Origin of the sequence: Vibrio porteresiae DSM 19223 (assembly GCF_024347055.1) — a bacterium.
Classification (GTDB): Bacteria; Pseudomonadota; Gammaproteobacteria; order Enterobacterales; family Vibrionaceae; genus Vibrio; species Vibrio porteresiae.
Genome location: NZ_AP024895.1, coordinates 2,879,381 through 2,937,051 on the forward strand (window position 1 = coordinate 2,879,381; position 57,671 = coordinate 2,937,051).

The 57,671-nt window shown below is 45.9% G+C and carries 57 protein-coding genes (2 of these 57 running past the window's edge); 29 read left to right on the forward strand and 28 right to left on the reverse strand.

The genetic code is table 11. From position 1 onward, the window contains the following. The 20 genes from sctW to codA form a co-directional block, all read left to right on the forward strand. Positions 1-53, forward strand: partial view of a type III secretion system gatekeeper subunit SctW gene (sctW, locus tag OCV11_RS13100; protein WP_261893347.1) — the final stretch only. 1,060 nt of this gene lie to the left of the window's left edge; 53 of the gene's 1,113 nt are visible here — the last part of the coding sequence; the start codon falls outside the window, past its left edge; it ends in the stop codon at positions 51-53. Then, entirely contained in the window at positions 50-2,137 is a 2,088-nt protein-coding gene (gene sctV / locus OCV11_RS13105; RefSeq protein WP_261893348.1) for a type III secretion system export apparatus subunit SctV, read from the forward strand. Before sctW ends, sctV begins: the two co-directional genes overlap by 4 nt. Then, positions 2,127-3,263: a GGDEF domain-containing protein gene (locus tag OCV11_RS13110; protein ID WP_261893350.1), complete on the forward strand. Its 1,137-nt coding sequence runs from the start codon at positions 2,127-2,129 to the stop codon at positions 3,261-3,263. The genes sctV and OCV11_RS13110 overlap by 11 nt, the downstream gene beginning before the upstream one ends. Positions 3,264-3,363: 100 nt before the next feature. Continuing rightward, positions 3,364-4,299, forward strand: a complete 936-nt coding sequence (locus tag OCV11_RS13115; RefSeq protein WP_261893352.1) for an FHA domain-containing protein — start codon at positions 3,364-3,366, stop codon at positions 4,297-4,299. Continuing rightward, positions 4,296-5,687, forward strand: a complete 1,392-nt coding sequence (locus OCV11_RS13120) for a FliI/YscN family ATPase (protein WP_261893354.1) — start codon at positions 4,296-4,298, stop codon at positions 5,685-5,687. Before OCV11_RS13115 ends, OCV11_RS13120 begins: the two co-directional genes overlap by 4 nt. Beyond that, entirely contained in the window at positions 5,665-6,129 is a 465-nt protein-coding gene (locus OCV11_RS13125) for a hypothetical protein (protein ID WP_261893356.1), read from the forward strand. Before OCV11_RS13120 ends, OCV11_RS13125 begins: the two co-directional genes overlap by 23 nt. Then, the gene (locus OCV11_RS13130) at positions 6,126-6,605 is read left to right on the forward strand and encodes a type III secretion system HrpP C-terminal domain-containing protein (RefSeq protein ID WP_261893357.1); all 480 of its coding nucleotides are present in this window, start codon (positions 6,126-6,128) and stop codon (positions 6,603-6,605) included. Before OCV11_RS13125 ends, OCV11_RS13130 begins: the two co-directional genes overlap by 4 nt. After that, positions 6,598-7,728, forward strand: coding sequence for a FliM/FliN family flagellar motor switch protein (locus tag OCV11_RS13135; protein WP_261893358.1), 1,131 nt, complete (start codon positions 6,598-6,600; stop codon positions 7,726-7,728). The genes OCV11_RS13130 and OCV11_RS13135 overlap by 8 nt, the downstream gene beginning before the upstream one ends. Beyond that, complete coding sequence (gene sctR / locus OCV11_RS13140; RefSeq protein ID WP_261893360.1) at positions 7,719-8,375, forward strand: type III secretion system export apparatus subunit SctR; 657 nt, start codon at positions 7,719-7,721, stop codon at positions 8,373-8,375. Before OCV11_RS13135 ends, sctR begins: the two co-directional genes overlap by 10 nt. 61 nt (positions 8,376-8,436) lie before the next feature. Continuing rightward, positions 8,437-8,697 carry a type III secretion system export apparatus subunit SctS gene (gene sctS / locus OCV11_RS13145; protein ID WP_261893362.1) on the forward strand — a complete coding sequence of 87 codons (261 nt, stop codon included), beginning with the start codon at positions 8,437-8,439 and terminating at the stop codon, positions 8,695-8,697. Positions 8,698-8,711: 14 nt separating this feature from the next. After that, a complete protein-coding gene (gene sctT, locus OCV11_RS13150; protein ID WP_261893364.1) occupies positions 8,712-9,497 on the forward strand; it encodes a type III secretion system export apparatus subunit SctT in 786 nt (261 codons plus the stop codon). Positions 9,498-9,544: 47 nt separating this feature from the next. Beyond that, positions 9,545-10,639 carry a type III secretion system export apparatus subunit SctU gene (gene sctU, locus OCV11_RS13155; RefSeq protein WP_261893366.1) on the forward strand — a complete coding sequence of 365 codons (1,095 nt, stop codon included), beginning with the start codon at positions 9,545-9,547 and terminating at the stop codon, positions 10,637-10,639. Positions 10,640-11,014: 375 nt separating this feature from the next. Continuing rightward, positions 11,015-11,563, forward strand: a complete 549-nt coding sequence (locus tag OCV11_RS13160; protein ID WP_261893368.1) for an RNA polymerase sigma factor — start codon at positions 11,015-11,017, stop codon at positions 11,561-11,563. A 329-nt stretch (positions 11,564-11,892) separates the two neighbouring features. After that, positions 11,893-12,315: a type III secretion system chaperone gene (locus OCV11_RS13165; RefSeq protein ID WP_261893370.1), complete on the forward strand. Its 423-nt coding sequence runs from the start codon at positions 11,893-11,895 to the stop codon at positions 12,313-12,315. A gap of 178 nt (positions 12,316-12,493) precedes the next feature. Then, positions 12,494-12,715 (forward strand): type III secretion protein HrpF, encoded by a 222-nt coding sequence (locus OCV11_RS13170; protein ID WP_261893372.1) that lies wholly within the window; start codon positions 12,494-12,496, stop codon positions 12,713-12,715. Continuing rightward, the gene (locus tag OCV11_RS13175; protein WP_261893374.1) at positions 12,715-13,170 is read left to right on the forward strand and encodes a hypothetical protein; all 456 of its coding nucleotides are present in this window, start codon (positions 12,715-12,717) and stop codon (positions 13,168-13,170) included. The genes OCV11_RS13170 and OCV11_RS13175 overlap by 1 nt, the downstream gene beginning before the upstream one ends. A gap of 48 nt (positions 13,171-13,218) precedes the next feature. Further along, positions 13,219-15,282 carry a type III secretion system outer membrane ring subunit SctC gene (gene sctC / locus OCV11_RS13180; protein ID WP_261893376.1) on the forward strand — a complete coding sequence of 688 codons (2,064 nt, stop codon included), beginning with the start codon at positions 13,219-13,221 and terminating at the stop codon, positions 15,280-15,282. A 9-nt stretch (positions 15,283-15,291) separates the two neighbouring features. Then, positions 15,292-15,507 (forward strand): hypothetical protein, encoded by a 216-nt coding sequence (locus OCV11_RS13185; protein ID WP_261893377.1) that lies wholly within the window; start codon positions 15,292-15,294, stop codon positions 15,505-15,507. Next, entirely contained in the window at positions 15,500-15,832 is a 333-nt protein-coding gene (locus tag OCV11_RS13190; RefSeq protein ID WP_261893379.1) for a hypothetical protein, read from the forward strand. The genes OCV11_RS13185 and OCV11_RS13190 overlap by 8 nt, the downstream gene beginning before the upstream one ends. Before the next feature lie 106 nt (positions 15,833-15,938). Then, positions 15,939-17,186: a cytosine deaminase gene (gene codA, locus OCV11_RS13195; RefSeq protein WP_261893381.1), complete on the forward strand. Its 1,248-nt coding sequence runs from the start codon at positions 15,939-15,941 to the stop codon at positions 17,184-17,186. Positions 17,187-17,294: 108 nt separating this feature from the next. On the opposite strand, the gene citG is transcribed toward codA, so the two are convergent. The 6 genes from citG to citC are packed head-to-tail and all read right to left on the reverse strand — an operon-like array spanning position 17,295 to position 22,569. After that, entirely contained in the window at positions 17,295-18,242 is a 948-nt protein-coding gene (gene citG, locus OCV11_RS13200) for a triphosphoribosyl-dephospho-CoA synthase CitG (RefSeq protein ID WP_261893383.1), read from the reverse strand. After that, a complete protein-coding gene (gene citX, locus OCV11_RS13205) occupies positions 18,220-18,756 on the reverse strand; it encodes a citrate lyase holo-[acyl-carrier protein] synthase (RefSeq protein ID WP_261893385.1) in 537 nt (178 codons plus the stop codon). The genes citG and citX overlap by 23 nt, the downstream gene beginning before the upstream one ends. Further along, entirely contained in the window at positions 18,756-20,282 is a 1,527-nt protein-coding gene (gene citF / locus OCV11_RS13210; RefSeq protein WP_261893387.1) for a citrate lyase subunit alpha, read from the reverse strand. The genes citX and citF overlap by 1 nt, the downstream gene beginning before the upstream one ends. Before the next feature lie 10 nt (positions 20,283-20,292). Continuing rightward, positions 20,293-21,168, reverse strand: a complete 876-nt coding sequence (gene citE, locus OCV11_RS13215; protein WP_261893389.1) for a citrate (pro-3S)-lyase subunit beta — start codon at positions 21,166-21,168, stop codon at positions 20,293-20,295. Next, positions 21,165-21,461, reverse strand: coding sequence for a citrate lyase acyl carrier protein (gene citD, locus OCV11_RS13220; protein WP_261893391.1), 297 nt, complete (start codon positions 21,459-21,461; stop codon positions 21,165-21,167). The genes citE and citD overlap by 4 nt, the downstream gene beginning before the upstream one ends. Positions 21,462-21,507: 46 nt before the next feature. Continuing rightward, positions 21,508-22,569, reverse strand: a complete 1,062-nt coding sequence (gene citC / locus OCV11_RS13225) for a [citrate (pro-3S)-lyase] ligase (protein WP_261896302.1) — start codon at positions 22,567-22,569, stop codon at positions 21,508-21,510. 271 nt (positions 22,570-22,840) lie between these two features. On the opposite strand from citC, the gene citS reads away from it, so the two are divergent. The 6 genes from citS to OCV11_RS13255 all read left to right on the forward strand — a co-directional run bounded on the left by citS (position 22,841) and on the right by OCV11_RS13255 (position 30,089). Further along, complete coding sequence (citS, locus tag OCV11_RS13230; RefSeq protein WP_261893393.1) at positions 22,841-24,187, forward strand: citrate/sodium symporter CitS; 1,347 nt, start codon at positions 22,841-22,843, stop codon at positions 24,185-24,187. 60 nt (positions 24,188-24,247) lie between these two features. Continuing rightward, complete coding sequence (locus tag OCV11_RS13235) at positions 24,248-24,514, forward strand: OadG family protein (RefSeq protein WP_373332792.1); 267 nt, start codon at positions 24,248-24,250, stop codon at positions 24,512-24,514. A 23-nt stretch (positions 24,515-24,537) separates the two neighbouring features. Then, positions 24,538-26,337 carry a sodium-extruding oxaloacetate decarboxylase subunit alpha gene (oadA, locus tag OCV11_RS13240; protein WP_261893395.1) on the forward strand — a complete coding sequence of 600 codons (1,800 nt, stop codon included), beginning with the start codon at positions 24,538-24,540 and terminating at the stop codon, positions 26,335-26,337. Positions 26,338-26,375: 38 nt separating this feature from the next. Continuing rightward, complete coding sequence (locus OCV11_RS13245; protein WP_373332829.1) at positions 26,376-27,662, forward strand: sodium ion-translocating decarboxylase subunit beta; 1,287 nt, start codon at positions 26,376-26,378, stop codon at positions 27,660-27,662. Positions 27,663-27,750: 88 nt separating this feature from the next. Continuing rightward, positions 27,751-29,403 (forward strand): ATP-binding protein, encoded by a 1,653-nt coding sequence (locus OCV11_RS13250; protein WP_261893398.1) that lies wholly within the window; start codon positions 27,751-27,753, stop codon positions 29,401-29,403. 2 nt (positions 29,404-29,405) lie between these two features. After that, the gene (locus tag OCV11_RS13255; RefSeq protein ID WP_261893400.1) at positions 29,406-30,089 is read left to right on the forward strand and encodes a response regulator; all 684 of its coding nucleotides are present in this window, start codon (positions 29,406-29,408) and stop codon (positions 30,087-30,089) included. A gap of 26 nt (positions 30,090-30,115) precedes the next feature. Here OCV11_RS13255 and OCV11_RS13260 read toward each other — a convergent pair whose 3' ends face one another. From OCV11_RS13260 to OCV11_RS13270, 3 genes are all read right to left on the reverse strand, one after another. Beyond that, positions 30,116-30,394 carry a hypothetical protein gene (locus OCV11_RS13260; protein WP_261893402.1) on the reverse strand — a complete coding sequence of 93 codons (279 nt, stop codon included), beginning with the start codon at positions 30,392-30,394 and terminating at the stop codon, positions 30,116-30,118. A 193-nt stretch (positions 30,395-30,587) separates the two neighbouring features. Continuing rightward, complete coding sequence (locus OCV11_RS13265; RefSeq protein WP_315972735.1) at positions 30,588-32,594, reverse strand: methyl-accepting chemotaxis protein; 2,007 nt, start codon at positions 32,592-32,594, stop codon at positions 30,588-30,590. 255 nt (positions 32,595-32,849) lie between these two features. After that, on the reverse strand, positions 32,850-33,779 hold the full coding sequence (locus OCV11_RS13270; protein ID WP_261893404.1) for a LysR substrate-binding domain-containing protein: 930 nt from the start codon (positions 33,777-33,779) through the stop codon (positions 32,850-32,852). Positions 33,780-33,887: 108 nt separating this feature from the next. Between OCV11_RS13270 and OCV11_RS13275 the strand changes: the two genes are divergently transcribed. Continuing rightward, positions 33,888-35,150 carry a D-amino acid dehydrogenase gene (locus OCV11_RS13275; protein ID WP_261893405.1) on the forward strand — a complete coding sequence of 421 codons (1,263 nt, stop codon included), beginning with the start codon at positions 33,888-33,890 and terminating at the stop codon, positions 35,148-35,150. A 432-nt stretch (positions 35,151-35,582) separates the two neighbouring features. Next, entirely contained in the window at positions 35,583-37,130 is a 1,548-nt protein-coding gene (locus tag OCV11_RS13280; protein ID WP_261893407.1) for an alanine/glycine:cation symporter family protein, read from the forward strand. Positions 37,131-37,239: 109 nt separating this feature from the next. On the opposite strand, the gene OCV11_RS13285 is transcribed toward OCV11_RS13280, so the two are convergent. The 5 genes from OCV11_RS13285 to guaB form a co-directional block, all read right to left on the reverse strand. After that, positions 37,240-38,190, reverse strand: a complete 951-nt coding sequence (locus OCV11_RS13285) for a bile acid:sodium symporter family protein (RefSeq protein WP_261893409.1) — start codon at positions 38,188-38,190, stop codon at positions 37,240-37,242. 310 nt (positions 38,191-38,500) lie between these two features. Then, on the reverse strand, positions 38,501-39,088 hold the full coding sequence (locus OCV11_RS13290) for an acetate uptake transporter (protein WP_068714703.1): 588 nt from the start codon (positions 39,086-39,088) through the stop codon (positions 38,501-38,503). 368 nt (positions 39,089-39,456) lie between these two features. Then, positions 39,457-39,705, reverse strand: a complete 249-nt coding sequence (locus tag OCV11_RS13295) for a hypothetical protein (RefSeq protein ID WP_261893412.1) — start codon at positions 39,703-39,705, stop codon at positions 39,457-39,459. A 228-nt stretch (positions 39,706-39,933) separates the two neighbouring features. Continuing rightward, a complete protein-coding gene (gene guaA / locus OCV11_RS13300; RefSeq protein WP_261893414.1) occupies positions 39,934-41,511 on the reverse strand; it encodes a glutamine-hydrolyzing GMP synthase in 1,578 nt (525 codons plus the stop codon). A gap of 100 nt (positions 41,512-41,611) precedes the next feature. After that, positions 41,612-43,072 carry an IMP dehydrogenase gene (gene guaB, locus OCV11_RS13305; protein ID WP_261893416.1) on the reverse strand — a complete coding sequence of 487 codons (1,461 nt, stop codon included), beginning with the start codon at positions 43,070-43,072 and terminating at the stop codon, positions 41,612-41,614. 208 nt (positions 43,073-43,280) lie between these two features. Between guaB and xseA the strand changes: the two genes are divergently transcribed. Next, a complete protein-coding gene (gene xseA, locus OCV11_RS13310; protein WP_373332793.1) occupies positions 43,281-44,612 on the forward strand; it encodes an exodeoxyribonuclease VII large subunit in 1,332 nt (443 codons plus the stop codon). Positions 44,613-44,697: 85 nt separating this feature from the next. Here xseA and OCV11_RS13315 read toward each other — a convergent pair whose 3' ends face one another. The 14 genes from OCV11_RS13315 to hscA all read right to left on the reverse strand — a co-directional run. Continuing rightward, complete coding sequence (locus OCV11_RS13315; protein WP_261893419.1) at positions 44,698-44,916, reverse strand: zinc ribbon domain-containing protein; 219 nt, start codon at positions 44,914-44,916, stop codon at positions 44,698-44,700. Positions 44,917-45,223: 307 nt separating this feature from the next. After that, a complete protein-coding gene (locus tag OCV11_RS13320) occupies positions 45,224-46,126 on the reverse strand; it encodes an alanyl-tRNA editing protein (RefSeq protein ID WP_261893420.1) in 903 nt (300 codons plus the stop codon). 63 nt (positions 46,127-46,189) lie between these two features. Beyond that, on the reverse strand, positions 46,190-47,674 hold the full coding sequence (der, locus tag OCV11_RS13325) for a ribosome biogenesis GTPase Der (RefSeq protein ID WP_261893421.1): 1,485 nt from the start codon (positions 47,672-47,674) through the stop codon (positions 46,190-46,192). A 152-nt stretch (positions 47,675-47,826) separates the two neighbouring features. Beyond that, the gene (gene bamB / locus OCV11_RS13330) at positions 47,827-48,987 is read right to left on the reverse strand and encodes an outer membrane protein assembly factor BamB (RefSeq protein WP_261893422.1); all 1,161 of its coding nucleotides are present in this window, start codon (positions 48,985-48,987) and stop codon (positions 47,827-47,829) included. Between the two features lie 14 nt (positions 48,988-49,001). Further along, positions 49,002-49,616: a YfgM family protein gene (locus OCV11_RS13335; RefSeq protein WP_261893423.1), complete on the reverse strand. Its 615-nt coding sequence runs from the start codon at positions 49,614-49,616 to the stop codon at positions 49,002-49,004. A 42-nt stretch (positions 49,617-49,658) separates the two neighbouring features. Next, entirely contained in the window at positions 49,659-50,924 is a 1,266-nt protein-coding gene (gene hisS, locus OCV11_RS13340; protein ID WP_261893424.1) for a histidine--tRNA ligase, read from the reverse strand. 25 nt (positions 50,925-50,949) lie between these two features. Beyond that, the gene (ispG, locus tag OCV11_RS13345) at positions 50,950-52,074 is read right to left on the reverse strand and encodes a flavodoxin-dependent (E)-4-hydroxy-3-methylbut-2-enyl-diphosphate synthase (protein WP_261893425.1); all 1,125 of its coding nucleotides are present in this window, start codon (positions 52,072-52,074) and stop codon (positions 50,950-50,952) included. 9 nt (positions 52,075-52,083) lie between these two features. Beyond that, positions 52,084-53,067: a cytoskeleton protein RodZ gene (gene rodZ / locus OCV11_RS13350; protein WP_261893426.1), complete on the reverse strand. Its 984-nt coding sequence runs from the start codon at positions 53,065-53,067 to the stop codon at positions 52,084-52,086. A 323-nt stretch (positions 53,068-53,390) separates the two neighbouring features. Then, the gene (locus OCV11_RS13355; protein WP_261893429.1) at positions 53,391-54,512 is read right to left on the reverse strand and encodes a bifunctional tRNA (adenosine(37)-C2)-methyltransferase TrmG/ribosomal RNA large subunit methyltransferase RlmN; all 1,122 of its coding nucleotides are present in this window, start codon (positions 54,510-54,512) and stop codon (positions 53,391-53,393) included. A gap of 188 nt (positions 54,513-54,700) precedes the next feature. Further along, a complete protein-coding gene (gene ndk, locus OCV11_RS13360) occupies positions 54,701-55,129 on the reverse strand; it encodes a nucleoside-diphosphate kinase (RefSeq protein WP_261893431.1) in 429 nt (142 codons plus the stop codon). 198 nt (positions 55,130-55,327) lie between these two features. Further along, positions 55,328-56,611 carry an aminopeptidase PepB gene (gene pepB, locus OCV11_RS13365; RefSeq protein WP_261893432.1) on the reverse strand — a complete coding sequence of 428 codons (1,284 nt, stop codon included), beginning with the start codon at positions 56,609-56,611 and terminating at the stop codon, positions 55,328-55,330. A gap of 196 nt (positions 56,612-56,807) precedes the next feature. Further along, positions 56,808-57,002, reverse strand: a complete 195-nt coding sequence (iscX, locus tag OCV11_RS13370; RefSeq protein ID WP_261893433.1) for a Fe-S cluster assembly protein IscX — start codon at positions 57,000-57,002, stop codon at positions 56,808-56,810. Between the two features lie 62 nt (positions 57,003-57,064). After that, positions 57,065-57,403: an ISC system 2Fe-2S type ferredoxin gene (gene fdx, locus OCV11_RS13375; protein WP_261893435.1), complete on the reverse strand. Its 339-nt coding sequence runs from the start codon at positions 57,401-57,403 to the stop codon at positions 57,065-57,067. An 11-nt stretch (positions 57,404-57,414) separates the two neighbouring features. Next, positions 57,415-57,671, reverse strand: the final stretch of a protein-coding gene (gene hscA / locus OCV11_RS13380) for a Fe-S protein assembly chaperone HscA (RefSeq protein ID WP_261893437.1). 1,597 nt of this gene lie beyond the right edge of the window; the window shows 257 of its 1,854 coding nt (coding positions 1,598-1,854); its start codon lies off the right edge, out of view; its stop codon occupies positions 57,415-57,417.

Genomic DNA, 57,671 nt, shown 5'->3' on the forward strand with positions numbered 1-57,671 from the left:
ATTACGAACGTCAACACACTACCCAGTCAGCAGGGAGTCATAACCCGCAATGAACCAACTTTTTATTTTACTCAACCGCTTTGCCATTAGCGCGATGAAGCGCTCCGAGATTGTCGGTGCCACCTTCGTGATTGCCATTGTGTTTATGATGATCATCCCTTTGCCAACTGGTCTAGTGGACGTGCTGATCGCGCTCAATATTAGTCTGTCATCCCTGTTGATAGCACTGGCGATGTATCTACCCGGTCCATTGGCTTTCTCCTCGTTTCCTGCGGTACTGCTGCTGACCACCATGTTTCGTTTGGCATTATCCATCTCAACCACTCGGCTTATTTTGCTCGAGCAAGATGCAGGGGATATCGTCGAAGCCTTCGGTAACTTCGTGGTGGGCGGTAACTTAGCAGTGGGTTTGGTGATCTTTTTGATTTTGACTGTGGTGAACTTTTTGGTCATCACCAAAGGTTCAGAGCGTGTGGCTGAAGTTGCCGCGCGCTTTACCCTTGATGCGATGCCCGGTAAACAGATGTCCATCGACAGCGACCTGCGCGCGGGGTTGATTGAAGCGCACGAAGCAAGGCATCGCCGCGAACTGCTCGCCAAAGAGAGCCAATTATTTGGTGCCATGGACGGGGCAATGAAGTTTGTAAAAGGCGATGCGATTGCTGGGTTAGTCATCGTCTCCATCAACTTGATTGGTGGCTTTGCTGTCGGAACACTGCAACATGACATGAGTGCCTCTGAATCAATGCATCTCTACTCGGTACTGACCATTGGTGATGGTTTGATTGCCCAGATCCCCGCGCTACTTATCTCACTGACCGCCGGCATGATCATCACCCGTGTTGCTCCTGATAGCCAATCGGTCGATGCCAACATTGGCCGTGAAATGGCCGAGCAGATCACCAGTCAACCCAAAGCGTGGATCATCGCCGCCTGCGGAATGATCGGTTTTGCGTTGTTACCTGGGATGCCTACGGTGATCTTTTTGGTGTTAGCCAGCCTGGCACTGATTAGTGGCTTTTTCCAACTGTACAAGGCCAAACAGATCGCCCGTTATGAATCAATGCATCATGTTCCCGATGGCACGCCTCCCGAATTTAACGGCGAAGAGGATGTGCGCCGCTTTAACCCTGCACGCCCTTACATTTTGCTGTTTCATCCCTGTCGCAGCCAACCCAACGATCCGGTCACCGTTGAACTGATTCGGCAAGCACGTCGGTGTCGTAACCGCATCGTCGACAAATTTGGCATAACCCTGCCCTCATTTGATATTGATTACAGCCCAGCAATTGAACCTGATGAGTTTCAGTTTTGCGTTTACGAAGTTCCAACGCTTCGGGCAACTTACACCGCAGGGAAAATAGCCATTCCCATCAATCAGCTTACCGCTGAAGAGTTCGCCCAAGGGGAAGCGGGTCGCAACGACCGCCAAGAAGATGAATGGGTCTGGTTTGATGCCAATCATCCACTGATGCAGCGTGAAGATATAGCCAAAGTCACGCCGATCATGCTGGTTATCGAACGTCTCGAGCGCCTCTTTTTTGCTACTGGCCCACAATTTATTGGCCTGCAAGAAGCCAAAGCCATTCTAAGCTGGGTAGAAAACGAACAATCTGAACTGGCGCAAGAGCTACAGCGTGTGCTTCCTACTTCGCGCTTTGCGGCGGTATTGCAACGTTTAGCCGCTGAATGTGTTCCGCTGCGCGCGATCCGCCCCATAGCAGAAGCCTTAATTGAACATGGCCAATATGAACGCGATGTAGGTGCCTTAACCGACTACGTGCGCATCAGCCTTAAAGCACAGATCTGCCATCAATACACCAGCGAAACTGGTATGCATGCTTGGCTACTGACCCCCGAAGCCGAAGAGCTGTTACGCGATTCGTTGCGTCAAACCCAAACCGAATCTTTCTTTGCGCTGCCTCAATCAGCAAGCCAAATTTTGGTTGAACAGCTGCGCCAAGCCTTTCCAGTATTAGCTGCGCCAAGGCCAGTGTTACTGGTCGCTCAAGATTTGCGGCGCATATTGCGTAACCTACTGCAGGATGAATTTAACCACATCCCAGTGTTGTCATTTACCGAATTGCAAAGTACTGCGCAAATTAACGTGTTGGGACGGATATCTCTTGAAAGCTGATTCACCACATAAGCCGCAATTGGCCACCAGCACACAGATGGCCAATCGGATCTCTTTACAGCAAGTGGCGTTGATCCTAGTGTGCATTATTGGACTCACGCTATTTTTTACCTACACCCATGCCAAGGATCAGCGTGAAGAGAGTATTCGCCATGCCAAGCTGTCTCTCAAGTTGGTCAAAGAGGCACTGCTTGAATCGCACCATGAGTTAGCCACGCTACGCTATGTCGACGTTCACACTCCGAGCATGCAAGAGCTATTGGATAATTTGGCCAGTGATCTCGATTGCCGCGTCTACCTATATGCCGCCGATGAATTGCGTCTTGCGCCCTCCTCATCGACCATCAAGGTGGGCTACTCTCCTGCAGAAGTCTCTAGTGATGCGATCAATCAATTATTGCTTGGCGCGGGTTCAACACACTACATCAATAACGAAACACCTCGTTATTTGTTGGCTAACGCATTAGGCTCCGATCTGTTGCTAGTCGCTGATGTTCCTTTAGCCAGTTGGCGTGAGCGGTTTGGCGCACCGATCTACTTACTGCTTAGTTGCGGGTTCGTGCTGACCTTTTTTGTTCGCCGCAGTGGTCGACGCCTTAGTCGGCTTTGGCGCAGGCAAAGTGTCGCTCAATCGATGATTGATCCGCTCACTCTGGTGCCTAATCGCTACGGTTTTAGCCTGCTGTCCAAGGTCTATTTTCCGCCGAACGCTTCACCTTCATTACCCATAGGTATTTTGGTGGTCAACGTGCAGCAATTTAATCGGCTTAATCAACGCTATAGTCCCGCTTTTGCTGACAAGATTTTGCAATCCATTGCCCAGTGGCTTACCCAGCAGGTCGATTCTCAACATCTGGTTTGTCGCTGGAACGGCGATGAATTTCTGATTTTGCTGCAAGGGTGTGAAGCCCCTGAAGCGCAAATTCGTGCGCAATACATACTGCATCATTTCAATCACTGCCCCTTGGTCATTGATAACATTCAGCTCAAAGTGGATGTACAAATTGGTATCTGCTGTGGGTTTGCTCATCATTCGGTCGCCTCATTAGTACTCGGAGCCAATGAAGCGCTGCAAACCGCGAAAGTCCAACAATCGGAGTTCATCCTGCATCATTGTGGCAACTGAGCACTATTGTGGGAACTGAACACTCAGGGTCGCCACATAGAAGATAGCCACTGAGCCATGGGGGCAAAGTGGCCTTTTCTTCAACCTGAGAGCGACAACCATGTATGAATTACGTGTACTAACTGGTTTAAACCGGGGCGCAGCTCTGCCACTCATCGGCGAGGAGTGGCTGATTGGCGCAGACCAAGAAGCCGATTTGGTTCTTTTGGATAGTGATATCGCCCCACAGCACTGCACAATTACCGTGCAAGAATCTACCGCGCAAGAATCTACCGCTCAAGTATCGGGCTGGGTCGTCACCAAGCAACACGGCGAGATCACTGATGATGAAGGACATCTCGTCGAGCAATTAGTCATCACTACCGATCAGTTGAGCTTTGCTTTGGGAACGGTTTGGCTCACCATTTGTGCGGCCGATACGCCTTGGCAATATGAGCCCCCCAGCGCCAAAGCCCCAGTAGCAGAGGCGGCGCCAGCACCCATCGTTACCTTAGCGCCAGCACGTAAAAAGACAGTGTTGCCTTTTCTATTTGGTTTTATCAGTGCGGTGACCATCGCTGCCACCAGCACTTGGGCCGCTTTATATCCTAGCCCAGAACACGTCGTTGCCCCCACGTTACCGACCATCAAGGATGATCGTGAAAAACTGGCTGACAGCACTGCCGTTGAACAAAGGCTGTTAACTATGCTGTCGGAAAGAGAGCTCAATCGTTTTATTGCACTCTCGCATCAAGGTGAGCAAGTCGCCATGACGGGCTCACTCACTACAGATCAAAGCCAAAAACTGGATCGCATGATGACCCGCTTTCATGAGCAATACCGCACTCCCGTGACCATCGCCAAATATATCTCGGCACAAAAAGGCTCTTTGCCTTTTGATATTGTTCAGATTGTCTCTGGGCCAATGGCGAGTGTGGTCACCAGTAATGGCAAACGTCTATTTGTTGGCGATGAAATCGAAGGACTGCGTTTGGTCTCAATTGATGCCAACAAAGTGGTGTTCAAAGGTAAAGATAACTTTGAGGTCTCTTGGTGAACCCAACCATCCAGCAAGCCAAAGCGAACGCGCAAGAGCGCCTTAACCAGTGGCAACAGCAAATAACACACCATTGGCAACAATCCAGCTGCGTGACCATTCAAGGCAAGGTCACAGACATCAACGGCATTTTGCTAGAGGGCTCGTTACCGTTTGCTCGTATTGGCGATCTCTGTAGCGTCACCGGATCAGTGAGCAGCGATGTACTTGCTGAAGTCGTCGGATTTAGCGCCGACAAAGTGCTGCTCTCTGCCCTTGGTAACTTAGAGGGAATTGAAGCGGGTGCGGCGATTGTGCCTCACTACGTGCAACACCAAATAGAGTGCAATGATGCGCTGTTAGGCTCGGTGCTCGATGGTTTTGGTCGACTACTGCAAGGTCAGCAAGCGGCCTTTTCATTGCGTCCATCAAGCTCGACTACACCGGTCATTCAAGATGCTCTGGCCCCAACCCAAAAACCGCGTATTAGTGTTCCGATCCCAACAGGGCTGCGCGCCATCGATGGCCTGATGACCTTAGGTGAAGGACAGCGTGTCGGCGTTTTTGCTGGCGCAGGTTGCGGCAAAACCACCCTGCTGGCTGAGCTGGCGCGCAACATGCCTTGCGATGTGATTGTCTTTGGTTTGATTGGTGAACGTGGCCGAGAGCTGCGTGAATTTCTCGATCACGAGCTGGATGAAGAGCTACGTCAACGCTGCATTCTCGTCTGCAGTACCTCAGATAAAACCAGTATGGAGCGAGCCCGCGCCGCTTCAACGGCCACTGCGATTGCGGAAGGATTTCGCGCTCAAGGGAAACGGGTGTTGCTATTGATCGACTCACTGACTCGTTTTGCGCGTGCGCAACGTGAAATAGGTTTAGCGGCAGGCGAGCCCCCCGGTCGCGGCGGTTTTCCGCCTTCGGTCTACACCATGTTACCAAGACTGGTCGAAAGGGCTGGCAATATGGAGGGCGCGGGCTCCATCACGGCGCTCTATACCGTATTGATTGAAGGGGATGTGATTGCTGGAGATCCCGTTGCCGATGAGGTGCGCTCGCTACTGGATGGACACATAGTGCTGTCGCGAAAACTGGCCGAGAAGAACCATTATCCGGCGATTGACGTTCTTGGCAGTTTAAGCCGCACCATGACCAATGTCACCGAGTACGATCATCGTAGCAATGCCGGCGTACTGCGTAACTTACTCGCCTCCTACAAAGAGGTGGCAATGTTGTTGCAGTTAGGCGAATACGAAAAAGGACTCAATCCATTTACCGATTTCGCTATCGATGCCTATCCCGAGATCCTCGCCTTTTTGCAACAAGAGATGAGCGACCCGATGGATTACGACACCGTTATCGACTCGCTGGCCGATTTGATTGCCGATGCGCCGCCACTTCATTCCTGAACCTGAATTAGCCCCAGATGAGGATGAGCTGGCGCTGCAACACACTCTCGATTGCCTTGGGCCCATTCGCGATCACCGCTTAGGCAAAAGCCAACGAGCTTATCGCAAAGAGCAGCAGAAACTGCGTGAACTGGAACAACGTCACCAAGAGCAAGTGCGTCATTTAGAAACAAAAAAAATCGAGCAAGTTGCGCAGAAAAAAGCCCTGAACGATCACCATCAGGGTCGTCCCATCGACCAATCCACCCTACATAGTTGGATTGGTGAAGAGCGGGAACTGCTCGCCGAAATTGAGCAATTAAAACAGACCATCAATCAGTTAAAAAATGCTCTTGAGCAACAAGCCGAGCAGGTCAAACAAGCCAAACTCGTGATGGAACAAGAGCAGCAACGTCATGAAAAATGGCAACAAATGCAGCAATGGGTTAAGGAGTCACTATGAGTACCCTCGCGCCAGTCAAAGAACCATTACCACCCCATAAACATCATGAGGAAGAGTCATTGACCTTGCAGGTATCAAACTCGTCCTTAAACACATTGAATCCGATGCCACCACTGCAAGATATTGGGCTGTTTACTACCTTAATCGATAGTCAATCCCAAGACGTTCCAGCTTCCCATGTTGGGGGGGATTCAACCCGCTGGCTCGAAAACTTAACCCTCAAGGTCACCGAGAGTTTGCCCGCGCAACCCCAAGATTTTCGTTGCCAATTGCTTCTGCCCAACCTAGGTGAGGTAGAGCTACAAGCCCAGTATCAAGCCTCAACTTGGCAGATTCAGTTGGCGTTTCGTCGTCAGCGCAGTGCTCAAGCAGTGCGCCAAGAGCAAGACCAGCTAACTGAACACTTTAGCCGTGCGTTGCAAGCGCCGGTGGTGCTCTCCATCAATTCGTTAGAAGGTGAACAACAAAATGCCTAACTTTATGACTCAGCTACCAAAGCGCAGCGGCACAGAGCAAGCTCACCATCACCTCATTGGTCATGGCAAACAGACCCACTTTGCTACCGAGCAAGGACGTTTGCAGCTAACCCTTTATCCACTCCCTCAAGCTGATGACCAAGTGACTTACGAGCAGATGACGGCATATCACACCGACTTGGGCACTTTGTATATGGAATCTCAGCAGAGTGAACTTTGGTTTAATCAGCTCTCTAACGCACCTTACCCTGCGGCAAACCCGATTGATGATGACAGTTGGGAAAGACAGTGGTATCGCCAGCAGATGCACCGTGAGTTAATGCCCCTGTTTTATCCATTAACCGAGGTAATTTCTGGGACAAAAGCCAATGCCCAACCGTCTAACGAACCCTATTATTGGTATCGTCTGCACTGGCAGCACGAAATGCATCGTGGCGCACTGATCATCGGCTTAACGGACATCACCCTCTCCGCTTGGTTACATAGCCAAACTTGGCAACATGTCGCACAGCTTGATACGGGTAAGCTAGCGCTAAGCGCGCCACTGATTCTAGGCTCACTCACCTTTGATGGTCAGCAACTGAGCCACCTTGCTGCTGGCGATGTATTGCACTGCACACAACCGCGCTTTTCTTGTGAAGGCATCGGCAGCTTTACCTTTGCCGACACCCTTTTTTCTCTGCAAGCGAATTTCGATGGAACTGCATGCCACTATCTCATCACTCAAATGACATCCATTTCGCAGACAGAGAGCAGCATGAATCATTTGGACGATTGGGCTAATGAGCCTTACTCACAACATGCAATGAGCGACCAACATAACGCCAATCAGACTTTACCCATCACCCTGACCATCACCCTGACCATCACTGCGGGTGAAGTCACATTGAGTTTGGAAGAACTGAGCCAGCTTACGGTGGGCTCAATGATCACGGCGCGCCAAATAGCACCGGGTCATGCACAGCTGCGCCAAGGTCAACGTTGTATTGCCAGTGGCGAACTGGTGAGTATCGAAGGTGAGCTTGGCTTACAACTCACAGAAATTCATCTACCAACACGCCGTTTAGCAACACCACCAGAGAAAAGTGATGAGCCAGAAGCGGAGTCCAACGCATGGGATTAGGCCAAGTTGACCCGCTACTCTTTGCCCTATTTTTAGGTGGTTTGTCGCTGCTGCCGATGTTGCTCATCGTGTGCAGTGCCTTTCTCAAAATTTCCATGGTGCTGCTCATCACCCGAAATGCCATGGGGGTGCAGCAAGTACCGCCCAATATGGCGATTTATGGCATTGCTTTGGCTGCGACCTTTTTCGTCATGGCACCTGTTTTTCACGACATCAGCGAACGCGTCAAAGAGACACCGCCCGATTTCAGCTCGCTCAATTCGATGCAATCGAGCGTCAATCACATCATTGGACCTTTACAGCAGTTTATGGCGAAAAACGCTAACCCCGATGTGGTCACTCACATCATGGATAACACCGCTCGCATGTGGCCCAAAGAGATGGCGGAAAACGTGCGCAAAGATGACCTGATGGTGATCATTCCCGCTTTTATGCTCTCAGAACTTCAAGCGGGCCTGCAAATTGGCTTTTTAATCTATATCCCGTTTATCGTCATCGACTTGATTGTCTCGAACGTGTTACTCGCTCTTGGGATGCAAATGGTCTCGCCCATGACTATCTCACTGCCACTGAAGATTTTGCTCTTCGTCCTAGTTGAAGGATGGAGTCGCCTACTCGATGGCCTATTTTACTCGTATTTGCATTAACGATACGCCATTCACCCTTCACCTGAATCAATCGACGATGGCGTAACCCAAAGGCACGTTTATGGATACTCTTACTCTGTTTAAACAAGGCATGACGCTCGTGGTAATGATTTCCGCCCCACCACTATTGGTCGCACTGTTGGTCGGGGTGCTCACCTCTTTGATTCAAGCTCTTTTTCAGGTACAAGACCAAACTTTACCCTTTGCGATCAAGCTGGTGTGCGTCGCCGTTACCTTGGCATTAACCGGACGCTGGATTGGCGTGGAGATTTTGTCTTTTGCTGGGGCAGTGTTTCAAGCCATGGCGTTTGTAGGTCATTAGTCATGGTATTTACAATGATCCCGCAACTGAGTGATTGGATACTTGCCATGACCTTAGCTATGGCGCGCCTGTTACCTTGTTTGATTTTCATTCCGCTGTTCTCGTTTCATGAATTAAAAGGCGTGCTGCGCTACTGCGTGGTAGTGGTGCTGTCTCTGATGGTGGCACCGGGCATACATGCCGCACTTCCTAACGATCATGCTTGGATAACCTGGTTTGGTCTCTATTTCAAAGAGGGCTGCTTAGGGCTACTGCTTGGCACTCTGCTCTCGATTCCATTTTGGCTGTTCGAATCCGTGGGGGCGCTCTTTGATAACCAACGCGGCGCCTTAATGGGTGGACAGCTCAACCCAAGCCTTGGGGTCGATTTCACGCCACTTGGATTTCTATTCAAACAATCGCTCATGGTGATGATGATTACCTCTGGGTCTTTTCTTGGCCTGATGCAAGTAATCTGGGATAGCTATCTTTTGTGGCCACCAACCCAATGGAGCCCGCTGCCCGCTGCCGACGGTTTCTCCGTCTATTTGGAATTGCTCGCTAACGCTTTTTCCGATCTGGTGCTCTATGCCGCACCATTGGTTGGGCTTTTGCTGTTTATTGAATTTGGCATGGCCATCTTGAGTCTTTACAGCCCGCAACTGCAGGTGTTTATCCTCTCTATGCCGATCAAATGTTTGGTGGGATTGCTGTTTGTGATCTTCTACATGCCTAATCTATTTGATTTTATTAGCCAGCGTAACCTCGATTGGCCAAGCCTATCGCATAGCCTGTCGTTACTGCTACGAGTGCCTAAATAGCCGACCTCGAACTAGCCGTTCTATATCAAGAAAAAACGAGAGATTCTATGAGTGAAAAAACCGAAAAGCCCACCCCCAAGAAAATTCGTGATTCGCGTAAAAAGGGCCAGGTTGGGCAGAGCCAGGATGTGCCGAAACTGCTGATCGTTGCCGCGCTCATCGAAATCATTCTTGCTATGTTAGAGGATGGTATGAAGCAGTTAGAGGTGTTAGTGCGCTCACCGCTATCACTGTTCAATCAGCCTTTTGGTTACGCGCTCAATGCGGTTATTGTCGATTGTTTTAGTATCGCCATCGCAATGATGGGATTGGTGTTGGGCGTTGCCGTTGTCATGCGTTTAGCGGGAGCTTGGCTACAGTTTGGTTTTCTCTTTGCACCTGAAGCGTTAAAAGTCGACTTCAATAAACTCAATCCAGCCTCACAACTTAAGAATATGTTTTCTGGCAAGAAATGGTTTGAGCTGTTCAATAGCTTGCTTAAAGCCATCATTCTGGGCTTGCTGATCTATTGGTTGCTCTATCAAGCGCTACCCACTCTGATAAAACTGCCCTACCTTTCGCTGACTGAAAGTTGGCTAACCATCGCGAACCTATTTAGCCATATTGCTCGCAGTTGCCTGTTGGTGTTATTGGTGCTTGCTTCCGTCGACTTTGGTATGCAGAAGTATTTTTATCTCAAAGGGTTACGCATGAGCAAAGACGATATCAAAAACGAATTTAAAAACTCAGAAGGCGACCCACACACCAAGAGCCATCGCCGCTCAGAAGCAAGGCGTCTTGCGAACGAAGAGCCCAAACCGCGTAAAACGAAACCGGTGCTAGACGAAGCCGATATGCTCGTGGTTAACCCCACTCACTTTGCAGTGGCATTATTTTACCAATCTGAACGCACCCCTTTGCCTTTAATTATGACCAAAGGAGAAGATGAAGACGCATTAGATTTGATAGAGCAAGCAAAACAAAAAAACATTCCCGTGATTCGCTTTGTTTGGCTAGCACGAACATTATATAAAAATGATATTGGCAGTTATATTCCTCGCGAAACCTTACGATATGTTGCAAAGATATATCAAGTATTACATAAATTTGATAAGGAAAACGTTTCCGAAGTTTATAGCCAAATATCAGACATAGAGTCTTAATTAAGAGTATGACAACCAGATAAAACATTAAAATAAAAAACTTGATCTCGGTTCCATAAATCGCGATATTTTTAGAGCAAAAACTCCATCAAAGATATTTAAGCAAATACTAAAAAATAGGATTTATATATGTAGGAATATCCTTACATAAAAATAATCCAAATTAAAACCAAGCAATTTCTTAATGAAAAATACCCACACTTTTATTTTAAATTACTGAATATAAACATTAATTTTATTTTAAACCGACCGACTAATATTATTAGAAGAATAATTACATTTATTTACACCATCTTGGAACAAAGTATCGAATTCTTTTACTTATTAAGCATTGCTAGATTCCCTAGTCATGTTAATAAATTAATAGGTATAAAAATGAATAATTCGATCTCTTTTAATGAATTCACCACGCCAGTAATAAACATAGAAGAATTATACAAAAGTCAAAACGAACGCTTACGTCGTTTTATTCAAAAAAAGGTATGGCATGCGGAAGATGCTGAAGAAATTTTGCAACTGACCTACTTAGAAGCAATGCGCTGCAAAGACAAATTCAGTGGCGCATCAAAACCAGAAACCTGGCTATTTGGTATCGCAGTCAACTTAACTCGTAATTATTTTAAACAGTACTATGGGCAAACGGTTTTAGTCGATGAAATGACCGAAGCGATGAGCCAAGAATTACAAGGTGACATCGATGAAAACCCGGCAATGCTGGTAGAGCATGAAAGGCTGCTGAGCCGAACCATGGAAGCGATTGAGCACCTACCTGATGAAACTCAATCAATCCTAAAACTGATCGTCGATGAAGACCTAAGTTACCAAGACACTGCAGACTACATCGGCATTCCGATTGGCACTATTCGTTCACGCTTGTCTCGCGCACGCCAAACCCTAAAAAGTTACTTGGAGCCTTCAGCCTAATGCCAGACTTCATGAGCTTTAAACCGATTCGATTCAGGCGTGATGACACCTTTGATGCCATGCAATCTCGCTGGTCCATCATTATCACACCTCCTTCTGCACCGCCTAATCACGGTATACCGTTCGATAAACCTCTTCCTTGTTCATTTCAAATTTCCCGATCTTCCCTTCTCCAAGCACAGCCTCGAATTAGAGTAAATAATCTACTTTGCATTTTCACCTCTCTGCTCAGCCGCGGGCCACCCTAAGGAACTGAAATGCGTTGCCGCGCCACTTAACAGCCGAACACTTGTTTACCTTTTTAATTCACTAATGACGAGGCCATGGACATGACCCCCACACAAACTAAAACTGATCAATATCTGCGTAATTTTGCTCATACCATGAATACGCAACTGACTTTGCGGAATGGCGTCTGCGCTATTTACGATCATCTTTCCCAGCAAAATGCCGTAGTTGAAGTGCCTGACTTTAGCGACAACATCATTTTCCACTGTGTGATCATGACATTACCACGCGATCTCAGCGCTGAAGTCATGCGTAAAATTCTGCTCCTGAACTTTGAAATCAGCGCGATGCAAGGGTGCTGGCTCGCAATTGATGAACAGCAGCAACTTTGTCTTTGTCATATTTTGCCGATCGACAAAACCGATCAACAGCACTTTAACGATTCTCTGATTGGCTTTATCGAGCAAGTAAAACAAGTGCGTCCATTTGTCACGCCGTGGTTCTCAGCGCCTGTTACTCACTAGCCGCGTTCGTGCATGCGGCAGGCTATGCCCTGCCGCTGCACAGCAGCTTGGTTAACCGCAATCACCACTTGGGAACTAATTTAGCTCACATTCCACCCAAGCTTTGTATCGAGTTAAACCCGGCTGCAACCACCTGTTTTGCACGCGACACCTACACTGTTTTATCAAGGAGAGATCTATGCCATCCGTTGAATCTGTACGCCATCGCTTGGATACGCAATTTGAGCGTACCCAAAACAACATGGACAAATTGGTAACCAACTTAGACAACGCATCATTAGATGATATCTATGCGTTTAACTCAGCTATGCGCCAAAACGCCACCGCAAGTTGGGCAGTCAACCAAGAGCTGCAAGTGAAACACAACTTGGCGAAAGCCATCATCAACGAAATACGCTAATGATGCTGTCGGTCACTGAGCTCTCAGACACTTTAGAGCATTGGCTAAGCGAGGGCACGCCAAGTATCGCTATCGAAGTGGATCTGCGCCCACTGGAGTTAAGTCGAATGGAAAGAGGGGTGACCATTCGTACCCCATTTCCGCTCACGCTGACTCAGTGCCCTCATCCTGGGGTGTTGGTAATGTTGACAGGCATGGGCAGTGAGCGTTTTTCAGCGCTGCCAAGCCTTGACTGCCAAGGTCATTACCATTTAGTGGATTTTGTTGCCGTCGATAAAACGGCTCTGAGTGCTAAGCCGCTCATCACTCGTATTGAACAACTCGCCAATCAAATTTCCTGCTGGCAAGCCTGTTTAAAAACGCAGTTTCCTAGTTTGGCTCCTGCGCCTAAACAGCGCGCCACTCAGATGCCGTTTGTGCCGTTAAGTTTGTCACAGCAATTACGACCGTTTTAACCCAGCCAGTCATTAAACGATTTTTCTGTAATCCAGTATGAGCACATTATGAAAAAGACGATTCATTGGTTACCTTTGGTACTGACTCTGCTAGTCATGTTAACCAGCACCGCTGTGCATGGCGCCGTACCTGAAAAATGGCAAAGCACCGCATACGCATTCGATGCCCAAAAAACACCCTTGATTGACGCTTTAAACGAATTTGCCAAAACATTCGGCGTGAAGCTGAATCTGGGCAAAGTACGCGGTGTGGTCAATGGCAAATTGCGAGCGGCTTCAGCCACGGATTACCTCAATCGTCTTGCTCTGGAACACCAGTTTTTATGGTTCGTCTATAACGGAACCTTGTACATCAGCCCATTGGATGATCAAACCTCGACTACCATAGAAGTCTCTCAAGATGCGATATCTGATCTGAAAAACGCTCTTACCCAAGTGGGTTTGCTCGACAAACGTTTCGGGTGGGGAGAGTTACCCGATGAAGGGATTGTGATGGTCTCCGGCCCGACCCGCTACGTGGAACTGATTCAGAAATTCAGCAAAAAGAAGAAGAGTAAAGAAGACAAAATGGAAGTGATGGTCTTCCCGCTCAAATACGCACTCGTGGGCGATCGCGACATCAAGTTTCGCGATAAGAACATCCAAATTCCGGGCATTGCCAGTATGCTGCGCGACTTGCTGGAAGGTCGCAAAAATACGCCAATGGCCATGAACACCAACGGCATGACGCTAGACAGCAGTTTACAAGCGTTAGGCAATTTACAAACCCTAGCTGAGCAGCGCATTCAGAGCAAAATGCTCAGTAATGGTTTGAGCCAAAACCAACTCGATGCCCAGATGAATAATAAGAGCAGCGCTGGCTCGAAGATCAGCGCTGATACGCGCAACAACGCAGTCTTGATTCGTGACGATATTGATAAACGCCAGATGTATCAGGATCTGATCAATAAGCTGGATCGCCCGCGTAACGTGATTGAAATTGATGCAGTGATCCTCGATATCGACAAAAATAAACTCGATCAGTTGGGGATTAACTGGCAAGTCGGCGCAGGCAGTACCGAAGCGCAGATCAACCCAGCGGGTGTGACACCGTTTCTTTCTACCGGCACCGCAGCGACCGTGATGATTCAAGATTTTGGTCACTTTTTTGCCAATATTCGCGCGCTAGAAAATCAAGGTGAAGCATCGCTTATCGCCAACCCGTCCATATTGACCATTGAGAACCAACCGGCGGTGATCGACTTTAATGACACGGCGTACATCAGTTCCATTGGTGAACGCGTAGCCAACGTATCACCGGTTACCGCTGGAACGAGCTTGCAAGTTATTCCACGCATGATCGAGTCGGCCACTGCGCCACTCATTCAGCTTTCGCTAGATATTGAAGATGGGCGTATCGAATACAACGATAGCAGCACCACGCCTACCGTAAACCGCGGCACCATCAGCACCCAAGCAATTATGCAGACGCAGCGCTCTCTGGTGGTAGGTGGTTTTAAAGTGGAAAAAAATGCGCAGCAAGAGAGCAAAGTCCCTTTACTGGGCGATATTCCTGGAGTGGGCAAACTGTTTAGCTACCAAAATAATGACCAATCCAAACGTGAACGTCTTTTTATTATCACGCCGCGCTTGGTGGGTAATGAACTCAATCCACATCAGTTCATCCCTGAAAAGGACAATGACAATGTGCAACAAGCGTTAGACAAAGACCGCGCAGCACGTTTGGGCATCACACGGACTTTGGTGTCTAAGGCGCTCACTCAGCTCAACAACCTGTTTCTGCCTGATGGCTTTACCGCTGAAAAAGAGATTCCTTATACCCTTGAACACTATTGCCAACGCACGGAAGGGGTCACCTTTAATCGTAAAAACCGCGAGTGGTACACCGGCGAGAAGTTTGCCTTATTAGTTGGCACAGTGACCAACCAAACCGACCATTCGATCCGTTTTGATGAAGCCACTTGTACCCATCGTGATACGCTGGCGGTGGCGGTTCGTCCTAGTACCCTAATGGGACCGGGAGAGTCAGCGGAAGTGATGTTGGCGGTCATCAAACCGGAAACCAACAAACCGATTCGTACCTCGTTGCTCGACAATGCCGTTAGCCACTAAGGAGCTGTCATGATGTTATTTCGCCAAGTTTTGCTCGCGCTCACCATCGTGCTCATCAGTGGTTGTGCGACCACCAGCACCAAGGTGCCTAAATGCTTAGATAACCATTGTGCGAGAGAGATGTCCTCACCGACTCAGCTCGTGATCTGGTGGGGACCTGCCCTGCGTGATGAGTTGAAAAAAGATCCCGATACCACCGTCTACGATTTAAGCCAATATGATTAAGCAGCGATTAACCCAGTGGCTCATCGCCAGCCAACACACTTCTGGCACCCTATTGCCTTTAAGTCACGATGCCCGTTTACAACGGCAAGTACGCCAAGGTCAATCGGGGGTAACTTTAGAGCTCAACCCACTGATATACGATGAGTTATGGCTACAAAGCGTACTGCGCCAATACCATGCAAACCCAGAGCGATTTTGGTGTTGCAAACCTTTTGTCTCAGAGAAAAAAGCGTGGTGTTTGTGGATTGAGTTACTCCCATCAACCAGCGTAGAGCAACAAGTCGAACAGCTGCTGATTATGCTCACCTTGGCGCAGCTAGACTAAGGAAGCGCTAAACTCGGCTTAATCATTATTGGTTGGCTATTGCATCTCTCTGCATAAGGTTACACACTGAACTGTATGACTTTTTAAGCACAGAGATGAGGCAGGGATGAAAATCATCAACGCGCGCTTGCGCCAGCAAACACAGCTTTACACCCTCACTTGCGAGAACGGACGCTTCTTGGCAATTGAAGAGCAAACTCAAGGAGTGGTTACCACTGCCGCCGATATTAATGCCCAAGGTCACCTACTTTGTGCGCCTTTTGTCGAGCCACACATCCACCTCGATGCAGTGATGACGGTAGGTGAACCACGCTGGAATAAAAGCGGCACCCTGTTTGAAGGCATTGCCTGCTGGGCAGAGCGCAAACCCATGCTGACCGAGCAAGACGTCCAAACTCGTGTACGTAAAACCACTCGGTTACTGGCTGAAAACGGGGTGCAATTTGTCCGTACCCATGTGGATGTGACCGACCCAGAGCTCACCGCCCTCAAAGCGATTGTGGCTCTTAAAGCTGAACTCGCCCCTTTCATCGATTTGCAAATTGTCGCCTTTCCTCAAGAGGGCATTCTCTCCTACCCTAATGGCAAAGGCTTGATGGAACAGGCGGTGGAACTTGGAGCCGATGTGATAGGTGGCATTCCTCACTTTGAATTCACCCGAGAATATGGGGTGGAATCGATGCGTTGGGTGATGGAGTTTGCCAAACAGCACGACAAATTAGTGGATGTCCATTGTGACGAAATTGATGATGAAGCGTCGCGCTTTTTAGAGGTACTGGCCACTGCCGCCCTCGAAGCTGGGATGGGTGACAAAGTGACCGCCAGCCACACCACCGCGATGCACTCTTACAATAACGCCTACTGTTCTAAGCTGTTTCGTCTGTTAAAAATGTCGAACATTAACTTTGTCTCGTGCCCGACCTCCAATATTCATTTGCAAGGGCGCTTTGATAATTTGCCGAAACGGCGCGGGATCACGCGTATTAAAGAGCTCACTAACGCAGGGATGACAGTTGCTTTAGCTCAAGATTCGATTCAAGATCCTTGGTACAGCCTAGGTAATGGTAAGTTATTGCGCGAGCTTGATTTTGCCCTGCATGCTTGCCATATGATGGGCTTTGATGATTTCTCCCACGGCTTGGATTTCATCACCGACAATGGTGCGAAAGTGCTGCACATTACAGACAACTATGGCATTGAAGTCGGAAAACCAGCGAGTTTCATTATTCTTGATGGTGCAGATGATGTCGAAGTGATTCGTGACCAAGCAGAAGTACTTTGGTCGGTTAAAGAAGGCAGAGTGTTGATTGAGCGTCAACCAGCAACACTAAAACAATCGATTGATTTAGTGTAATCCATTGCTTTAAACAATCAGAAAAACCGAGGTTGGGCACACAGCGGCATCGCCCAACACGGTCGGTCATGTGCAAAAAAGAGCGCATTTCTTACAGAAAGCGCTCTTCTATTCGTTATCAAACAGTGCAACCAACTCGTGTATCAACCAAGTTGCGGCCAGCAGATCAGCGCTACCACCTGGACTCAAATGTTTTTCTATCAACATCTTATCGAATGCGATTAACTCATTCTCTATTTCGGAATATTGATAACCACCTAAGTTAAGTAGATGAGCCGCATGATTTTGCACCAAGCGCAATCCTTCAATACCACCACGAGAAACCAAGTTGCTGTCATCGTTGTTGGCCATTAACACCAATAAGGTATGCCACATGGCTTGTTCGGTTGAAACGCCATTACGCAAACACATTTGGTAAGCAGGCAGAGCATGTTTCATGATGGTGCCAAGACCTGAAGCCGCTTCACCGCGAGCACCGGTTAAGCCGTATTGTTGGAACATTCGTTCCCCTGCGGTTTTCGGCTCTTGTTTGGCTTTGCCTTTCAGCTCATCAAACACCAAAAACTCACACGCTTGACGAATCACTTCCTTAATATGCAGTGCATCGACTTTAAGTTGCTTACCTTTAAGCCAACCCACCGCACCACAGATCAAACCTAAGTTAAAAATCATCCCTTTATGGGTATTCACCCCATGGGTTGCACGCAGCATTGCTCGCTCAGCTTCTACACCGATAGGACGTAAAACATGCAATAGTTTGGTGACGGGATGACGCGAATGATGACTGCCCGCCGCTACGAAGCGTTCAAGATAAGGCACAATCGCATCTGCACTCGCGATAAACGTATCGAGCGTCATGTCGTCGTGAGAACCGTTATTAGCCGTATCCACTAAACCCGGTTTTGGTGTGAGGTGCACTTCCAGCATCATGGCGTGGTAGGCCAAATGAGCGACCAACTTAGGTAGGCTGAATGCACGTTGACTAGGAGACGGAGCAGCCACAGCAACCTCTTGAGAAAAGTCGATTAATAACTCAAGCGTAGCATTCATACTCATGGGTCATTTCCTCGATTTTTGCCAAAAGCTCTTTTAAATCATGACGACGTGAACGTGCGCACACTTTCGCCTCTTCATCACACAGTAAACAGCGGCGACGCGGCTGATTTACTCCATCACGAGAAACAATTTTTCCACGTACATCAATCACATCCAAATCCATCAAACGGCCTAACTGATGATGGTTTTCGATCTCCATCATCGCTTTTTTCAGCAAAGAAGCCGATGGAGCGTTGATAGAAATGATCGCTTCAGGACCGGTATTTTCAGCAATCTTCTGACTGCCGACAATTTCCCAACCTTGTTTCGCACATAGCGCACGAATCGCGGCCAGACCGGCTTTCATTACTATACGGCTAGAGGCATTCATCTTAACTGGACCAGGCATGTTAACGGTGAATGAAACAATGGGAAGAGAGTGGCGTTTAAGCCACTCTTGTTGTTGTTTCACCCGAGTTTCTTTGCGGTCAAGCAGTTCGTTTAAGCTCACCTCAGAATCGGTTGAAAAGGTCATTATGCTTTTACCTGTTTAATCACATCAATGATAGAACCATCGCGGTAGTGAATAAAACCAACGGTGCGGTCTTCAAACTGCAGTGGTTCAGGTTTGCCGGTAAGAAGTTCAGCACGTTTTTGTAGCTCAGCCACTTCAAATACAGGTAGGCCAGCTGCAACCAAACGTTCTTTCACATCTGGGCGATTTGGGTTAACCGCGATACCCTGGTCAGTTACCAATACATCGATAGTTGAACCAGGAGTCACCACGTTAGTTACTTTCTCAACGACTGTTGGGATACGACCACGAACCAGTGGAGCAACGATAATAGCTAGGTTAGCTGCAGCAGCTGTATCACTGTGGCCGCCTGATGCGCCGCGGATCACGCCGTCAGAACCCGTAATAACGTTGACGTTAAATTGAGTATCGATTTCTAGAGCACTCAAGATAACCACGTCAAGACGATCCACAACCGCACCTTTTGATGATGGGTTAGCGTATTCGTTAGCTGAGATTTCAATGTGATGAGGGTTGCGAGAAAGAGATTCTGCCGCCACTGAGTCAAAACATTGCACGTCCATCAAGTAGTCGATCAAGCCTTCTTCATGCAGATCAACCATAGTTGCAGTAATGCCACCTAAAGCAAATGAAGCGCGGATATCTTTACGGATCATTTTGTCTTTTAGGAAACGAGTAACTGCTAGTGATGCACCGCCTGAACCAGTTTGCATTGAGAAACCGTTGTAGAAGTAACCAGAGTTTTCGATAACGTCTGCACAGTATTTCGCAATCAATAGTTCACGAGGGTTTTTGGTCATACGAGTTGCATCACCACCAATTTTGCTTGGGTCGCCCACTTCTTCAACTTGAACAACTGCGTCCACGTTATCTTGGTGAATGGATGCTGGGTAAGCTGGGTAGCCAACCAAAGATTCCGTTAGCATCACCACTTTATCTGCGTATTCTGAGTCCACTTTGGCATAGCCTAGAGAACCACAAATTGATTTGCCTTTAAAGCCGTTTGCGTTACCAAACTCATCACAACAAGGTACGCCGATAAAGGCCATATCAATGTGAATTTCTCCAGTTTGAATAAGGTGAACACGGCCACCGTGTGAGTGAATGTGCACAGGTTCTTGCAGCAAACCACGAGAGATTTCATCGGCCAATTCACCACGAATACCAGAGGTATAGATTTTAGAAACCACACCATTTTTGATGTGTTTAACCAGTGGTGCGTGAACAGAAGTTAATGAACTAGAAGCCAAAGTTAGGTTTTTAATGCCTAGCTCAGCAATCACATCCATCACCATGTTGATGGTTTTGTCGCCGCCACGGAAAGCGTGGTGGAAAGAGATGGTCATGCCATCTTTCAAGCCAAGCTCTTGAATTGCTTCAGCAAGTGAAGCTTTAATTTTGCGGCTTTTTTTATCTGACTCATTCGCCAAATGTGGAGTCAATTTCAGTGCTTCAGTGTAAGGAGTTAAAGAATAACGTTCCATCTCTTCAGCAGTGAGGGGATTATTTAAAGTACTAACACTCATGACACTACCTTTACTGTTTGATACCAGATTCAGCACGTTGAAGTGTCCAGCGTGCGCGTTCAATAATTGGGCTGTCGACCATTTTGCCGTTCAGTGACACAACACCAAGGCCATTTGCTGCAGCTTCTTCAGCGGCTTCAATCACAGCGTTAGCGTAATCCACTTCTTTTTGCGTTGGAGCAAACACGTTATGCAATAGATCGATCTGACGAGGGTTAATCAATGATTTACCATCAAAGCCCAACTGCTTGATAAGTTCAGCTTCTTTTAGGAAGCCTTCTTCGTTGTTAGCATCAGAGTAAACCGTATCAAATGCCATGATACCGGCAGAACGAGCGGCTTGGAGAATCGAGCAACGAGCAAACAGTAACTCAATGCCTTCAGGCGAGCGTTGAGTTCGAAGGTCGCGCACGTAGTCCTCCGCGCCTAAAGCGATACCGATTAAACGTTTTGAACTGTGGGCAATCTCAACGCAGTTGTTGATGCCTTTCGCGCTTTCAATCGCAGCCAATAGTTTGGTGCTACCTACTTGACGACCACAGCTTTTTTCAATTTGTTCAATCGCTTTTTCCATTTCGATGATGTCGTTCGCACTGTCTGTTTTTGGCAGACGTACACAATCAGCACCACCACGAACCACGGCATTCAAGTCTTTTAGACCGAATTCAGATTCGAGAGGGTTAACACGAACAACAGTTTCAATCTCTTGGTACATTGGGTGTTGCAACGCATGGAACACCAACATACGAGCAGTGTCTTTTTCACGAAGGGCAACAGAGTCTTCCAAGTCGAACATGATTGAGTCTGGCTTGTAGATGAAGGTGTTACTTAGCATGGCTGCGTTGGCGCCAGGTACAAACAGCATACTGCGACGAAGTTTAATCATGACAACTGGCTCCAATCGATCTCTTGCTCACCACAAGCACGTAATACAGCAGCTTGGACGCGTGCTTTAATCACACAGTCAAGCGCACCCTTGTCTTCGATAATGATTTTTGCGTCAGCGACTTTCATATTTGAAAGTGTTTCCAAAACCACATTTCGAATCGCCTTACCAAACTGTTGTTCAACGGTACTGTCCAGAGACAGTTCAATACCGCCACTCACATTCGGTTCGATACGGACCTGAAGATCACTGGATTCCAGTGTACCCGCGAAAGCGGGGTGAGAAATTTTCATGGGTTCGACCTTGATGAATAGTTTGTAAAAAAGCAATCAGCACGCATTACACAGCAGCCACGGAATTGGCTAACTGTGCCGGGGCAATGTAGTGCTGACTGAGATACGAATACGTCGTTTGTGGCACTAAACTACGGACAGATGGAATGTCCTCTTTTCGCAGTAGGTCACGCACTCTTGACGCAGAGATAGGCTCTGCTCCTTCTAAACACCGTTCAATTTCGACGACTTCAATCGCAGGTCCACACTCGTCTTCGAGATCTTTTTCTAACCACTGACGCATTGCTTGGTTGTAATGTCGAGTCACAGGACACAAAGGTTCACTACCCACGAAACGGTGGGTGATCCCCAGCGCTGGGGCAATAGCATTGCGGAAAATTTTTAGATCCAACGCGGTGTGCGCATAGTTGATCACTTGCTGATCTTTGATGAAGTACGTTGGGAATGTCACCCGAGAAATAATGTAATCGGATCCGGTGTGAATGGTCAGATTTTTTAGATGCTCGGTTCCAGCACGGATCATGGCGAGCCTGTCGGCAAAGGAGAATTCATTTCCCTCTTCTTTGACGGCAAACAGATGTACCCAATCGCACTGCAGACATGCTTTCTCTATCAGATATTGATGACCTAGCGTGAACGGGTTCGCGTTCATCACGATGCCACCGATTTTGCTGCCCGGCTTACGCTTTGCAGACAACTCCTGACAGTAAGTTTTTAAACGGTTCGGGCTGTTTTCCAGCAGCGCTACATTCGGTTCCACCTTTTCAACCAAGTGGAAACCACACTGCCGAAACATCACGATATTGGCAGGCTTAGTAAACAGAAACAGATTAAAACGGCCAAGTTCATAAGCAAAACTGGTCAGTTCTGACATCAACTTAAGCGCAAATCCGGTGCCTTGTAAGTCTGGCGATATCGCAATCGACTTTAAAACATTCCCTGCCAAACCACCACAGGCAATAATTTCCCTGTCCTCTTGGTAAGCCACGACGAAGTGTTCCACATCTTCATCGATCCCTAACTCATGTAGAGACAAAAACTGTCTTATAGCCAGCATCCGATTGCTCTGCTTAGTAGAAATCCGGGAAAAAGTGTAACTCTCCAACATCACGTGCCTCACCTATCTCTTTACGGCAGCAGTATTACGCGCTTTAGTCTATAAAATATCGAGCGCAATCACTTTATTTTTCAGAATAAAAGTACTTTATGAATTTTATGTTTTTTATTTATAAGTTATTGAAAAATAACACATCCAAAATTAAAAACCATAAAAATCATTGAGATTTTAAACGCCACTTTATTCAATGACAGTTTTCACAAATATTAGAGAAGTAATCCCATAAATTGAATAAAGTGTTATTAACCTGCTGGATAATAAAATGAACGAAAAAACCCTACAAATTAATGCGAAGCAACATTCGTCATTAAGTTCTACCTTAATGGATAGCAAAGTATTTGGCGTTCCACTGCCTTTATTTGCTGTTCTCGCAGCCATTATAGCAATTGCACATTTTACTAACACCCTTCCAAAGAATATTGTTGGTGGTTTTGGTTTTATGTTCGTTGTTGGCGCTATATTTGGTGAAATTGGTAAACGTTTACCAATATTTAACAAATATATCGGTGGTGCTCCTGTAATGATATTCTTGGTTGCAGCTTGGTTCGTGCAAATGGGCTGGCTACACCAAAGTGAAATCACCACTGTTAGTGATGTGATGAAAAAGACCGGTTTCCTAAACCTTTTCATTGCCGTTTTGATCACCGGTTCTATCCTAGCTGTTGAACGTAAACTGTTGATTCGTTCTCTAGCTGGTTACATCCCAACTATCCTTGCAGCCGTTGCTGGCGCTGCAATCTTTGGTCTGATCGGTGGTTTAATTTTCGGTATCAGCCCTGCTCGTATCATGATGATGTACGTACTACCAATCATGGGCGGCGGTAACGGTGCTGGTGCGATTCCTCTATCAGAAATCTACGCTGCGGTAACAGGTGGTTCGAAAGAAGAATATTACTCTGTTGCGATTGCGATCCTTACTATTGCCAACATCGTTGCGATTGTTGCAGCAGCAGTACTGAACAGCATTGGTAATAAACACCCATCACTAACTGGTAATGGTGAATTATTACGTAAATCTAGCTTTGACAGTTCAAACAACGATAAAGAAATTAAAATCACTCCTCGCGAAATAGCAATTGGTCTAATGTTAGCAACATGTATTTATACATTCTCTGCATCATTATCTACTAATATTTTGCCTGGCTTTGGTGATATTAAAATCCATACTTTTGCTTACATGGTTATCATCGTTGCTATTGTGAATGGTCTTGGTCTTTGCTCTGATGAAATTAAAGAAGGCGCAAAACGTCTCTCTTCTTTCTTCTCTAAACATCTTCTTTGGGTGTTGATGGTTGGTGTTGGTATCGCTTACACAGACCTAGGTGAAGTTATCGACGCTATCTCTTTCATGAACGTTATCATCGCTGCTCTTATCGTGTTCGGCGCTATCTTCGGTGCTGCACTCGGTGGTTGGGCGATGGGCTTCTACCCAATCGAATCCTCAATTACTGCGGGCCTATGTATGGCTAACCGTGGTGGTTCCGGTGACTTGGAAGTACTTGCTGCGGCTAACCGCATGAGTCTTCTTTCTTACGCTCAAATCTCCTCTCGTTTAGGTGGCGGTATCGTCCTCGTTATCGCGAGCGTGGTATTTGGCATGATGATGTAAATCACCCCTTGCTCCACTGGCGCGCTTTGCGCGCCTTTTCTTCTCTTTGGAAATGTAGCTATGCAAGAAACATCGCTCTTTATGGAGGGCATTAACCTACTCACTTTGGGTATGGGATTTGTCTTTATCTTCCTTATCTTTTTGGTCTACGTAACGTCGGCAATGTCCAAATGCATTACTCGCTTTGCGCCTCCACCAGCCGCACCAAAAACTAAGGCTAAATCCAAACCTGTTGTTGCTCCAAAACCTGCACAAGATGACCAATTAATCGCCGTTTTAACTGCTGCAGTTCATCACCATAGAGCCCAACAACAGCAAAACTCATAATCATAATAAAGGAGAACTTCGAGATGACTCAGGCTACTAAACGCGTTGGCATTACCGACGTCGTCCTTCGTGACGCCCACCAATCTCTTTTTGCCACTCGTCTACGTTTAGACGACATGTTGCCTATTGCTGCACAACTTGATGACATCGGTTACTGGTCACTTGAGTGTTGGGGCGGCGCAACATTTGATAGTTGCATTCGTTTCTTAGGTGAAGACCCATGGGATCGTCTACGCACTCTGAAAAAAGCCATGCCAAAAACTCCGCTGCAAATGTTGCTACGTGGTCAAAACCTATTGGGTTACCGCCACTATGCCGACGACGTGGTTGACGCGTTTGTTGAACGTGCAGTGAAAAATGGCATGGATGTGTTCCGTGTTTTTGATGCGATGAACGACCCGCGCAACATGCAACAAGCGATTCGTGCCGTGAAAAAACAGGGCGCACATGCGCAAGGCACTCTCAGTTACACCACCAGCCCAGCGCACAACCTACAAACTTGGGTTGATGTGGCGCAGCAATTGGCTGAAGAAGGTGTTGATTCGATTGCCATTAAAGACATGTCAGGTATTTTAACGCCTTACCAAGCTGCCGAGCTGGTTCAAACATTGAAAAAACAAGTCGACGTTGAACTGCATCTGCACTGTCACTCCACCACAGGCATGGCCGATATGACCCTGCTTAAAGCGATTGAAGCGGGTGTAGACCGTGTTGATACCGCGATTTCAAGCATGAGCGGTACTTACGGTCATCCTGCCACTGAATCTCTCGTTGCCACTTTGCAAAACACGGGTTACGACACCGGTCTTGACCTACACAAACTAGAGAAAATCGCGGCTTACTTCCGTGAAGTTCGTAAAAAATACCATGCGTTTGAAGGCATGATGAAAGGCTCTGACTCACGCATTCTGATTGCTCAAGTGCCTGGCGGCATGTTGACTAACATGGAAAGCCAACTCAAACAGCAAAATGCGTTAGACAAACTTGACCAAGTATTGGAAGAGATCCCACGCGTTCGTGAAGACCTTGGTTTTATTCCTCTGGTTACGCCAACATCGCAAATCGTCGGTACTCAATCGGTTATCAACGTATTGATGGGTGAACGCTACAAGAGCATCACCAAAGAAACGGCCGGTATCTTAAAAGGCGAATATGGCCGCACTCCTGCTCCAGTCAACACTGAGCTACAACAACGTGTGCTGGCTGGCGCCGAAGCGATTACTTGCCGCCCAGCCGATAAATTGGCACCTGAAATGGTTGAACTACAACAGAGTGTAGTGCAACAAGCCAAAGAAAAAGGCATCACTTTAAGTGATAACACCATTGATGACGTATTGATGGTTGCCCTATTTGACCAAGTAGCTTGGAAGTTCCTAGCTAACCGTAATAACCCTGATGCATTTGAACCTGTACCTCAAGCTCCAAGTAAGGAAGAGAAAAAAGTGGCCGCTGCAAATTCAACTAAGAAAGCCGATGCTGGTATCTACACCATCACTGTCAACAACCAAAGCTATGTAGTGAAAGTGACTGACGGCGGTGACATTAGCCAAGTATCAGCAGCACCCGTTGCCGCTCCCGTTGCTGCACCTGCACCAGTCGCTGCCGCTGCAGGCGAAACCATGAATGCACCTCTAGCAGGTAACATCTGGAAAATTAACGCGAAAGCAGGCGAACAAGTACAAGAAGGCGATGTATTGCTCACTCTTGAAGCAATGAAAATGGAAACTGAAATTCGTGCCCCTCATGCGGGTGTCGTAAGCAGTATTGATGTGAGTGAAGGTGATGCCGTTCAAGTAGGTGATGCCCTATTGGTATTGGCATAATCGAGTGAGGTGTAACCATCATGGATAACATCATCGCAATGGTGAATGACTTTGGCTTTTTCCACTTACAGTGGGGACAAGCCGTGATGATCGTCATCGGGCTGGTTTTGCTCTATTTGGCGATTGTTAAACAATTCGAACCACTCCTTTTGGTTCCAATTGGTTTCGGCGGCATTTTATCTAACTTGCCAGACGCGGGTCTGGCCATGTCAGCGATTGAAAATGCCATTTATGCAGCCAAACCGGATGTCATGGCAGCGTTTGCTCATGTTCTTAATATGGGCGCAGCCAGCGGCGCAGCAGCGATTAAAGAAGCAGTGCACAGTGCAACGCCTACCCAAATGGCCACATTGCACCTATTGGCGGAACAATACGCTTACAGCGACGGGATGTTGTATCAGTTCTACAGCATCGCGATTGCTTCAGGTGTTGCGCCACTGGTGATCTTTATGGGTGTGGGTGCCATGACCGACTTTGGTCCACTATTGGCCAACCCTAAAACCTTGCTGTTAGGTGCAGCGGCTCAGTTTGGTATCTTCACCACCATTCTTGGCGCTCTGGGCTTAAGCTCTTTAGGCATCATGGACTTTAGCGTTTCACAAGCAGCTGCTATCGGTATTATCGGTGGCGCTGACGGCCCAACCGCTATTTACGTATCCAGCTTGCTGGCACCAGAACTATTAGGTGCTATTGCGGTAGCTGCATACTCGTATATGGCGTTGGTGCCTATGATTCAGCCACCTATCATGCGCGCTTTGACTACCGATGCAGAACGTAAGATTCAGATGAGTCAGCTTCGCCAAGTGCATAAGCTAGAAAAAATCTGTTTCCCACTGCTGCTGTTAGTTTTGATTGCCATGCTACTCCCTTCTGCGACACCGCTACTGGGTATGTTCTGTTTTGGTAACTTGATGCGTGAATGTGGTGTGGTAGAGCGTCTATCTGATACGGCACAAAATGCGTTGATCAACATCGTGACCATTTTCCTAGGTCTCTCTGTTGGTTCAAAACTGATGGCGGATAAGTTCCTGCAGCCACAAACTATCGGCATTCTTTGCTTGGGTATTTTGGCATTCTGTGTGGGTACAGCTGCCGGTGTGCTGATGGCGAAATTGCTTAACCGCTTCTCCAAAGATCCAATCAACCCACTCATTGGCTCTGCTGGGGTATCTGCAGTTCCGATGGCGGCTCGCGTATCCAACAAAATCGGTTTGGAAGCCAATAACCAAAACTTCCTACTGATGCATGCGATGGGTCCTAACGTTGCAGGGGTAATCGGTTCTGCGGTTGCTGCTGGCGTGATGATCAAGTATGTGCTTGGATAATCACTCTTTTTTGAGCATTTTATAAATTTGATTGGGGTTTTAGACCCCAATCAATTTTTCTATTTTGTGACAAACGTATACTCTCGCTATGGCACACAAACTTTCGCTTTTATTGCATAAATATATCTGCTGTAATCTTTCGTTCCAAAAAAGGGTCTTTCTACTGTTGCTTGTAGTGGTCGTGCTACAGCTATTTCTCGTGGCTGGCTTTTTCCATCAGTCGTTAAGCAGTAGTTTGGAACACCAAGTCACCAGCAAAGCGATGATTCAGGCGAAAGAAATAGCCGGTGATCCGAACTTCGTTGCTTTAATGGAACACGATGACGTTGCTGACATTCAACACTACATTGAACGGCTGCAGCGCATTACCGATGCTGACTTTATTGTTGTTGGTGATGAAAAAGGCATTCGCTTAGCCCACCCTGAAAGTGACAAGATTGGTAAACCCATGGTCGGTGGCGATAACATTAAGGCACTGAAATATGGCACCAGTTATGCCACGGTCAATAAAGGCAGTTTAGGCATTTCCATCCGTGGCAAAGCCGGTATTAAATCGCAAGATGGTAAAATTATTGGCGTAGTGTCAGTGGGATATTTACTCGATAGTGTGAGTTATTGGCTACTGTTTTACTCCTACCCGGTTATCTTTGCCCTCATTGTATTACTGATTTTTTCTGCGTTAGGCGCATGGCTATTTACCCGCCATATTAAGCAGCAAATGTTTGATATGGAACCAGAAGAAATTGCAATGAACTTGCATTTGCAGCACTCAATATTGCAAAGTGTGTACGAAGGCACCATTGCTGTTGGGCGCAAAGGCGATATTCTATCGGTCAACGCTAAAGCGTTAGATACGTTAGGAATACCGCATAAGCCTGAATATTTGATTGGACGAATGATCCAAGAGTATGTAACACCTTCTTCCTTCTTTTTAGGTGCTAATGCCTTTGGCGATTTTAACCCGAGTGTTCCGGATGTGATGCGTGATGAGTTGATTACGTGTAACGGTGAAACGCTGGTTGCTAACCGCGTCAATATTCAAGACGGTGACGAACACATTGGCTGGGTCGTGAGCTTTAGACGCCGTAACGACTACAACACACTGACTTCGCAGATCTCGCAAATTCGTCAACATAACGAAAACTTGCGGGTGATGAGTCATGAGTTTGCCAACCGACTCTCTGTGATTGGCGGTTTAGTGCAAATTGGCGCTTATGAAGAAGCGATTAACACCATCCGCAAAGAGACAGCGCAGCAACAACAGTTAGTCGATTTTATTTCGCAAACGTTCCGCTCTAAGGTGATTGCGGGGTTATTATTGGGCAAATACACCCGAGCGAAAGAATTAGGTTTAACACTGGAATTCGACCCTATTTGTCATTTAGAACAAGATCCGGTCAGTATTACTCCAGATGAATTAGCGGCTATTTTAGGTAACTTGCTTGATAATGCCTTTGAGGCAACCCTAAAGAATCCGCAAAGCAATAAGAAAGTATCTTTACTACTTACCTATTCCGGCGAAGAGTTGGTCATGGAAGTAGCCGACAATGGCACTGGCATACCACACGAAATATCGGACACCCTGTTTGTTAAAGGGGTAACGAGCAAAAATCAGCCAGGCCATGGAATCGGTCTCTACTTAGTACACCAATACGTCACGCAAGCAGAAGGGACGATTTTGGTGGATGAAGCAGAGCCACAAGGAACGATTTTTTCAATTTTTATACCCAATAAGAGCTGAACATGATGGAACCCATTGATGTACTGATTGTTGAAGACGAATCAAGCATCGCTGAAGTACACAGTTTTTACTTGCAGCGTCTGTCTCGATTCCGCCCAGTAGGAGTGGCTAAAACCGTCTCCGAAGCGCGCAATATGATCAGAATACTCAAACCTCAATTGATTCTTCTAGATAACTTTTTGCCTGACGGTAAAGGTATTGAGATCTTAAAAGAACTAGCGACCCAAACTCACGCGCCTGATGTGGTCTTTATTACTGCCGCTTCAGACATGGAAACCGTACGCGAGGCGGTAAGATGTGGTGTATTTGATTACTTGCTTAAACCTATCGCTTACGATCGGATGCAAGATTCATTAGAACGCTACTTACGCTATATTGGCTCACTTCGTGCCAGTGATAACGTTAACCAGCGCCATGTGGACGAACTATTTAACTTCCAAGCTAAAACTCAACATATCGAAGCTTTACCTAAAGGCATTGATGAGCTGACGCTCGATAAGCTTAAAGAAATCTATATGGAAAACGATCAAGCTTATACGGCAGAATCTTTAGGAAAGGCGATTGGTATTAGTAAAACAACAGCACGCCGTTACTTGGAATATTGTGTCACCAGCGGATTTTTAGAAGCACAAATTCAACATGGCCGTGTCGGCAGACCAGAGCGTATATACCAAAGAAGACGATAATAAGCTCCGGTCCCAAACCACTTATCCTACAAAGTTAAGTTACTGGGGATCACTTCTGTTTGATCCCCAATTTCCAACTGCCCTTGCAGGTTTTTGCAATGTACTTCGCACAGCGGAATAACAAAGACTTTGCCTTGCTGTTCACCACAATTACAGGTCACCAATACGCCATCTGAAGAGTGGTTCAAACAATGAGCTTCAGAGCAATATTCGTCGTGTTTTTTGCTGTAATGCTGCCAATACTCAAGCCACAACTCACGTACTTCATGGCTTCTTAAATCTTCGGATACTTTTTTCACTATCATGTTCAGTCACTCTAGTATTGAAAAACGTATCAGTATTTAAGCCCATTTCTGGATAAATAAGTTTGCTTTGATTCAAATTTCGCCATGGTGTCTACCGATTTTTTGGTTTTAATGTTGTTAATTATTTGAATAACTTATTAACAAATTAATCACAAATAGACTTCCAGGGCGTATCGTTATTATCTTTTAAAGATTACCCGTTATGACTATTGGCAATGCTCGATAATTTATCGATCAGCTTAGTCTCTTCTTCGATGATATTGATGCGCTCATGAGTTTCATGGGCACGGTGAATATCATCCTCTGCCATCTGAGCAGCTTGCTCTGAATTTTGCGATAGGACCGAAAGCTCTGAACTGAACTTCTCAGAATCCGATTCAATCTTGCTTAGCACCGTATTAATGCTATCGATACCTTTGGCAATCTCACCAATCGATTCGGTCACCTCTTCGATGGTTGCTCCTGTTTCTTGCACGCTGGTTTGAGTACGCTTTGATAACGCACGAACTTCATCCGCTACCACAGCGAACCCTCGCCCAGCTTCCCCAGCTCGGGCAGCTTCAATCGCTGCGTTCAGTGCCAGCAAGTTAGTTTGCTCTGCAATTCCGCTAATCGATTGAATGATATTCACAATTCGGTCGGCACTGTCTTTAAGCTTATCCATTCCTTGCATCAAACGCTGACGCTGCGATTGCTGTTGAGCTATCTGCGTCATAAAGGCCTCAAACTGACCGCCAAGGCTACGTTGTTGCTCTGCGGCACTTGATGCTTGAGAAGCACTGCCTTCCAACTGTTGCGTCGCTTGTTGCAACATCGGGTGGATTTGACTCATATGCTGAATTACGTTCGCTTGTAATGTGTTGATCTTCTTAGTACTCACCAAGCTTGAGTGTAAGTAGTAACGTGCAAACGAGGCCAGATAAAATGGGAAGTTATCTGCGTACTCATCACGAAATGAATCGGTAGCCGCCACTTTAAAGAAAGCAATAGACGTAACGGTTTGGTTTTGGTGCAAACCTAGAAACTCACCAAAGGTTGAGAACCCCGACAAGCAGACACCCCTGAATGTGTCGACTTTACTTAAACTATCTGCGTTATTGAGGCGACGTAAAATACAGTCGTTGGCAATCATCGCGACCGGTTTGGAGGATTTACCATCCATAAAGCGTTTGTAGTCGTTGCTTGTTGCTTGCGCAAAATCACGCGCTTTGACTAAGTACAACCGCTCGCCAAAGGCAAAGTCACCAAAAAAGCTGATGCTGCCGTTGGGGTTAATCGCGGCGACAGAGCGAATAAACAACTCATTATTAATCGAGATACCAAAAGAGTGTTTGTTGAGTTGCTCACCCACTTGTTCTGGACGACATTTATAGTGTCTTGATAACCAATCCACTGGAGTCATCAAATTCATGCTGTCATCCAACACGGTATTCAAAGTGCGGGTGAAGGGGTCAAAATCGACCACATCGAAACCACGGTTGGTGTTTTCAAAGTTATGACTTTTGAAGATCCCATAGCGAAATCCAGGGGCGATTTTACTAAAACAGATAATGGCTCGATTGGCTTGCACTTGTCCATCTAATGCGATTTGTGCCGCTTTAAAATCCAACTTACCACCCGCACTACCACCGATGAAATAACAAGGGAATTTGCGGGTACGATAGAGAGCTTGAGTAAAGAAGTCTTCACTACCGGTTAAACCATCAAAATAGGTAAAGGCAATCGTATCGTGGCTATCGACCGAAAATGGCACACGAATCTGGCTAATATCGTTCGCGATTTTTTGAATTCGATTTTCTGATTGCGTGTAGATGTTAGCACCTTGGCGCGCATCATCGTTGTACATCCGAATGGCATGCACTGACATTTGAGGAAGGAGAGATTTAGCAAAGCCGTGCACAATAATTCCGTCCCATCGATCTGGGGTATCGTGATAGAGCTTAGTTCCGCCGCCCAATTCACCAGCAGTCATGATGCCGATGATATGCTCAGCAAAAGGCATAGCTTGCTTTAATTTGCTGTTCACTGACGCAAAATCACAATGGGGAGAAATGAAAGCAATCACTAAGGCGGTGCCACCAGCCAATTTGAAATCTGCCAAGTTTGCTTCACTGATTTGGCTACTGGTGATCATTCTCGAACGAGATACTTCAGCGGCCTCGGCTTTCTTTTGTGCTGATGTATTTTTCTTAAAAAACATGTCCCACTCCCTTCCTACTCAAAAGCACATCGTAAGCAGGTCGATACCTACCATGCGTACAATAAGATCCCTGTTGATACGGGTTTATTGTGACTAAACCGTGTACAGATTCTCTTATTGAGCATAATAGATATTGAAAAAATCGAGGGATTTGGTGCGGCTTTTTTCCTTTTCGAATCGTTTTTTGCTTCAACCTGTTAGCGAGATCTCATTCAGTCGTTAAGCATGAAAAGCGCCATTTCATCCAATTATGATTTATCGGTCCAAATACTTTTGCACTTGCTTATCTAACTGATTGATTTGTTTTCGTAACCATTGGGCGAAAATATCAGTGTACTCGTTGGTATTTAATGTAATGAGATAATATCCCGCCCGCGCAGGTATTGCGGGAAAAGGTGCGACTAAACGGCCTAACTGCAACTCTTGCGTCAATAATGCCGTTCTAGCTAGAGCAATCCCAACACCAGCCTCGGCTGCTGACATAGCCATGTCGGTACGATTGAAAAAGTGCCCTTTATGAGAAGCTAATGGCACATGCATTTCGGTTGCCCAAAAAAGCCATTCATAATCACGCGGCGCTTTTGCCCAAGGCATGGCATCGTGCAGCAACACGACCTCTTTCCATTGCTCTTCATGGATTCCCTCCTCTGCAATCCAAGCATGCTGGGCCAAATAAGCAGGACTCATCACCGGAAGCAGAGCCTCTTCAAGCAGTAACTCAGCTTGAGTGCGCGAGTAAGGAATCGGACCATAGTCGATCGCGAGATCAAAATCACGCCGCTCACTGTCCACTAAGGCACCTTCGGCAAAAGTTTGTACCTGAATATCGGGGTGCTGACGATAAAAATCCTCTAAGCGCGGCACCAACCATTTATAAGCAAACGAAGGCGTGAGTTTTAAACGAATCTCTTTTCTCGTCGCTCGCTGAGCAAGGCTTTGCAACGTCACATCAATCTCTTGAAAGCTGCGCTGCAGCACGCTTAATAGTATTTCTCCTTGGTCAGTTAGCGTCACGCCTCGCGAGTGGCGTTCAAAAAGACTAAATCCAAGTTGTTGTTCCAATTGAATCAATTGCTGGCTAATTGCTCCAGTAGTTAAGTGCATGGCTTTCGCTGCGCTGCTTAAACTGGGATGCTGAGCCACTTGAGCAAAGGTATAAAGTGCTGCGATGGGTGTCTGTTTCACTGTGCTTCCTGCTTATAGAAAAACTAAACGCTGATATTAATTTATATCGATTGTTAACAATAGGTAAAGAGAAGAAACTACTGACAAATAAATAAAGGAGTTGTCTTCATGGAAGTTATCGTTTTAGGTAGTGGTGTGGTCGGTTTGACCTCAGCGTGGTATTTATCGCAAGCAGGTCACGATGTTATCGTCATCGACCGTCAGCCACGCAGTGCGGAAGAAACCTCATTTGCCAATGCTGGGCAAATTTCTTATGGCTATTCATCACCTTGGGCAGCTCCAGGGATTCCTCATAAAGCCGTTAAATGGCTGTTTGAAAAACACGCCCCCCTAAAAATAAAGCCATCACTTGATCCGGAATTATTGAGCTGGATGACCAAAATGCTGGTCAACTGCAAACTCTCTCACTACAACGTCAATAAAGCCCGTATGCTCGCGATAGCAAATCACAGCCGTGAATGTTTGCTCGATCTTAATAAACATCATGACGTGCAATACGAAGGTCGTGAAAAAGGCACACTGCAAGTCTTTCGTGACGAAAAACAGTTAGTTGCTATTGAAAAAGACATGCGCCTTCTTGCAGAAAGTGGCGTGCGCTTTGAATTGAAAGATGTGGCTGGCTGTATCGCTCAAGAACCCGGCCTTGCTCCGGTGCAAGACAAACTTGTCGGTGGGTTGTATCTACCTGATGATGCAACGGGAGACTGCTATCTCTTCTGCCAACAAATGACTGAACTAGCTAAAGCACATGGCGTTCGTTTCCAGTTCAATACCAATATCAAACGGTTAGTCACTGATAATCGCCAAGTCGTTGGCGTTGAGACCGATCAAGGTATTCTCAAGGCAGACCGTTACGTGGTGGCTTTAGGTAGCTATTCCACAGCCCTACTCAAACCACTAGGTATCGACATTCCTGTTTATCCAGTGAAAGGTTACTCGCTGACCGTGCCTATTTTGGACGAGAGCTTATCACCACAGTCCACCGTAATGGACGAAACCTATAAAGTGGCGTTAACCCGTTTTGATAAACGCATTCGCGTAGCTGGAACAGCAGAGCTGGCAGGATTTGATCCTGCATTACCTCAAGCACGCAAAGACACCATCGAAATGGTCGTACGTGATCTTTTCCCTCAAGGTGGGGATTTTGCTAAAGCCGAATTTTGGACTGGATTTAGACCAATGACACCTGACGGGACGCCAATTATTGGTGCAACTCCTTATGCCAACCTTTATACCAATACTGGGCATGGCACATTAGGTTGGACTATGGCGTGTGGTTCAGGACACATTCTGGCCGATATTATCACTCATGGTGAGGCGCCAATTAATACTCAAGGATTGAGCGTCGCTCGCTACCACCACGCGGCATAATCATGTCCGCCATTTAAAATGGTACATCCTCCGTCGCCATGTTATACGCATTAGAATATGCTAAATGACATGGTGATTTTTTATACAGAAAACTACTCCAGTTCGCATAATTAGCATTCCACCCCATAAAAATCTCGCATCAATTTCAGAGAAATTCTCTAGATAACAAGAAAAATACAGTGTGTATCACTGATGATTTTCTCGCCACACCCTCAAAAATAATCACACCATACTACGTACACAATAGATTGTTACGAATTAAATACAAAGCACAATATATAGATAAAAACATTAACATTCACTTCACACATCCCTTATGATGTGGCACGCAAAACACAATAATCAGATAAATAGAACCTCAGCAGAATCGTTTTCATTGCCTTAATGAAGGTGGTTTTTGTGCCAGGTTCTCACATAACAGGGATATTACGTATGCAGTCATTTGTGGACTTTTTAAATGGCATTATCTGGAGCCCGGTATTGATCTATCTTTGCCTCGGTGCCGGCCTTTTCTATTCAATTTTGACGCGCTTTGTGCAAGTGCGACACTTTTTCGAAATGTGGCGTTTGCTGTTCTCAGGCAAAAGCTCAACGCGTGGGATCTCCTCTTTCCAAGCGTTAGCCGTATCGCTATCAGGTCGTGTTGGTACAGGTAACATCGCAGGTGTTGCAGCTGCAATCGGTTTTGGTGGCCCAGGCGCTGTATTCTGGATGTGGGTCGTGGCCTTCTTTGGCGCGGCAACCGCCTATGCAGAATCTACTCTTGCTCAAATCTACAAAGAAGAAGACAACGGTGAGTTTCGTGGCGGTCCTGCTTACTACATCGAGAAAGCAATGGGACAAAAATGGTACGCATGGATTTTTGCCATCGCGACGATTTTCGCCTGTGGCGTATTGTTACCTGGCGTGCAATCGAACAGTATCGGTAACGCAGTGGAATCGGCTTTCGGTACCGGTGGCATGATAGAAACCGCAGTTGGTACGTTTAGCTTTGCTAAAATCCTAACTGGCACCGTTATCTCTATCCTATTGGGTTTCATCATTTTTGGTGGTGTAAAACGCATCGCAAGCTTTACTCAAATCGTCGTGCCATTTATGGCGCTGGCTTACGTGATTACTGCCTTTGTCATCATTCTATTGAACATTGGTCAAGTACCACACGTTTTCGCTTTGATTCTTGGCGATGCCTTTAGCCCGATGGCAGGCATTGGTGCAGCGATTGGTTGGGGGGTTAAACGTGGGGTTTACTCGAACGAAGCTGGACAAGGGACTGGACCACACGCAGCGGCAGCAGCAAGTGTTGAGCACCCTGCGCAACAAGGCCTAGTGCAATCATTCTCTATCTACATCGATACCCTACTGGTTTGTTCTGCCACCGCATTTATGATCCTCATTACTGGAGCTTACAACGTTACTGGTGCAGACGGCGCTTTCCTTGTGCAAAACGTAGCCGCTGATATCAGCGCTAACGGCCCGGTATTTACTCAATTGGCCATTGAAAGTGCTCTACCTGGCGTAGGTAAAACCTTCGTGGCTTTTGCCCTATTCTTCTTCGCCTTTACCACTATTCTGGCTTACTACTACATTGCAGAAACCAATATTGCCTACATTCGCCGTAGTTTGAAAACTGAAGGACTCGCTTTCCTGCTTAAACTGGTGATTATGGCGTCCGTATTCTACGGCACCATCAAAGCCGCTAACCTAGCTTGGGCGATGGGTGACATTGGCGTAGGTTTGATGGCGTGGCTCAATATTGTGGGTATCTTGATTATCTATTTCATGGCAAAACCAACCATGAAAGTGCTGCGTGATTATGAAGAGCAACAAGCGCAAGGCGTGACTGAATACCTATTTAACCCAGTCAAACTTGGTATTAAGAATGCCACTTACTGGGAAGAGCGTTACGAGCGAAAAACAGGTCAATCTTGTACTGCTGCAGAAACAACGGATTCAGCGACAAGCAAACCGGTAAAAGCTTAGAGAGAGCTAAACGTTATTAACTCTTTAACGTAACTCACAGTGATAAAAGAAAGCACTCTAAAGTAAAAAGGTTAGCCAATTGGCTAACCTTTTATTTTTCAGAGAGAAACTAGTTCACTTTAACTTGTTGGGCATCGAGATGAGATTCAGCCTCTAATGGACGTTTCGCCCAATAACCCGCGAGTAGCGAACCAGAAAGGTTATGCCATACCGAGAAAAGTGTGCCAGCGACAGCAGCGGCTGGCGTAAAGAACTTCATCGCCAACGCAGTAGCTAAACCTGAGTTTTGCAAACCCACCTCAAAAGCCACTGTACGGCAGGTTTTATCCTCAAAACCAACCAGACGACAGATCCAATAACCCAATGTCAAACCAATCGAGTTATGCATGACTACCGCGAGAGCAACGATTGGACCGATTTGAGTCAATTGGTGAGCGTTTAAAGCAACGACAATAGCAATGATCGACACAATGGCCGCCATAGAAATCAAAGGCAGTACTGGCTCAAGCTTCTCAGTAAACGAATGCAGAAAAGCGTTGACCAATACACCAAGCGCCACAGGAACTAGCACGATCTTAACTAAGCTGATCAGCATGCTCATCACTGGAACATCAACGTTTTTACCCGCTAATACTTCCACCAGCAGCGGTGTGATCACCACACCAAGAAGCGTTGAAATCGCAGTCATAGTAATTGATAAAGCCACATCCCCTTTAGCAAGGTAACACATGACATTAGAAGAGGTGCCGCCTGCAACGCTCCCAACCAAAACCATACCTATCGTTAACACGGGATCAAATTGCAGAACATAACTAACTAACAGAGCGGTCAAAGGCATCACAGAAAATTGCAGCACTAGCCCAACGCCAATCGCTTTTTTGTTTTTAACCACATTTAAAAAGTCTTGCGGCCTTAGTGTTAATCCCATTGCCAACATGATGACAGTTAACAAAGGAACGATAGAGGAACTGAGCCCAGTGAATAACGAGGGTTGAAAGAACGCCAAAAGAGAAAAGATAACTGCCCACAAAGGGAACAGATTGGTGATGGTACGTAGCATGATACATTCCTGTACATCGCACAGGGCAGGAAGGCCTCATTGTTCCTTTGAGGTTATTATTCATGAGTGCTTCCTGCACGCGATTGTGTGTTGTGTTTAAAATTAAAAGTACAAATCAAACGGTTGATTTGGTGCATTAGCGTGCACGAAACTTCTCGGTCAAGACAGCTAACCTAACGCTTTTAACACAATTTTCACACCTCTTTTTAATGCTTTTTTAAGATTAGCTAAAACAGGTGTTGATGAATGAACCGCAGAAATGAAAAAAGCCAGCAAAATGCTGGCTTCCAATATTTCATCTAACTAAAGATTAGTGTGCAGCAGCTTCTGTTAGAGCGACTTTTTTCGCGCCTACTGGCAATACTTCACGACCGAATTCGTTGTTAAGTACGATTGCCATAGCAAAGTAGATTGCGCTTAGACCACAGAAGATACCTTCGTAGCCTGCGATGTGACCTAGTGTTTCGCTACCAGTAAAGTTATGCGCAGCTAGCAATGCGAATAGAATGGTTAGTGAACCAAATACAACGCGTTTTGCTACTGGGTAACAGAAAGTACCGATAAACATGAAGCCTGTGAATAGACCCCACAATGCTAAGTACCAACCCATGAATGATGCTGGGCTAGCAGCTAGACCCATGCGTGGCATAACGATTAGACCAACTAGGGTCAACCAAAATAGGCCGTAAGAAGTAAATGCTGTAGTACCAAAAGTGTCACCACGTTTGTAGCACATGATACCTACGATTACTTGACCCAAACCACCATAGAAGATACCCATAGCAAGAATCATTGAGTCTAGTGCAAAAAATCCAGCGTTATGGATGTTCAGTAGAACAGTGGTCATCCCAAAGCCCATTAGGCCTAATGGTGCTGGGTTGGCTAATTTTGTCGACATTCAAACTACCCTAAGTAATAGAATTGGAAATAAATAAAGCGCGGATTTTAAAGAACGTTTGTATAAAAGATAGATAGCAAAAATGGAATGTTAGATTCACTTATTGATCTTATTAATAAAACCCTGTCATTGTGTGTTTTTTATTCAAACCTCAGCTATAAGACACACCTTTTTTCACAAAAAATACCCAATTAACCTCATTAAAAAACCTGAGACTTAGCTCAGGTTCATTGTTCCAACGGCCTCAGTTCTCGCCAATTCACTCGCATTTGAGGCGACATCAATCAAGCAAGAGAAAAAGAATAGATAAATTGTTTAAGCTGGGCAGCCAGAACGGTTCGGTCATTCGGTCTTGACCGGCCACGCGGTCAGTAAAGTATCTTGTTAGTAAGATAAACCACGACAACAATAAGAAGGGTCATTAGGACTGGGAAAGCGATCATCATTGCCAACTTCTTCTTGAAGGTGGGTTTATCCAATATTTCACCTTTTGCTTCTCTCACCCTCCGATCTTCATCAAAATGCCATTTAATCGCTAAAAAGGCTCCGATACCTAAAACGATGAGCTTAAAGGCTCCGGCTAAATACGGAAACAAGTTAGCCCAATTACCATCCATTATTGATCTCCATCAAATTAAATAGGGTTTTCACGGTAACACAATAAGAGATTTATGTTTACTCTTTGCTATCGCATAACGTAGACATTTTGCTTACTTGAGTAGGCACCTGCAGAGATTTGTGGATGCTATCAGGAGAATATCAGGGAGAAAAAACGAAAAATGCCAATCAGCATAACTGACTGGCATTTCTGATATAAGGACTAAGTTAGCTACAGAGAGCTTGGCTTATTCCCACTCAATTGTTGCTGGCGGCTTACCTGAAATATCGTAAACCACGCGCGAGATACCATTCACTTCATTGATGATACGGTTAGAAACCTTACCTAGGAAGTCATATGGTAGGTGCGCCCAGTGAGCAGTCATAAAGTCGATAGTTTCAACTGCACGTAGTGACACAACCCAGTCGTATTTACGACCGTCGCCCATTACGCCTACAGAGCGCACTGGCAGGAACACAGTGAATGCTTGCGATACTTTGTTGTAAAGATCGGCTGCGTGAAGCTCTTCAATGAAGATAGCATCAGCGCGACGTAGCAAGTCACAGTACTCTTTCTTCACTTCACCAAGAACACGCACACCTAGACCAGGGCCTGGGAATGGGTGACGGTAAAGCATGTTATATGGTAAACCAAGCTCAAGGCCAATCTTACGTACTTCGTCTTTAAACAGTTCACGTAGTGGCTCAACAAGACCCATCTTCATATCGTCTGGCAGACCGCCAACGTTATGGTGAGACTTGATAACATGTGCTTTACCAGTTTTAGATGCTGCTGATTCGATAACGTCAGGGTAGATAGTACCTTGAGCAAGCCATTTCGCATTTTTAAGTTTGCGTGACTCTTCATCGAATACTTCAACGAAAACACGACCGATGGTTTTACGTTTCGCTTCTGGTTCGTCGATGCCAGCTAACGCATCAAGGAAGCGATCTTCTGCATCGACTTTGATGATATTCAGACCGAACTTATCACCAAACATGTCCATTACTTGTTGACCTTCGTTCAAACGAAGTAGTCCGTTATCTACGAATACACAAGTAAGTTTGGCGCCGATTGCACGGTGAACCAGCATAGCTACAACTGAAGAGTCAACACCACCAGATAGACCAAGAATCACTTCATCATCACCCACTTGCTCTTTAATGCGAGCAACTGCGTCGTTGATGATAGATTCAGAAGTCCATAGACGCTCACAACCACACGCGCCCATCACAAAGTTTTCTAGCATTTTCATGCCTTGCTTTGAGTGAGTTACTTCTGGGTGGAACTGTACGCCGTAGTATTTCTTCTCTTCGTTTGCCATCGCTGCGTATGGGCAAGTATCAGTAGAACCGATAGTTACGAAGTCTGAAGGGATTTCGACCACTTTATCACCGTGGCTCATCCAAACATCAAGAAGAGGGCTGCCATCTTCTGCTAGTGCATCTTGTAGACCAGCAAACAGTGCAGATTCTGCAGTGACTTTCACTTGAGCGTAGCCAAATTCGCGTTCATCAGAACCCGCAACTTTGCCGCCCAACTGTTCAGCCATTGTTTGCATTCCGTAGCAAACACCCAGAACAGGTACACCAGAATCAAATACGTATTGAGGTGCACGAGGTGAGTTTTCTTCCGTAACACTTTCTGGACCACCAGAAAGAATGATACCGTCCGGATTAAATTCGCGGATGTCGGCTTCTTCTACATCCCAGCTCCATAGCTCACAGTAAACACCAATTTCGCGCACGCGGCGTGCAACAAGTTGAGTGTATTGTGAACCGAAGTCCAGAATTAGAATTCGTTGGTCATGAATGTTCTTCGTCATATTGAGCAGTCTTACCAGCTAAGTTAGAAACGGAGGCGAGTCTACCCGCCTCCTATTGAGTCTTCAAGCAAAAAAGCAAACGTTTACCAGCGCAGGATAATTATGCGCGGTAGTTTGGAGCTTCTTTGGTGATTTGTACGTCGTGAACGTGTGATTCTTTGATACCAGCACCAGAGATACGAACAAACTGTGCTTTAGTACGTAGCGTTTCGATATCTGCAGAACCAGTTAGACCCATACAAGAACGTAGACCACCCATTTGTTGGTGAACGATCTCTTTCAAACGACCTTTATAAGGAGTACGACCTTCAATACCTTCTGGTACAAGTTTGTCTGCTGCGTTATCAGATTGGAAGTAACGATCTGATGAACCTTTAGACATTGCACCTAGAGAGCCCATACCACGGTAAGACTTGTATGAACGGCCTTGGTAAAGAATGATTTCGCCAGGGGCTTCTTCAGTACCAGCGAACATTGAACCTACCATGACACATGATGCGCCAGCTGCGATAGCTTTAGAAATGTCGCCAGAGAAACGGATACCACCGTCGCCAATTACTGGAATACCATATTCATCAGCAACTGCTGCTGCATCAGCAATAGCGGTTACTTGAGGAACACCAACACCAGTTACGATACGAGTAGTACAGATTGAGCCAGGGCCGATACCTACTTTAACTGCGCTAACGCCTGCTTCGATAAGTGCACGAGCACCTTCAGCAGTTGCAACGTTACCACCGATGATATCTAGGTCTGGGAATGCAGCACGAGTTTCACGAATACGTTGTAGAACGCCTTCAGAGTGACCGTGTGAAGAGTCGATAAGTAGAACGTCAACACCTGCTTCAACAAGTGCTTTAACACGTTCTTCGTTACCAGGAGCAGCGCCAACAGCAGCACCAACGCGTAGACGACCGTGTTGGTCTTTACATGCGTTTGGTTTACGTTCTGCTTTGTGGAAGTCTTTCGCAGTGATCATACCTTTTAGTTGGAACTCTTCGTTCACAACCAATACTTTCTCAACGCGTGCACGGTGCATACGCTCTTGAACCACTTCACGAGAAGCGCCTTCAGTCACTGTTGCTAGGCGATCTTTTGGCGTCATTACTGCAGAAACAGATTTATTTAGGTCTGTAACGAAACGAACGTCACGGCCAGTAATAATACCAACCAATTCATTGTTTTCGCTTACCACTGGGAAACCAGCAAAACCGTGTTTTTTTGTCAGTTCCATTACATCAGCAATGGTAGCTTCTGGACGAACGGTTACAGGATTAGTCACAACACCAGCTTCGAAGATTTTCACTTGGCGAACTTCTTCAGCTTGTTGTTCAATAGACATGTTTTTGTGAATGAAGCCGATACCACCTTCTTGCGCGAGAGCAATGGCAAGGCGAGCCTCTGTAACTGTGTCCATGGATGCTGAGATCATAGGAATGTTCAGCGTGATGTTTTTAGTCAGACGAGTGCGAAGATCGGCTGTGTTAGGAAGAACAGTTGAGTGTGCTGGGACGAGTAAAACGTCGTCAAAGGTAAGAGCTTCTTTTGCAATTCGTAGCATGTGCAATATCTCACAACAAAGGTGTTAAAAGGTAAGAAACCACTTTATCGTTTCGCATAATAAAGGGATTCATATTTGATATTGCGAACGGATTATACGCCCTGAGCAATCGCTTGACCACACATTTCTTTATTTTTTATTTGCAATTACCCCCTTGCTATGTATTATATTGCCGCTACTTTCCATACTAACGTCTTGGGATTCAGCTTTGTCTTCTCTCGCTAATCAGAACATCTACACTGTTTCACGTTTAAACGCCGAAGTTCGCTTACTGCTTGAAAATGAAATGGGAATTGTCTGGTTACTTGGCGAAATTTCCAATTTCTCTGCGCCTGTTTCTGGTCATTGGTACCTCACCCTCAAAGACTCTCGTGCTCAAGTTAAAGCTGCCATGTTTAAAGGCAGTAATCGCTTAGTGCCATTTCGTCCGCAAAATGGTCAGCAGGTGTTAGTGAAAGCACGTTTATCTCTTTATGAGCCGCGTGGCGATTATCAAATCATTATCGAAAGCATGCAGCCAGAAGGCGATGGTCGTTTACAGCAAGAGTTCGAGAAGCTCAAAATGCAATTGGCCGCAGAAGGCTTATTTGCCCAAACGCTAAAACGTCCTTTACCTGAACACCCTAAACGCGTTGGTATCATCACCTCTAAAACCGGTGCTGCGTTACATGACATTCTCAATGTACTTAAGCGTCGCGACCCGAGCCTGCCAATCATCATCTATCCAACTATGGTTCAAGGGGATGAAGCAGCCATTCAGATTGCTCAAGCAATTGGTTGCGCTAATAGTCGTAATGAATGTGATGTTTTGATTGTCGGTCGTGGCGGCGGTTCATTAGAAGATTTATGGTGTTTTAACACTGAAATCGTCGCGCGTACTATTGCAGCGAGCCAAATACCAATCATCAGTGCTGTAGGTCATGAAGTGGATGTCACTATCGCCGATTTCGTCGCCGATGTGAGAGCGCCAACACCCTCAGCAGCAGCCGAGTTAGTGAGTCGCGATAATAGCCACAAAATGCAGGCGTTTTTGAATGCTCAGCAAAAACTGGTCAATAGCTGGCGCTATTACTTATCGCAACAAAAGACCCAGTTAACTCAACTGAATTATCGGCTAGATAAACAGCATCCGATGTATCGTTTGGAGCGTCAACAGCAGCGTTTGGATGAACGGGAAATGCGCTTGAAACAAGCGATATTGAAACGCTGTCAGCAAACTCGCCAGCATTTGGCACAGCAAGAGTATCGCTTACAACTGGAATCACCAGTCAAACGTCTTACCCAACAACGCCACCAGCTTGCGCTCGTTGAGCAGAAACTCTTTGAGGCAATGCAACGCAGTTTGCTTAAAAAGCGCTATCAGTTTGGCATGTTGGCGGAAAAACTCGATACCGTAAGTCCACTGTCTACTCTGTCGCGCGGGTACTCAATTACTCGCAATGCTCAAGGGAAAGTGGTGCGTAGTGCGACAGAGGTCAGCACTGGCGATACCTTGGTAACCCGAGTTGCCGATGGTGAAATTCATTCCACCGTTAATTAATCAGCCTGCCAGCGCTTATGCTGAAGCTGGTAATACTGAATAGTTTCATTGTAAAAGAATTATGCAGAGGAGGGAGTCCCCCTCCTCAACCTACGACAAATTCAATTCTCACCCGCGATTTAGACTTCAGCTCATTACACTGAGGGCAGAAATAACTCACTGCACCACACGCCTGCAGCTTTTCCATCTGCGCATCGCAATCAGGACAATAAGCCAGTTTTTTATAATGCTTCTGGCACTGTTTACAGAGATATTCTCCATCCCAACTCAGTTCTTCCTGACATTCTGGGCACAAATTACTCATTGATCTTCCCTAGTAAATTACAGACAACGCTATTTAACGAGATCCGTAGCACGACAAAAACGATCTATATCACATTTTAATGCAAAAATTTGATGGTAAATTACACAAAACCATTGGATCTTGAACAGGATCTTTGGCTGATCTTACGCTTTATTCACTTTGATCAGCGATCTGCATAGAAAAGAACTTTTATATAACCACATCCCGAAAGCATAAGTTACATGTTCTGTATTTCAATTTATAGCGATATAAAATATCGTACAATTACTTATAAAGGAGCATTTTAAGAATTTAATAAAAGGATCATTTATTCCGATCGAGCTTTTACATTGGTGTGTATTTCAATGTTCTGGTTATCTATCTGTTTAATTATAATGCAGATTGACGCGAAATCGCTCAGAGATCTTGCATGAGTTCCACCACATGGGATCGTCGCCACACAATCATCATCCAAACGGCATTGCCAGTAACGAGATTCCGTTAAAGTTGTGCCATCGCAGATCAAATCAATCGGATTTCCCAAATCGACCCACGCTAAAAGCTGCTGGTTAACTGCTTTTTCAATTGCATCTAAGTCAGTAACGAAAACATCGGTATTAAATCCGCGTTTACGTAAGGTTTTGCCCAAGCGGTAACCAACGACAGCTTGCAAAGGCAAGATTTGACTCGATGACTGAGCATAACGATGAAAATCCCAGTGATTGAGGGAATCTTTCATCTCAGCATCTTTACGCCAGTAGGTTTCATTGGCTAACACTTGGTTCAAAGCTAGGCTTGTGAGGTGTTCTGCGCTGTGGGCCAAGCTAAGCGCGTGTTGATGCACCACATCAACCACCAAGCGAACCGCTTGCCCGAGTTGAAGACCATGGTGTGAGCCCGCTATACGGTGTACCACAACAAAAGCCCAACCTGCTGTATCACGTTTTACGGAAATCGACTTATCCACTTCAAGTTTGCCTGACTCAAGGTCAATCGCCCCAGTAAGGCAATCAATCACCGTAAATACATCATCAGCGATCTGCAGTGAACCTTGATCGGCTGGATGATCAGGCCATAGATGACTCACCGGATGGAAATTGGTGCTAAGTGTAACAATATCTGTGTAACTCTCTCCTTCCTGTATCGACATGATCGCGGTTTCTAGCGACTCGCTAGAATATGGGAAGGTAACCTGAGTAGGGACAAGCGGGATGAAGGTTTGAGATGACATAAGGGCTCCTCTAAGAAAAGCCCAGAATAGCAAAAAGCCCAAGAGACTTGGGCTTTTTTATGATTACTTTCTGCGAGATTTTACAGCACTCATCAAACGCTTACGTTTACGCTCTTGCGATAACGTCAGTTTGTCACCCTTGTTCTCAAATGGGTTTTCACTGCTTTGGAACTGGATACGAATCGGTGTACCCATGATTTCCAACGAACGACGGTAGTAGTTCATCAGATAACGTTTGTAAGCATCTGGCAACTCATTGACCAAGTTACCGTGGATCACGATAATTGGTGGGTTATAACCACCTGCGTGCGCGTATTTCAACTTCACGCGACGACCACGAACCAATGGCGGCTGGTGATCATCAGTAGCCATCTTCATAACACGGGTTAGAACAGAAGTACCAACACGTGTCGTTGCTGACTTATACGCTTCTTGAACAGATTCAAACAAGTGACCAACACCCGTACCATGCAATGCCGAGATAAAGTGAATACGAGCAAAATCGACGAAACCAAGACGGCGGTCGAGCTCTTTCTTCACGCGCTCTTTCACATCAGTAGAAAGACCATCCCACTTATTCACAGCAATAACGATTGAACGACCGGCATTGAGAGCAAAACCAAGTAGACTCAAATCTTGATCAGATAGGTTCTCACGAGCATCAACCACTAGCAGAATCACGTTCGCATCTTCAATCGCTTTCAACGTTTTTACGACGGAGAACTTCTCTACCGTTTCGTTGATACGTTTACGACGACGTACACCAGCAGTATCGATCAATACATATTCACGACCATCACGCTCCATTGGGATATAGATAGAGTCGCGTGTAGTTCCTGGCATATCGTAAACAACAACACGTTCTTCACCCAAAATACGGTTAGTCAGCGTTGATTTACCTACGTTTGGACGACCAATGATCGCGAGCTTAATTGGCTGATCTTGAAGGCGTTTAAACTCTTCCTCTGCTTCTTCTTCAGAGTACTCAAGTTTCTCTTCATCAGAATCTTCAAACTGAGTCAGATCTTCTAACAACGCATCTTCTTCAGCCATCGCTTCTGCAAGCGGGTTCAAAGCACGGTCAATCAATGCGTTGACACCACGGCCATGAGCTGCAGCGATTTGGAACATTTTATCCATGCCCAGTTGCCAGAACTCAGCACTTGCGGCTTCTGCATCAATACCATCAACCTTGTTTACTACCAAGAAAGAAGGCTTTTCAATTTTACGTAAATGATTGGCGATCGCTTCATCTGAAACGGTCAAACCAGCACGACCATCGACAAGGAAGAGCACAACGTCAGCTTCTTCAATCGCAGCAAGCGACTGTTCAGCCATCTTAGTTTCAACGCCCTCTTCGCTGCCATCGATACCGCCGGTATCGATCACAATGAACTCATGCTCACCAAGTTGAGCACGGCCATATTTGCGGTCACGAGTAAGACCAGGAAAGTCAGCGACTAATGCATCCCGTGTGCGAGTGAGTCGATTAAATAGCGTTGATTTACCAACGTTAGGACGCCCAACAAGAGCAACAACAGGTACCATAATAACCTCTACAAATCTTCGTTCTTATGTAGTTATAGGTAAATATTCTCTCTCTAGAATTAATTTTTACCTAAAATCACATCTCAATTAATACCAATAAAACGGCTCCTAGCTGTTTCCAACCAGGAGCCGTTTGTGAATTATATCACGAATTAATGTTTGATCGTCAGTTTCTTTACAGAACCATCACGAGTCACAACAACGAATCCGTCATCTAGAGCGATAGGCGCAACAGAGAAACCGCTGCTATCAATATCATCTTCAGCAGCAAAATCACCGGTTTCTGGATTGATCCAGTACAGATAACCTTGCGCATCACCAACAACTATATAGCCGTCGATCATGGCAGGCGGCGTCAGTAAACGGTTTTCTAACTTAGTGTTTTTCCAAAGTTCAGTACCACTACGTGCATCAACGGCAACGAGGTGATCGTTATCTGTCACTAAATACACTTTACTACCGTCGGTTGCCATATTTTTCGAAGACGAGTAATTACGCTTCCAAATAGGATTGCCTGAACGGAGGTCGATTGCGACTAACTGACCATTGAAACCAATGGTGTATAGATTAGAACCGATCAGTAATGGCGATGCATCCACATCCACTAAACGATCAATCTCTGTCGCACCTTTAGGCTGACCAATTGGCTGTTGCCAAATCAGCTGACCACGTTCAACAATTGCTGCAGCTAGACGACCAGAAGGAGTTCCCCAGAACACACCACCAGAAAACGCAATAGGTTGGCTATCACCGCGCAACGTCAGTGTTGGAACTTCAGTGTTAATCACCCAACGTTGCTTACCATCTTCATGATCAAGCGCCACCAAAGTGCCACGACTGGTATTCACCATAACCAGGCTATCATCGGTAGCGGGTGCAGCTAATACTTCACCATCCACTTCCGCTGACCATTTTTTCTCGCCAGTTTTTTCATCTAACGCGAAAACAGTACCATTTTCACTGCCGATATAAATGAGCCCGTACGCAGCAGAAATACCGCCAGAGAGACGCGCTGTGTCATCTTCTTCTAGATCAGTTTCCCAGAGTGTATCACCGGTTTTTGGATCAAGTGCTTTAACTAATCCATCACGCGCAGCGACAAACACTTTGCCATAATTGACAACCGGAGTAAGTTCAGAAAAGTACTGACCCACACCTGATCCAATTGAAGCACTCCAATCTGTGTTTGAAGAAAATTGGTTTTGCACTTGAGGAACCGGCGCCATAACCACGTTATCTTCTTCACCAGCACAACCAGCCAACAGCCCCAATACAGACATCGACAGCAGTACCTTGTTGAACATCTTATTCATCAACTCAGGTTCCCTTATTTAGCTAGATCGTCCAGTTTCATCTGTAGCGTTTGACTTGCATCGTGAGCTTGTTGCGCTTCAGTGTACGCCGTGTAAGCCCCCGCTTTATCGCCTTTACGCATCAGTACATCGCCACGTAGCTCAGCTACACGACCTGTTAGGCTCTGATCTTTAATGCCTTCTAAGGTTTTTAACGCTTCGTCATATTTACCCAGTTCAGCTTGAACTCGAGCAACACGGAACGTAATCACAGAACTTAATGCAGCATCATCAGTATGTTGTTGAGCCCATTGAAGTTGAGTTAGAGCATCATCCAATTTACCCGCTTCAATTTGCACTTTTGCCAATTGAGTGGCTGCCAACACTGCGTATTGCGTGTCTTTGTTCGCATCGATGTAATTTTGGATATCTTGATCCGCTTTTACGCCTTGAGCTGCAAGAGTCTGAACAATTTTGGTGTAATTCGCCGATGCTGATTCTTGTTCAGCCACCATAGAGTTATGGTAATAACGCCAGCCAAATAGACCACCAAGACCGATTACAGCGCCAATAACAACAGCAGTACCGTTCTGTTTCCACCAATCTTTGATCGCTTCAACTGTCTGTTCTTCAGTATCGTAGAGTTCCACTTCCTGTCCTTCTTAAATAAGATGTCTCAACAATTAGTACGTTTAGACGAGATGAGCCAATTGAGCTGCGATATCACCTTGAGCAACAGTTGTTTGCTCGCCACCAGCGAGATCTTTCAAAACAACAGTGCCTTGTGCAACTTCGTCTTCACCTAATACCAAAGCAACTGCCGCACCGACTTTGTCCGCGCGTTTAAATTGTTTCTTAAAGTTACCGCCACCGCAGTGGTTCATTACGCGTAAGCCTGGTACTTGTTCACGTAGTTTTTCAGCAAGCTTCATACCTGCCATCATGGTACCTTCGCCACCAGTAACAAGGTACACATCCACTGCGCGACGAACTTCTTGGTTACCTAGAGTTTCAAGCATGAGAACTAGACGTTCTAGACCCATAGCAAAACCTACAGCTGGCGTTGCTTTTCCACCTAGTTGTTCAACCAAGCCGTCATAACGACCACCACCACAAACAGTACCTTGAGCACCTAAGCTTTCAGTGATCCATTCAAATACGGTACGGTTGTAGTAATCCAAACCACGTACTAAACGTTCATTTACCGTGTATTCGATACCTGCAGCGTCAAGAAGTTCACATAGACCAGCAAAATGTTGCTTAGATTCTTCATCTAAGTAATCAGAGAGTTTAGGTGCATCACCCAAGATCGCCTGAATGTCTTGGTTCTTAGTATCAAGAACACGCAGAGGGTTGGTGTACATACGACGTTTGGCATCTTCGTCCAACACTTCTTCGTGCTGTTCAAGGAACGCAATCAGTGCTGTACGGTAGTTACCACGAGCTTCAAGAGAACCAATTGAGTTCAATTCCAAACGTAGGTGTTCTGCAATACCGAGTTCACGCCATAGACGCGCAGTCATCATGATCAGCTCAGCATCCACATCTGGGCCATCGATACCAAACACTTCTACACCACATTGGTGGAATTGACGGTAACGACCTTTCTGAGGACGTTCATGACGGAACATTGGGCCCATGTACCATAGGCGTTGTTCTTGGTTGTAAAGTAGGCCATTTTCGATACCAGAACGAACACAACCCGCCGTACCTTCAGGGCGAAGAGTTAGGCTGTCACCATTGTCATCAAAGGTGTACATCTCTTTCTCAACCACGTCGGTCACTTCGCCAATCGCACGTTTGAACAGATGAGTCATCTCAACGATAGGCATACGCACTTCGCTATAGCCATATGCGCTAATTACATTTTTAATGATGCCTTCTGCTTTTTGCCAAAGCGGAGACTGGGTTGGGAGGCAATCGTTCATGCCTCGAATTGCTTGGATAGTCTTAGCCACAATACTTACCGTAATTTCGTTGAGATTAATCGTTGTCTAATTGCTTCACTTCGATGCGATTTTTTTCATCGAGCAAAGCGGCTTTAGCGCGAATTCTCGCTTCGAGTTGGTCGATCAGATTATCGTTGTCGAAACGTTCTTTCTGACGTACGCCATCTTCGTAAAGAGCACTTTTCTTGTTGCTCCCAGCCAGTCCAAGATGAGCAGCTTCTGCTTCACCAGGACCATTAACAACACAGCCAATGACTGAAACATCCATTGGAGTCAGAATGTCTTCAAGACGCTGTTCCAATGCGTTTACTGTTCCAATCACATCAAATTCTTGTCGAGAACAAGTTGGGCAGGCAATAAAGTTGATGCCACGTGAGCGAATACGCAGAGATTTGAGGATATCAAATCCGACTTTAATCTCTTCCACTGGATTGGCAGCCAAAGAGATACGCAAGGTATCACCAATGCCTTCAGCCAGTAGTAGGCCTAAGCCCACAGCAGATTTCACCGCACCAGCACGAGCACCGCCCGCTTCAGTAATACCAAGGTGCAAAGGTTGATCAATCTGTTTTGCTAACAGACGATATGCGTCCACAGCAAGGAAAACGTCAGACGCTTTAACACTGACTTTAAATTGATCAAAATTCAGGCGATCCAAAATATCCACATGACGCATTGCAGATTCCAGCAAAGCTTGTGGGGTTGGCTCGCCATATTTTTCTTGAAGGTCTTTTTCTAAAGAACCGCCATTTACACCAATACGGATAGGGATATTTTTGTCGCGCGCACAATCCACCACTGAACGGATACGACTTTCGTTACCGATGTTACCAGGGTTAATACGCAAACAGTCCACACCATATTCAGCCACTTTTAACGCAATACGGTAGTCAAAGTGAATATCTGCCACTAGAGGAACAGAAACTTGCTGTTTGATGAGTTTGAACGCTTCAGCGGCGTCCATGGTTGGAACCGATACGCGAACAATATCCGCGCCGACTTTTTCTAAAGAACGAATTTGCGCAACTGTCGCATCTACGTCAGTTGTACGAGTATTCGTCATAGATTGAACAGCGATGGGCGCACCATCGCCAATGGGTACATTACCCACGTAAATACGTGTCGATTTACGACGTTTGATTGGAGACTCGTGCTGCATAGTAATTGTCTAAGGTAAGGTCAATCTTGCTACTTTGCCGGAAGTATACCGAGAAAGGTCGACAGGTTCACTCGCAAATGTCATTTGAACGGCTTCTGGAGCACCTAAAACGACTTTAAATGGCTTGTCGCCATGTAGGTTCAAAGACTGACCTTCTTTTTTGACGCCAGTCGCTAACGTTTTACCGTTAGCGTCGGTCACTTGAATCCAACAATCGGCTGTAAATACCATGGTCATTTCACCAGGATTTGAAATCAAAACTGGCGCAGGCGTTTGGGCAGTTTCAACAGGAGCTTGAACTTTTGGAGCCACTTTGGTTTGAGTTGGAGATGTAGGTTTAGCTGGAGCGACAGGTGCTGCTGGCGCTTCATCTTCTGGAGTATCGACTTCAGCCGGTGGCACATCATCTTCTGCGCTTTCAGGTTCTGCGTCTGTCGCTTCTTGTTGCTGACTCAGCGAACTCACCGTAGCGAAGTCATCATCTTTGGTCTGCTCTGCTGCTGTTTTTTCATCTACAGGAGAGGCAGGCTCAGCTTGCACGGTTGGTTTAGGCGCTTGCGGTGTTAACGTGTCTTGATGACTATTTTGCCACCACCACAGCGAAGACATGCCAATTAAAACGATCAAAATACCCCAAGTTAGCACCATGATGCGATGATCATGCTGTTCACGTTTGGTCTTCTTAGAAAAGCTTTGCATCGGCTGTTCTTGAGGTACAACCGAGCAATGTTCTTTATAAGACTCAAGGATCTCTTTATCGGTAATACCGACAGCTTTTGCGTACGAACGAAGATAGCCACGCGTAAACGTAGCCACTTGCTCTGAATCGAATTCATTATTTTCAATACTAATAATGATCGTTTCTTTTAAGCGTAAACGAGCAGCAATTTGTTTTTGGCTTAAACCTAACTCTTCCCGTTTGTTCTTCAACAACGTTCCTGGTTGTAACGTGTTGCATTCCATTTGAATGTCGTCTTGCTGTTCTGTATTCATCCGCGATATCAATCTCGTATTTTGATGTCCAAGTCAAAAGCCAGCTTATCGATTTTTATTAGAGTTAGTTTTAGCTATAACTCATGACTTCAACAAGGTGAAACTTCTCCAACGTTGTTTTCCAACGATGTCTCAAATTCAATTTTGAGAATAGTGAATCATTCTAATAGATATTAGACGTTAAACAACAAGGAATTGGGCAAGAAATTGCAAACTGGTCAAGGTTTTTCGTTAATTTAACAAATTGAATGGGGAAAATAGGCACAAAAAGATAAAAAACAGGCCAGATAAACTCTGGCCTGTTGATAATTTATTCGATCGGTTTAAACCGCTTTAACTGGAATAGCGAGTGAGTCGAACTCTTTTGCTTTAGTTCGTTTGGTACGGTCAATAACATCCCCAACCAACTGGCCACATGCCGCATCGATATCATCACCGCGAGTTTTACGTACAGTTACAGTGTGCTCGTATTGCATCAAGGTTTTCTGGAAACGGTCAATGCGTGAGTTACTTGGCTTTTTATAAGGTGAGCCTGGGTATGGGTTAAACGGAATCAAGTTAATCTTACACGGCGTACCTTTCATTAAGCGCGCCAGCTCTTCCGCATGCTCAGTACCATCATTAACATGGTCAAGCAATACATACTCCACAGTCACTTTGCCGCGGTTAGCATTTGATGTAGCAAGGTAACGACGAACGGTTTCTAAGAAGGTTTCGATATTCCAACGATCGTTAATTGGCATAATATCGCTACGCAACTTATCGTTTGGCGCGTGTAAAGAAATCGCCAATGCAACGTCGATTTTACCAATCATTTGCTCTAGCCCAGAGACCACACCAGACGTCGATACAGTAACGCGACGTTTTGATAGTCCAAAGCCAAGATCATCTAACATGATCTCCAACGCTGGGATAAGGTTTTTCATGTTCAACAGTGGCTCGCCCATGCCCATCATTACCACGTTGGTAATTGGGCGACGACCGGTTTCTTTTTCTAAACCAATTTCGCGAGCCGCACGCCATACCTGACCAATGATCTCAGATACACGTAAGTTACGGTTAAAACCTTGTTGAGCGGTTGAACAGAATTTACATTCCAAAGCACAACCTACTTGAGAAGAAACACACAAAGTAGCGCGATCGTCTTCTGGGATATAGACGGTTTCAACGTCTTGGTCACCGACGCGCATTGCCCATTTGATGGTGCCGTCAGATGAGTGCTGTGCAGCAGAAACATAAGGTGCACGAATTTCGCATTTAGATTGCAGTTTTTCGCGCAGCTGTTTGTTAATGTTGCTCATCTTTTCGAAATCATCACAACCAAAGTGATAAATCCACTTCATGACCTGATCGGCACGAAATGCTTTCTCACCTAGTTCTTCAGCGAAAAATGCACGCATACTAGTGCGATCAAAGTCGAGTAGATTGACTTTCTCAATTGTCATGAAGGCCTCTCAAAGATGGAACAAGAATTAAGGGCGCGAATTGTACAGCCTTTACGCAGCGACAACAAGTGCCGCAAAGCCCCGTTTTTTCTATGGTAATGACAACTCATTGATTAAAAAACAACCAGAAAAGATCTCTGGCAAAAAAAAGCTCCTAATACAGGAGCTTTCTTATCAAAATCACCGGATTAAGGGCGAGGACAAATTTCCGCAGCAGGGAAAAAGAACTCAATTTCACGAGCGGCTGAAGCTGGGCTATCACTGCCATGAACCGAGTTTTTACGCATGCTTAGCGCATAATCGTTACGCAAAGTACCGCACGCGGCTTCTTCTGGGTTGGTTTTCCCCATCAGTTCACGGTAACGAGTAATCGCGCTCTCACCTTCAAGAACTTGAACCATGATCGGTCCAGAAGTCATGAATGCTTTGAGATCATCAAAAAATGCTTTGCCTTCATGCTCAGCATAAAAACCACTCGCCTGCTCTTCGGTTAAATGCACCATTTTTGCGGCGATAATACGCAGACCCGCTTTTTCGATACGATGGTAAATCTCACCGATCAAGTTACGTTCAACTGCGTCAGGTTTGATGATAGAAAATGTTCTTTCTAGAGCCATAAGATGTCTTTCCTTCTCGTTTTGATTTTATAGTTTTGTTTACTCAACCCTGAGAGTGGCCACAATCAAGCTGGCTAGATAAAGCATAGATAACTTGTTGTATTTTATGTAATGAAATTCATCACAAAAGCCAATAAAAGAGCTGAATGAACAGACGGCACATGGCCGTCTGCGGCTGACTTTTTAGGATACGACGACTTATTTCATCAAAATATTAGCTAAGGTTTTCACACCAATGCCTGTTGCGCCAGCGGCCCACTTGTCGGTAGATGATTTACGGTAAGTCGCAGCACAGTCAAAGTGCAACCAACCTTTTTCATAACCTTCGACAAAGTATGACAAGAACGCAGCGGCTGTACTTGCTCCAGGAACATAATCACCAGAAGCAATGTTAGACATATCCGCAAAGGCTGAAGGCAGCATATCACGGTGGAAATCGCACAGCGGCAGAGCCCACAAACCTTCATTCTCTTCTTTTGCTGAGGCAAGTGCTTTTTGTGAAAATGCTTCGTCAAAGCTTAGCAACGCATGGAAATCATTGCCTAAAGCGTTCTTCGCTGCACCAGTTAGTGTGGCGCAATCGATGATCATTTCTGGGTTTTGTTCGCTTGCGTAAATCAGGCCATCAGCCAACACCAAACGACCTTCTGCGTCGGTGTTCATCACTTCAACGGTTTTACCGTTTTTATAAGTGATGATGTCACCCAGTTTAAGTGCGCGACCTGAAATCATGTTTTCAGCGCAGCATAGGATCAATTTAACGCGCTTATTAAAGCCACGCAGAATAGCGAGTGCTAGAGCGCCAGTCACCATACCTGAACCACCCATGTCTGACTTCATAGAAGTCATGAAGTTAGATGGTTTGATGCTGTAACCGCCTGAGTCAAAGGTGATACCTTTACCCACCAAACACGCATAAACTGGAGCGTCTTCTTTACCGGTTGGGTTGAAGTCTAGCTGCAGCATTGCAGAAGTACGTTCTGAACCACGACCAACGGCGTAAATACCTTCCCAACCTTCAGTAAGAAGATCTTTATCTTTTACGATGCGGTAAGTTACGTGCTCTGGAGCAAGTGATTTGATGAACTCGCCCGCCATGGTGGCAAGTTGGCGAGGTGCCACTTCTTCAGCACTCTTGTTGATAATGTCACATGCCCAATCTGTTGATTTGATGCGTGCGTTCAATTCGTTTTGTTCAGCTTGAGCAAGTGGTGTCCATTCTAGCTGATTGCGTTTTTTAGGCTCACGGTAACCTTGATAGAAAGCCCAAATTGTTTCGAGGTTCCAACCCTCTCCCGCTAACAGGATTTGACGGATGCTTTGACCATCAAATTTGCGCGCTGCGCGTTGAATCGCAACAAGATCGTTTTCACCTTTTAAGTGAATCGTTGCACCTTGTTCAGAGTAAGAAAGTAGCGCACCTTCTCCCCATTGAGGCTGAGCACTATCATTGCTGATAAAAACGGACATCTGTGTAGACATGGTTTCTCCTTGTCTTATAAGTATGGCTTTAACCTATGCCATTTAGTAAGTAACTCTTTGATGGTAGCATTTTGCCAGGGCAAAATGTCAACTCTGTTTAAGCTGAATCAAATATAAAAAAACGGACCCGAGGGCCCGTTATTTTGCTTTAAAACGGCGAACTCGCCTAGATTATCTTTCCTATTACAGGAAATATTTAATCTCGCTCGTCCATCCAGCATAAAATGATCGCTTCAAGGATTTTCTCATTGGAACGTTCTGGATCATCTTCAAAATCATCCAAGTCCATGATCCACTGATGTAAATCGGTAAAACGAACCGTTTTAGGATCAACATCAGGGTACTGTTCACACAGTTCAATCGCGATATCGAGCGAATCTGTCCATTTCATAATAGTTCCAGTCCTAATATTGGCGTCGCACGGTTATCTAATACGACGGCGTATGCTTAAAATTAATGATCTTCTTTCGCGTGGTTAAGAGAATATTTAGGGATCTCAATCACTAAGTCTTCATCCGCAACGCAAGCTTGGCAGCTCAATCGCGACTCTGGCTCTAAACCCCATGCTTTATCTAACATGTCGTCTTCCAGTTCATCGCTTTCATTTAACGAATCGAAGCCTTCACGAATAATGACATGGCATGTTGTACATGCACACGATTTTTCGCAAGCGTGATCAATTTCGATACCATTTTTCAATGCCGCATTCAGTACAGATTCACCTGGTTGGGCTTCAAACTCTGCACCTTCAGGGCATAAATCTTCATGAGGTAAAACAATAATTTTAGGCATGATCTTTTCTCTTATATCTCGTCAACCGAATGGCCGGCTAGTGCAGCACGAATGGATTTATCCATGCGGCGTGAAGCAAAGTCTTGGCTTGCTTTATCAGTCTCTTTAATGCCCTGTTCAATCGCGTCAGCATTATCGCCATTGCGCAGTTGAATCAGGTTTTCAATCGCAGCCAGAAGCAGAGCGCGCTCTTGTTCTGACAACAATTCATCACCGTCCGCTTGAAGTGCAGACAGTAAACTTTCAATCACACGATCCGCTTCAACAC

Excerpts from the sequence above, each read along its gene's own strand:
- citE (WP_261893389.1), bottom strand. The coding sequence starts at position 21,168 with ATGATTAAACTTCGTCGCAGTATGCTGTTTGTACCTGGCGCCAACGCA.
- oadA (WP_261893395.1), top strand. The coding sequence starts at position 24,538 with ATGACTCAGGCTACTAAACGCGTTGGCATTACCGACGTCGTCCTTCGT.
- pepB (WP_261893432.1), bottom strand. The coding sequence starts at position 56,611 with ATGTCTACACAGATGTCCGTTTTTATCAGCAATGATAGTGCTCAGCCT.
- citC (WP_261896302.1), bottom strand. The coding sequence starts at position 22,569 with ATGTTGGAGAGTTACACTTTTTCCCGGATTTCTACTAAGCAGAGCAAT.
- OCV11_RS13165 (WP_261893370.1), top strand. The coding sequence starts at position 11,893 with ATGACCCCCACACAAACTAAAACTGATCAATATCTGCGTAATTTTGCT.
- OCV11_RS13125 (WP_261893356.1), top strand. The coding sequence starts at position 5,665 with ATGCGCCGCCACTTCATTCCTGAACCTGAATTAGCCCCAGATGAGGAT.
- OCV11_RS13295 (WP_261893412.1), bottom strand. The coding sequence starts at position 39,705 with ATGGATGGTAATTGGGCTAACTTGTTTCCGTATTTAGCCGGAGCCTTT.
- OCV11_RS13280 (WP_261893407.1), top strand. The coding sequence starts at position 35,583 with ATGCAGTCATTTGTGGACTTTTTAAATGGCATTATCTGGAGCCCGGTA.
- guaB (WP_261893416.1), bottom strand. The coding sequence starts at position 43,072 with ATGCTACGAATTGCAAAAGAAGCTCTTACCTTTGACGACGTTTTACTC.
- codA (WP_261893381.1), top strand. The coding sequence starts at position 15,939 with ATGAAAATCATCAACGCGCGCTTGCGCCAGCAAACACAGCTTTACACC.
- sctC (WP_261893376.1), top strand. The coding sequence starts at position 13,219 with ATGAAAAAGACGATTCATTGGTTACCTTTGGTACTGACTCTGCTAGTC.
- rodZ (WP_261893426.1), bottom strand. The coding sequence starts at position 53,067 with ATGAATACAGAACAGCAAGACGACATTCAAATGGAATGCAACACGTTA.
- ispG (WP_261893425.1), bottom strand. The coding sequence starts at position 52,074 with ATGCAGCACGAGTCTCCAATCAAACGTCGTAAATCGACACGTATTTAC.
- OCV11_RS13190 (WP_261893379.1), top strand. The coding sequence starts at position 15,500 with ATGATTAAGCAGCGATTAACCCAGTGGCTCATCGCCAGCCAACACACT.
- OCV11_RS13170 (WP_261893372.1), top strand. The coding sequence starts at position 12,494 with ATGCCATCCGTTGAATCTGTACGCCATCGCTTGGATACGCAATTTGAG.
- OCV11_RS13115 (WP_261893352.1), top strand. The coding sequence starts at position 3,364 with ATGTATGAATTACGTGTACTAACTGGTTTAAACCGGGGCGCAGCTCTG.
- OCV11_RS13130 (WP_261893357.1), top strand. The coding sequence starts at position 6,126 with ATGAGTACCCTCGCGCCAGTCAAAGAACCATTACCACCCCATAAACAT.
- OCV11_RS13285 (WP_261893409.1), bottom strand. The coding sequence starts at position 38,190 with ATGCTACGTACCATCACCAATCTGTTCCCTTTGTGGGCAGTTATCTTT.
- bamB (WP_261893422.1), bottom strand. The coding sequence starts at position 48,987 with ATGAATAAGATGTTCAACAAGGTACTGCTGTCGATGTCTGTATTGGGG.
- citD (WP_261893391.1), bottom strand. The coding sequence starts at position 21,461 with ATGAAAATTTCTCACCCCGCTTTCGCGGGTACACTGGAATCCAGTGAT.
- OCV11_RS13355 (WP_261893429.1), bottom strand. The coding sequence starts at position 54,512 with ATGACAATTGAGAAAGTCAATCTACTCGACTTTGATCGCACTAGTATG.
- OCV11_RS13260 (WP_261893402.1), bottom strand. The coding sequence starts at position 30,394 with ATGATAGTGAAAAAAGTATCCGAAGATTTAAGAAGCCATGAAGTACGT.
- fdx (WP_261893435.1), bottom strand. The coding sequence starts at position 57,403 with ATGCCTAAAATTATTGTTTTACCTCATGAAGATTTATGCCCTGAAGGT.
- sctR (WP_261893360.1), top strand. The coding sequence starts at position 7,719 with ATGGGATTAGGCCAAGTTGACCCGCTACTCTTTGCCCTATTTTTAGGT.
- OCV11_RS13275 (WP_261893405.1), top strand. The coding sequence starts at position 33,888 with ATGGAAGTTATCGTTTTAGGTAGTGGTGTGGTCGGTTTGACCTCAGCG.
- citG (WP_261893383.1), bottom strand. The coding sequence starts at position 18,242 with ATGAGTATGAATGCTACGCTTGAGTTATTAATCGACTTTTCTCAAGAG.
- OCV11_RS13235 (WP_373332792.1), top strand. The coding sequence starts at position 24,248 with ATGCAAGAAACATCGCTCTTTATGGAGGGCATTAACCTACTCACTTTG.
- sctU (WP_261893366.1), top strand. The coding sequence starts at position 9,545 with ATGAGTGAAAAAACCGAAAAGCCCACCCCCAAGAAAATTCGTGATTCG.
- OCV11_RS13175 (WP_261893374.1), top strand. The coding sequence starts at position 12,715 with ATGATGCTGTCGGTCACTGAGCTCTCAGACACTTTAGAGCATTGGCTA.
- sctT (WP_261893364.1), top strand. The coding sequence starts at position 8,712 with ATGATCCCGCAACTGAGTGATTGGATACTTGCCATGACCTTAGCTATG.
- sctV (WP_261893348.1), top strand. The coding sequence starts at position 50 with ATGAACCAACTTTTTATTTTACTCAACCGCTTTGCCATTAGCGCGATG.
- OCV11_RS13160 (WP_261893368.1), top strand. The coding sequence starts at position 11,015 with ATGAATAATTCGATCTCTTTTAATGAATTCACCACGCCAGTAATAAAC.
- iscX (WP_261893433.1), bottom strand. The coding sequence starts at position 57,002 with ATGAAATGGACAGATTCGCTCGATATCGCGATTGAACTGTGTGAACAG.
- OCV11_RS13315 (WP_261893419.1), bottom strand. The coding sequence starts at position 44,916 with ATGAGTAATTTGTGCCCAGAATGTCAGGAAGAACTGAGTTGGGATGGA.
- OCV11_RS13290 (WP_068714703.1), bottom strand. The coding sequence starts at position 39,088 with ATGTCGACAAAATTAGCCAACCCAGCACCATTAGGCCTAATGGGCTTT.
- OCV11_RS13250 (WP_261893398.1), top strand. The coding sequence starts at position 27,751 with ATGGCACACAAACTTTCGCTTTTATTGCATAAATATATCTGCTGTAAT.
- der (WP_261893421.1), bottom strand. The coding sequence starts at position 47,674 with ATGGTACCTGTTGTTGCTCTTGTTGGGCGTCCTAACGTTGGTAAATCA.
- OCV11_RS13185 (WP_261893377.1), top strand. The coding sequence starts at position 15,292 with ATGATGTTATTTCGCCAAGTTTTGCTCGCGCTCACCATCGTGCTCATC.
- citS (WP_261893393.1), top strand. The coding sequence starts at position 22,841 with ATGAACGAAAAAACCCTACAAATTAATGCGAAGCAACATTCGTCATTA.
- citX (WP_261893385.1), bottom strand. The coding sequence starts at position 18,756 with ATGACCTTTTCAACCGATTCTGAGGTGAGCTTAAACGAACTGCTTGAC.
- OCV11_RS13320 (WP_261893420.1), bottom strand. The coding sequence starts at position 46,126 with ATGTCATCTCAAACCTTCATCCCGCTTGTCCCTACTCAGGTTACCTTC.
- guaA (WP_261893414.1), bottom strand. The coding sequence starts at position 41,511 with ATGACGAAGAACATTCATGACCAACGAATTCTAATTCTGGACTTCGGT.
- ndk (WP_261893431.1), bottom strand. The coding sequence starts at position 55,129 with ATGGCTCTAGAAAGAACATTTTCTATCATCAAACCTGACGCAGTTGAA.
- OCV11_RS13255 (WP_261893400.1), top strand. The coding sequence starts at position 29,406 with ATGATGGAACCCATTGATGTACTGATTGTTGAAGACGAATCAAGCATC.
- OCV11_RS13245 (WP_373332829.1), top strand. The coding sequence starts at position 26,376 with ATGGTGAATGACTTTGGCTTTTTCCACTTACAGTGGGGACAAGCCGTG.
- OCV11_RS13265 (WP_315972735.1), bottom strand. The coding sequence starts at position 32,594 with ATGTTTTTTAAGAAAAATACATCAGCACAAAAGAAAGCCGAGGCCGCT.
- citF (WP_261893387.1), bottom strand. The coding sequence starts at position 20,282 with ATGAGTGTTAGTACTTTAAATAATCCCCTCACTGCTGAAGAGATGGAA.
- sctS (WP_261893362.1), top strand. The coding sequence starts at position 8,437 with ATGGATACTCTTACTCTGTTTAAACAAGGCATGACGCTCGTGGTAATG.
- OCV11_RS13135 (WP_261893358.1), top strand. The coding sequence starts at position 6,598 with ATGCCTAACTTTATGACTCAGCTACCAAAGCGCAGCGGCACAGAGCAA.